The 57,671-nt window shown below is 60.2% G+C and carries 51 protein-coding genes and 1 other RNA gene (1 of these 52 running past the window's edge); 13 read left to right on the top strand and 39 right to left on the bottom strand.

Translation table 11 applies throughout. The features are described 5' to 3' along the window. From pstB to HF027_RS04415, 5 genes are all read right to left on the bottom strand, one after another. Positions 1-254, bottom strand: the 5' portion of a protein-coding gene (gene pstB, locus HF027_RS04435; RefSeq protein WP_425338665.1) for a phosphate ABC transporter ATP-binding protein PstB. Its footprint begins 583 nt before the window's first position; 254 of the gene's 837 nt are visible here — the first part of the coding sequence; the start codon lies at positions 252-254; its stop codon lies beyond the left edge, outside the window. 37 nt (positions 255-291) lie between these two features. Then, entirely contained in the window at positions 292-1,458 is a 1,167-nt protein-coding gene (pstA, locus tag HF027_RS04430; RefSeq protein WP_168013290.1) for a phosphate ABC transporter permease PstA, read from the bottom strand. Between the two features lie 21 nt (positions 1,459-1,479). Next, positions 1,480-2,736, bottom strand: a complete 1,257-nt coding sequence (gene pstC / locus HF027_RS04425; protein ID WP_168013288.1) for a phosphate ABC transporter permease subunit PstC — start codon at positions 2,734-2,736, stop codon at positions 1,480-1,482. Positions 2,737-2,841: 105 nt separating this feature from the next. Further along, a complete protein-coding gene (locus tag HF027_RS04420) occupies positions 2,842-3,855 on the bottom strand; it encodes a PstS family phosphate ABC transporter substrate-binding protein (protein ID WP_168013286.1) in 1,014 nt (337 codons plus the stop codon). Positions 3,856-4,078: 223 nt separating this feature from the next. Next, positions 4,079-5,263: a Bcr/CflA family multidrug efflux MFS transporter gene (locus HF027_RS04415; protein WP_168013284.1), complete on the bottom strand. Its 1,185-nt coding sequence runs from the start codon at positions 5,261-5,263 to the stop codon at positions 4,079-4,081. 230 nt (positions 5,264-5,493) lie between these two features. Here HF027_RS04415 and tal point away from each other — a divergent pair, with 230 nt between their 5' ends. After that, on the top strand, positions 5,494-6,429 hold the full coding sequence (gene tal, locus HF027_RS04410; RefSeq protein ID WP_168013282.1) for a transaldolase: 936 nt from the start codon (positions 5,494-5,496) through the stop codon (positions 6,427-6,429). A gap of 252 nt (positions 6,430-6,681) precedes the next feature. Here tal and HF027_RS04405 read toward each other — a convergent pair whose 3' ends face one another. The 9 genes from HF027_RS04405 to HF027_RS04365 all read right to left on the bottom strand — a co-directional run bounded on the left by HF027_RS04405 (position 6,682) and on the right by HF027_RS04365 (position 19,639). Further along, positions 6,682-7,188 (bottom strand): STAS domain-containing protein, encoded by a 507-nt coding sequence (locus tag HF027_RS04405; RefSeq protein WP_168013280.1) that lies wholly within the window; start codon positions 7,186-7,188, stop codon positions 6,682-6,684. Continuing rightward, positions 7,175-8,371: a PP2C family protein-serine/threonine phosphatase gene (locus HF027_RS04400; RefSeq protein WP_168013278.1), complete on the bottom strand. Its 1,197-nt coding sequence runs from the start codon at positions 8,369-8,371 to the stop codon at positions 7,175-7,177. The genes HF027_RS04405 and HF027_RS04400 overlap by 14 nt, the downstream gene beginning before the upstream one ends. Positions 8,372-8,457: 86 nt before the next feature. Then, complete coding sequence (locus HF027_RS04395; RefSeq protein ID WP_245184507.1) at positions 8,458-9,246, bottom strand: MlaA family lipoprotein; 789 nt, start codon at positions 9,244-9,246, stop codon at positions 8,458-8,460. A gap of 88 nt (positions 9,247-9,334) precedes the next feature. Further along, positions 9,335-10,456, bottom strand: coding sequence for a beta-ketoacyl-ACP synthase III (locus HF027_RS04390; RefSeq protein ID WP_168013274.1), 1,122 nt, complete (start codon positions 10,454-10,456; stop codon positions 9,335-9,337). Next, positions 10,453-14,472, bottom strand: coding sequence for an ATP-dependent RNA helicase HrpA (hrpA, locus tag HF027_RS04385; RefSeq protein WP_168013272.1), 4,020 nt, complete (start codon positions 14,470-14,472; stop codon positions 10,453-10,455). The genes HF027_RS04390 and hrpA overlap by 4 nt, the downstream gene beginning before the upstream one ends. A 129-nt stretch (positions 14,473-14,601) precedes the next feature. Next, the gene (locus tag HF027_RS04380) at positions 14,602-16,263 is read right to left on the bottom strand and encodes an AMP-binding protein (protein ID WP_168013271.1); all 1,662 of its coding nucleotides are present in this window, start codon (positions 16,261-16,263) and stop codon (positions 14,602-14,604) included. Between the two features lie 285 nt (positions 16,264-16,548). Next, entirely contained in the window at positions 16,549-17,352 is an 804-nt protein-coding gene (locus tag HF027_RS04375) for a class II glutamine amidotransferase (protein WP_168013270.1), read from the bottom strand. Continuing rightward, positions 17,345-19,207, bottom strand: a complete 1,863-nt coding sequence (locus HF027_RS04370; RefSeq protein WP_168013269.1) for a VWA domain-containing protein — start codon at positions 19,205-19,207, stop codon at positions 17,345-17,347. Before HF027_RS04370 ends, HF027_RS04375 begins: the two co-directional genes overlap by 8 nt. A gap of 12 nt (positions 19,208-19,219) precedes the next feature. Then, positions 19,220-19,639 carry a hypothetical protein gene (locus HF027_RS04365; protein ID WP_168013533.1) on the bottom strand — a complete coding sequence of 140 codons (420 nt, stop codon included), beginning with the start codon at positions 19,637-19,639 and terminating at the stop codon, positions 19,220-19,222. Between the two features lie 72 nt (positions 19,640-19,711). Between HF027_RS04365 and HF027_RS04360 the strand changes: the two genes are divergently transcribed. Further along, positions 19,712-21,757 (top strand): S9 family peptidase, encoded by a 2,046-nt coding sequence (locus HF027_RS04360; protein ID WP_168013268.1) that lies wholly within the window; start codon positions 19,712-19,714, stop codon positions 21,755-21,757. Between the two features lie 99 nt (positions 21,758-21,856). Here the strand turns inward: HF027_RS04360 and HF027_RS15475 are convergent, their stop codons facing one another. The 9 genes from HF027_RS15475 to ffs form a co-directional block, all read right to left on the bottom strand. Further along, complete coding sequence (locus tag HF027_RS15475) at positions 21,857-22,489, bottom strand: hypothetical protein (protein WP_209316396.1); 633 nt, start codon at positions 22,487-22,489, stop codon at positions 21,857-21,859. Continuing rightward, complete coding sequence (locus HF027_RS04350; RefSeq protein ID WP_168013267.1) at positions 22,470-22,766, bottom strand: hypothetical protein; 297 nt, start codon at positions 22,764-22,766, stop codon at positions 22,470-22,472. Before HF027_RS04350 ends, HF027_RS15475 begins: the two co-directional genes overlap by 20 nt. A 39-nt stretch (positions 22,767-22,805) precedes the next feature. Next, positions 22,806-23,255, bottom strand: a complete 450-nt coding sequence (locus HF027_RS04345) for a YcgN family cysteine cluster protein (protein ID WP_136253795.1) — start codon at positions 23,253-23,255, stop codon at positions 22,806-22,808. Positions 23,256-23,306: 51 nt separating this feature from the next. Beyond that, a complete protein-coding gene (locus HF027_RS04340; protein ID WP_168013266.1) occupies positions 23,307-23,612 on the bottom strand; it encodes a YcgL domain-containing protein in 306 nt (101 codons plus the stop codon). After that, complete coding sequence (gene rnd / locus HF027_RS04335) at positions 23,612-24,754, bottom strand: ribonuclease D (protein ID WP_168013265.1); 1,143 nt, start codon at positions 24,752-24,754, stop codon at positions 23,612-23,614. The genes HF027_RS04340 and rnd overlap by 1 nt, the downstream gene beginning before the upstream one ends. 31 nt (positions 24,755-24,785) lie before the next feature. Next, positions 24,786-25,391, bottom strand: a complete 606-nt coding sequence (gene recR / locus HF027_RS04330; RefSeq protein WP_136253798.1) for a recombination mediator RecR — start codon at positions 25,389-25,391, stop codon at positions 24,786-24,788. Then, positions 25,391-25,717, bottom strand: a complete 327-nt coding sequence (locus tag HF027_RS04325; protein WP_136253799.1) for a YbaB/EbfC family nucleoid-associated protein — start codon at positions 25,715-25,717, stop codon at positions 25,391-25,393. Before HF027_RS04325 ends, recR begins: the two co-directional genes overlap by 1 nt. Before the next feature lie 44 nt (positions 25,718-25,761). Beyond that, positions 25,762-27,939 (bottom strand): DNA polymerase III subunit gamma/tau, encoded by a 2,178-nt coding sequence (dnaX, locus tag HF027_RS04320; protein WP_168013264.1) that lies wholly within the window; start codon positions 27,937-27,939, stop codon positions 25,762-25,764. A 169-nt stretch (positions 27,940-28,108) separates the two neighbouring features. Further along, an RNA gene (gene ffs / locus HF027_RS04315) (signal recognition particle sRNA small type) lies at positions 28,109-28,205 on the bottom strand. A 227-nt stretch (positions 28,206-28,432) separates the two neighbouring features. On the opposite strand from ffs, the gene HF027_RS04310 reads away from it, so the two are divergent. The 3 genes from HF027_RS04310 (at position 28,433) to HF027_RS04300 (ending at position 32,654) form a co-directional block, all read left to right on the top strand. Next, positions 28,433-29,656, top strand: a complete 1,224-nt coding sequence (locus tag HF027_RS04310) for an ATP-grasp domain-containing protein (protein ID WP_168013263.1) — start codon at positions 28,433-28,435, stop codon at positions 29,654-29,656. Positions 29,657-29,701: 45 nt separating this feature from the next. Then, the gene (locus HF027_RS04305) at positions 29,702-31,753 is read left to right on the top strand and encodes a hypothetical protein (RefSeq protein ID WP_245184505.1); all 2,052 of its coding nucleotides are present in this window, start codon (positions 29,702-29,704) and stop codon (positions 31,751-31,753) included. 136 nt (positions 31,754-31,889) lie between these two features. Then, the gene (locus HF027_RS04300) at positions 31,890-32,654 is read left to right on the top strand and encodes a TlyA family RNA methyltransferase (RefSeq protein ID WP_168013262.1); all 765 of its coding nucleotides are present in this window, start codon (positions 31,890-31,892) and stop codon (positions 32,652-32,654) included. 62 nt (positions 32,655-32,716) lie between these two features. Here HF027_RS04300 and mscK read toward each other — a convergent pair whose 3' ends face one another. Beyond that, complete coding sequence (mscK, locus tag HF027_RS04295; protein ID WP_245184502.1) at positions 32,717-36,028, bottom strand: mechanosensitive channel MscK; 3,312 nt, start codon at positions 36,026-36,028, stop codon at positions 32,717-32,719. A 331-nt stretch (positions 36,029-36,359) separates the two neighbouring features. Between mscK and HF027_RS04290 the strand changes: the two genes are divergently transcribed. The 4 genes from HF027_RS04290 (at position 36,360) to HF027_RS04275 (ending at position 38,449) form a co-directional block, all read left to right on the top strand. Next, a complete protein-coding gene (locus HF027_RS04290; RefSeq protein ID WP_168013256.1) occupies positions 36,360-37,319 on the top strand; it encodes a phospholipase A in 960 nt (319 codons plus the stop codon). Between the two features lie 89 nt (positions 37,320-37,408). Further along, a complete protein-coding gene (locus HF027_RS04285; protein ID WP_168013254.1) occupies positions 37,409-37,741 on the top strand; it encodes an ElaB/YgaM/YqjD family protein in 333 nt (110 codons plus the stop codon). Beyond that, on the top strand, positions 37,741-38,151 hold the full coding sequence (locus HF027_RS04280) for a phage holin family protein (protein WP_168013252.1): 411 nt from the start codon (positions 37,741-37,743) through the stop codon (positions 38,149-38,151). The genes HF027_RS04285 and HF027_RS04280 overlap by 1 nt, the downstream gene beginning before the upstream one ends. Continuing rightward, positions 38,132-38,449: a YqjK family protein gene (locus tag HF027_RS04275; protein WP_168013250.1), complete on the top strand. Its 318-nt coding sequence runs from the start codon at positions 38,132-38,134 to the stop codon at positions 38,447-38,449. Before HF027_RS04280 ends, HF027_RS04275 begins: the two co-directional genes overlap by 20 nt. Before the next feature lie 113 nt (positions 38,450-38,562). Here HF027_RS04275 and HF027_RS04270 read toward each other — a convergent pair whose 3' ends face one another. After that, positions 38,563-39,483, bottom strand: a complete 921-nt coding sequence (locus HF027_RS04270; RefSeq protein ID WP_168013248.1) for a CHAD domain-containing protein — start codon at positions 39,481-39,483, stop codon at positions 38,563-38,565. Positions 39,484-39,847: 364 nt separating this feature from the next. Between HF027_RS04270 and HF027_RS04265 the strand changes: the two genes are divergently transcribed. Beyond that, a complete protein-coding gene (locus HF027_RS04265; protein ID WP_168013246.1) occupies positions 39,848-40,195 on the top strand; it encodes a transposase in 348 nt (115 codons plus the stop codon). 273 nt (positions 40,196-40,468) lie between these two features. Beyond that, positions 40,469-41,776: an ATP-grasp domain-containing protein gene (locus HF027_RS04260; protein ID WP_168013244.1), complete on the top strand. Its 1,308-nt coding sequence runs from the start codon at positions 40,469-40,471 to the stop codon at positions 41,774-41,776. A gap of 245 nt (positions 41,777-42,021) precedes the next feature. On the opposite strand, the gene HF027_RS04255 is transcribed toward HF027_RS04260, so the two are convergent. Then, positions 42,022-43,203 (bottom strand): BaiN/RdsA family NAD(P)/FAD-dependent oxidoreductase, encoded by a 1,182-nt coding sequence (locus HF027_RS04255; RefSeq protein WP_168013242.1) that lies wholly within the window; start codon positions 43,201-43,203, stop codon positions 42,022-42,024. Between the two features lie 394 nt (positions 43,204-43,597). On the opposite strand from HF027_RS04255, the gene HF027_RS04250 reads away from it, so the two are divergent. After that, positions 43,598-44,479 carry a helix-turn-helix transcriptional regulator gene (locus tag HF027_RS04250; RefSeq protein WP_168013240.1) on the top strand — a complete coding sequence of 294 codons (882 nt, stop codon included), beginning with the start codon at positions 43,598-43,600 and terminating at the stop codon, positions 44,477-44,479. A gap of 204 nt (positions 44,480-44,683) precedes the next feature. On the opposite strand, the gene HF027_RS04245 is transcribed toward HF027_RS04250, so the two are convergent. The 13 genes from HF027_RS04245 to HF027_RS04185 form a co-directional block, all read right to left on the bottom strand. Further along, positions 44,684-45,949, bottom strand: coding sequence for a TadG family pilus assembly protein (locus HF027_RS04245; RefSeq protein ID WP_168013238.1), 1,266 nt, complete (start codon positions 45,947-45,949; stop codon positions 44,684-44,686). Positions 45,950-45,951: 2 nt separating this feature from the next. Beyond that, entirely contained in the window at positions 45,952-46,416 is a 465-nt protein-coding gene (locus HF027_RS04240; RefSeq protein WP_168013236.1) for a TadE/TadG family type IV pilus assembly protein, read from the bottom strand. A gap of 28 nt (positions 46,417-46,444) precedes the next feature. Continuing rightward, complete coding sequence (locus HF027_RS04235; protein ID WP_245184500.1) at positions 46,445-47,389, bottom strand: tetratricopeptide repeat protein; 945 nt, start codon at positions 47,387-47,389, stop codon at positions 46,445-46,447. Between the two features lie 42 nt (positions 47,390-47,431). After that, a complete protein-coding gene (locus tag HF027_RS04230; RefSeq protein WP_168013234.1) occupies positions 47,432-48,448 on the bottom strand; it encodes a type II secretion system F family protein in 1,017 nt (338 codons plus the stop codon). 10 nt (positions 48,449-48,458) lie between these two features. Continuing rightward, positions 48,459-49,439 carry a type II secretion system F family protein gene (locus tag HF027_RS04225; protein ID WP_168013232.1) on the bottom strand — a complete coding sequence of 327 codons (981 nt, stop codon included), beginning with the start codon at positions 49,437-49,439 and terminating at the stop codon, positions 48,459-48,461. Then, complete coding sequence (locus HF027_RS04220; RefSeq protein ID WP_168013230.1) at positions 49,430-50,809, bottom strand: TadA family conjugal transfer-associated ATPase; 1,380 nt, start codon at positions 50,807-50,809, stop codon at positions 49,430-49,432. Before HF027_RS04220 ends, HF027_RS04225 begins: the two co-directional genes overlap by 10 nt. A gap of 90 nt (positions 50,810-50,899) precedes the next feature. After that, positions 50,900-52,087, bottom strand: coding sequence for a CpaE/TadZ family protein (locus tag HF027_RS04215; protein ID WP_168013228.1), 1,188 nt, complete (start codon positions 52,085-52,087; stop codon positions 50,900-50,902). Between the two features lie 69 nt (positions 52,088-52,156). Then, a complete protein-coding gene (locus HF027_RS04210; RefSeq protein WP_168013226.1) occupies positions 52,157-52,423 on the bottom strand; it encodes a hypothetical protein in 267 nt (88 codons plus the stop codon). A gap of 22 nt (positions 52,424-52,445) precedes the next feature. After that, positions 52,446-54,017 (bottom strand): type II and III secretion system protein family protein, encoded by a 1,572-nt coding sequence (locus tag HF027_RS04205; RefSeq protein ID WP_245184498.1) that lies wholly within the window; start codon positions 54,015-54,017, stop codon positions 52,446-52,448. 53 nt (positions 54,018-54,070) lie between these two features. Continuing rightward, entirely contained in the window at positions 54,071-54,871 is an 801-nt protein-coding gene (gene cpaB, locus HF027_RS04200; RefSeq protein ID WP_168013224.1) for a Flp pilus assembly protein CpaB, read from the bottom strand. After that, positions 54,868-56,250 carry a P-loop NTPase family protein gene (locus HF027_RS04195; protein WP_168013222.1) on the bottom strand — a complete coding sequence of 461 codons (1,383 nt, stop codon included), beginning with the start codon at positions 56,248-56,250 and terminating at the stop codon, positions 54,868-54,870. Before HF027_RS04195 ends, cpaB begins: the two co-directional genes overlap by 4 nt. 56 nt (positions 56,251-56,306) lie before the next feature. After that, on the bottom strand, positions 56,307-56,849 hold the full coding sequence (locus HF027_RS04190) for an A24 family peptidase (RefSeq protein WP_168013221.1): 543 nt from the start codon (positions 56,847-56,849) through the stop codon (positions 56,307-56,309). A 74-nt stretch (positions 56,850-56,923) separates the two neighbouring features. Further along, positions 56,924-57,106: a Flp family type IVb pilin gene (locus tag HF027_RS04185; RefSeq protein ID WP_168013219.1), complete on the bottom strand. Its 183-nt coding sequence runs from the start codon at positions 57,104-57,106 to the stop codon at positions 56,924-56,926. A 325-nt stretch (positions 57,107-57,431) separates the two neighbouring features. Here HF027_RS04185 and HF027_RS04180 point away from each other — a divergent pair. After that, on the top strand, positions 57,432-57,671 hold a 240-nt coding region (locus HF027_RS04180), incomplete at its 3' end, for a transposase (RefSeq protein WP_168013217.1).

Raw genomic sequence — 57,671 nt, 5'->3', positions numbered from 1 at the left:
CTCGGGATCAGATCATTCATGCGGTTGAGGCAGCGCAGGAAGGTCGATTTACCACAGCCCGAGGGGCCGATCAGCGCAGTGATATCCTTCTGGAAGACATCGATATTGATGTTCTTCAGCGCCTGCGTCTCGCCATACCACAGGTTGAGATCGCGCACGCGAATGCTCAGCTCATGGTTGGCCTGTTCATTGCGGGTGACTGGCTGCCCGGTTTCGTGACCTGACATGGTGACTCCACGGTCGGCAACTTTCATATCCATAGTGACGTATCCTGTTGCAAGTGCCGGTCGGTTACCAGCGACGTTCGAATTTCTTGCGCAACACCACGGCCGTTGCGTTGAGGGTAATCAAGATGGTCAACAACACCAGGATGCCGCCGGCGGTCTTCTCGGTGAAGGCGCGATCCGGCTCGCCGGCCCAGGTAAAGATCTGAGCGGGCAGCACCGTGGCGGCCTCGGTGATGGTCGCCGAGACATCCGGGATGAAGGCCACCATGCCGACGATGATCAGCGGCGCGGTCTCGCCCATGGCCTGCGCCAGACCGATGATCGAGCCGGTCATGATGCCCGGCATGCTGACCGGCAGCACATGGTCACGCACCACCTGCCAGCGCGAGCAGCCCACACCGAAGGCGGCATGACGGATATCTTCCGGCACGCTGCGCAGCGCCGTGCGGGTGGAGATGATGATCACCGGCAGCGTCATCAGCGCCAGAGTCAGGCCACCCACCAGCGGCGAGGAGCGTGGCACGCCGAAGAAGTTGATGAAGATCGCAAGACCCAGCAGACCGAACAGAATCGAGGGGATCGCCGCCAGGTTGTTGATATTGATCTCGATGATCTGAGTGAAGCGGTTGTCGGGGGCGAACTCCTCGAGATACACCGCCGTCATCACCCCGATCGGGAAAGCCACCACCAGGGTCACCAGGAGTGTCATCACCGTGCCCATGGCGGCCGAGGCGATACCGGCGAGTTCGGGCATCTTCGAATCGCCACGGCTGAAGAAGGTGGTATTGAACTTGAGCTCGGCGCGCCCATTGGCGGCGAGCTCATCGACCACCGCCTGCTCGCTGGCGCTCAGGTTGTTGTGATGCCCCTTGAGGTACTGGTCGACCTGGCCATCTGCCAGCACCCACTCCATGCGGGTAGTGCCCAGCAAGTCGGCGTTGTCTTCCATGCGCCCGGGAATCAGGCGCAGATAGCCGCGGCTGACCAGTGGGCGCACCTCTTCCTCGACCGCCGCCAGGGGAATCTCCTGGGCCATCTCGTTGTAGTCGACCTGCACCTGGATCTGTGCCTGCTGGAAGGCCGGCAGGCCCTTGATCAGCATGTCGGTGAAGAAGAACACCAGGAAAACCCCGGCAAGGCCCAGGGCCCCCATCGACATCCACTTCAGGCGAGCAGACTTGCGATGGCGGCGCTTGAGCTGGGCGCTGATCTCATCGAAGGATTGTCTCATTATCCGGTTAGCCTCAATCGATCACAGGTTGTTGGAGCGATACTTTTCGCGGAAGCGGCGGATCATGATCACCGAGACCATGTTCAACGCCAGCGTTACCACGAAAAGCACCAGACCCAGCGCGAAGGCCGACAGCGTCTCGGCGCTGGCGAACTCCTGGTCACCGGTCAACGCCGCCACGATGCGCACGGTCACCGTGGTCATGTCCTCCAGCGGGTTGGCGGTCAGGTTGGGCCGCATGCCGGCGGCCATGACCACGATCATGGTCTCGCCCAGCGCCCGCGACATGGCCAGCAGCGAGGCGGAGATAATCCCCGGCAGAGCCGCGGGCACGACCACATCCTTGATGGTTTCGGCGCGGGTCATGCCAAGCGCCAGCGAGCCCTGGCGCATGCTGTCCGGTACCGCATTGATGACGTCATCGGAAAGCGAAGAGATGAACGGGATGATCATGATGCCCATCACGATGCCGGGGGCCAGGGCGTTGTTGAAGGAGGCCTCCAGACCGAACGCACCGGCGACATCGACGATGATCGGCGCCACGGTGATGGCGGCGAAGAAGCCATAGACGACCGTGGGGATGCCCGCCAGAACCTCGAGTACCGGCTTGGCGATGGTACGCACCCGAGCGGGAGCGAACTCGGACATGTAGATCGCCGACATCAGGCCCACCGGAATGGCCACCAGCATGGCCACCAGGGTGATCATGAAGGTACCCGCGAACAGCGGTACAGAACCGAATTCGGCAGCCGTGGCGCCTTCCTCGGCGCGGCCGGCAGCGGCCAGGAAGCTGGCGCCGGGATTCCAGGTGGTTCCGGTAATGAAGTCCCAGAAGCCTTCCATCTGGAAGAAACGCAGCGCCTCGGTGATGATAGAGAACAGGATACCGAACGTCGTGAAGATCGAGATCATCGCCGCGCCGGCCAGGATCCAGCGGATGGTCTTTTCAATGGCCTTGCGCGCATGGAAATCGGGACGTACCTGCATCATGGCGACCATCATGCCGGCGGCGGCCACGACCAGGCTGCCGGCCAACAGATAGAGGGTGGGGATCTCGGCCCCCATCAGCAGCAGGGCGAAGGAACCGATGGCGCCAACGGCCACGGCAGGCCCGGCCGTGGCCAGTGCAGCAAACCAGGCGTACTGGTCGGGCTGTGCATACATGGCGGTGCCGGCGGCACGTACCTTGGCCGCCTTGGCACGGCCCATGAAGAAGGCTATCAGCCCCAGCACCAGCAAGGCGCCACTGAATAGCAGGATCAATTGGTTGGTCTGCATGGGAAGCTCTCAGTCAACGGGGCCCGGCAGCATCGACTTGCCGGAACGTAAGTCGGCCGGCAGCGCCAAGCTGCCGGCCAATTCAAGCATCAAGTACGTCTTCAATCACTTGAGATCAGACAGTTCCAGTGTCTCGTGGTTGGCCACGTCCTCGCGGGCGTCGGCGCGCATGTCCTTCGGCGCCGGGATCAAGCCCATCCCCTTGAGATAGCCGATATCACCGATCATCTTCTCGCTCATGAACAGGTTGGCATACTCATACATGGCCGGAACCTCATCGGCATGCTGATTCTTCACATAGAAGAACATGGAACGCGACACCGGGTACTCGCCACTGCCGATGGCATCGGGGGTCGGCTCGACGCCGTCGATGCTGGAGCCCATCAGGGTGTCGGCATTCTCTTCCAGGAAGGAGTAGCCGAAGATGCCAAACGCATCGGTATTCTCGGACAGGCGCTGAACGATCAGATTGTCGTTCTCGCCGGCATCGATGAAGGCGCCGTCGGTGCGGATATCGGTGTAGCCTTCACCACCATAGGCTTCCATGTCCTCGGAGGCGGCTTCCATCACCAGCTCTTCAAAGGCATCACGGGTGCCGGAGGTAGTGGGCGGACCGTAGACGGCGATCTCGCGATCCGGCAGCGAGGAGTCAATCTCGCTCCACTGGGTGTAGGGGTTGTCGACCAGCTCGCCATCGACCGGCACCTGGGCGGCCAAGGCCATGAAGAGCTGTTCGCGGGTCACATCCATTTCGTCATTCTTGCTGGACTGAGCAAAGGCGATACCGTCATAGCCGATAAAAGCCTCGGTGATGTCGGTGACGCCATTCTCGACGCAGCGCTCGAACTCGGAAGGCTTCATGCGGCGCGACGCGTTGGTGATGTCCGGCGTTCCCTCACCGAGGCCGTTGCAGAACAGGCGTGCGCCGCCGCCGGAACCGGTGGACTCGATGACTGGCGTCGGAAAGTCGGTGGTAGCACCGAATTCTTCAGCCACGTAACTGGAAAACGGGTACACGGTGCTGGAGCCGACGATGCGAACTTGATCACGGGCCTGGGCGGCGGTAGCGAAGCCCATGACGGCGGCGGCAATAGCGGTAGTCTTGAGGATGCGGTTCATGCAGGTAACTCCTGTCGATGAGGGTATTCAACCTTCGCGAGACACAAGATGACGCAACAAGATGACAGCTTCGTGACAAGTGACACATCCACCGACACGCTAGACCAGCCCACCCTCTAACGCCAGGCTGCATAGCAACAAGGCGCCCGTTTCCGAGCGCCTTGGCGGTATAGCCGCGACATGTCATGCAGCGGGACAATCTCTCTTTCCAGTATGCGCGTGGTCAGGTACGGGCATGTCGCCCCACCAGCACCCTCACGCCAATGTTCCCGATGATGGCAACGCCAAGCATGGTCAGCACCATCGGCCAGGGATTCTCGACCTCGAAGGCACCGACCAGCACGCCGGCCAAAGCGCCGCAGGAAAACTGGATGCTGCCCATCAGCGCCGTGGCGGTCGCACTCATGTGGCTGAACGTCTCCAGCAACGAGCTCATCGCGTTGGGGGTTATCAGGCCAATCTGGCCCATGAACAGCATGATCAGCGGCACCACCGTGTAGAGAGAGTCCTTACCCATCGCCACCAACAGCACCAGGCTGATGGCCGACAGCAGTTGCATGCCGAGCCCCAGACGCAGGTTCTGTTGAGGAGAGCGATGTCGCAGGAGGCGAATGTTGAGCCGGTTCGACGATGCCATCACCACCACATTGGCGCCGAACACCACCGGGTACATCGCAGGCGTAAGGCCGTAGTAATCCATATACAGGAAGGGTGAGGCAGTGATGAAGGCGAACATGCCGGCGAAGGACATCGCCACCGCACAGATATAGCCCATCGCCTCGCGCTGGCGGAAGACGCTTGCATAGTTACCCAGTACCTGACGGAAGGACGCCGTTGGCTGATCGGGCGAACGCGTCTCGGGCAAGCGAGTGCCCAGCAGCCAGGCGAGGAAGCCGGCATAGGTTGCAAGGAACACGAATATCAGCCACCAATCGGCCAGGTACAAAAGGCCACTACCTACCGCCGGGGCGACCAATGGTGCCAGCATCATGATCATGGCCATGGTCGACATCACCTTGGCGGCCTCCCGGCCGCTGAAGCAATCGCGCACGATGGCCGCCGAGTTGACCACGCAGGCCCCCCCGCCCAGCGCCTGGACGAAGCGAAAGGCCCATAGCGTTTCCAGTGAACTCACCTGGGTGATGGCAAGGCTCGCCAGGCAGAACACCAAGAGCCCTGTCAGCAGGACCGGCTTGCGACCCACGCGATCGGACAACGGACCACCGGTCAGCTGGCCGATCGCGAAGCCGAACAGAAAGACGCTGATCGACAGTTCGGTGTGATGAATACTGGCGCCCACGGCCTCGGCCAATGCCGGCATCGCCGGCAGGTAGGCATCGATGGCGAAAGGTGCCAGGGCCGTGTTGGCCGCCACCAATAGGGCCACTCTTCGAGTACTCAGTGACAAAAGGATGCTCCTGAAAGAAACGGGTGAAAAAGTAGCCGGCTAATGATAACCCATTTACCTTCTGACTGCCGCCCTTCTCCGCCGTTGCCTCGGCAAAGCGCCGCTATGTGGCAGTACTGCCCGCGCCGGGCCCCTGGCGATGACAGCTGCCAGGAACCAAGCACGTATACCCAGCGCGACGCGGCCTTGCTACAGTGAGGATCTGACTCACTCGATCATTCAGGATGACCATGACACAGGACAAGCTGACACAGCTGAAAGCTATGACCACGGTGGTCGCCGATACCGGTGACCTGGACGCCATCAAGCGTTTCCAACCCACCGATGCCACCACTAACCCCTCGCTGATCCTGCAGGCGGCACAACAGGAAGGCCGCCGCGCCCGGATGGCTGAGCTGGCCCGCCAGAGCACCGACATCGACGATGCGCTGGATGCGGTGGCGGTCGAGGTCGGCAGCGAGATCAGTGCGCTGGTTCCGGGCTATGTGTCCACCGAAGTCAGTGCACGGCTGTCTTTCGACACCGACGCCACCCTGGCCCGCGCCCATTCGCTGATCGAGCGCTACGAGCGGCGGGGTGTCGGCCGCGAGCGTATTCTGATCAAGGTCGCCTCAACCTGGGAAGGCATTCGCGCCGCCAAGCAACTCGAGCGCGAAGGCATTCGCACCAACCTGACGCTGCTTTTCAACTTTGCCCAGGCTCAGGCCTGTGCCGACGCTGGCGTGACGCTGGTCTCGCCCTTCGTGGGCCGCATCCTCGACTGGCACAAGGCCCGCGACCCCGAAGCAGACTTCGCAGGCGCCAACGATCCCGGTGTCCGTTCAGTGCGCGCGATATACGAGCACTACAAGGGACACGGCTACAAGACAGTGGTCATGGGGGCGAGCTTCCGCAATACCGGCGAGATCGAGGCGCTGTCGGGCTGTGATCGCCTGACCATTTCCCCGAAGCTGCTTGGCGAGCTTGCGGAAGACAACGCAGAGTTACCGCGGGCCCTGAGGCCGCAGGACGCTGAAAGCTCCATGCCCGAGCCGCTGGACGAAGGCGAATTCCGCTGGGCGATGAACGAAGATGCCATGGCCACCGAGAAGCTTGCCGAAGGTATTCGCAAGTTCATGGACGATCAGCGCAAGCTGGAAGCCCTGCTGGGCGAACTGCGCAAGTAAGCCCGGATAGCGCACGGGCAGTCGGTTGGGGACCATTCGCGCGACCAAGCGCCTTGGCAACAGGTCGCAAAGAAAAGAACCACCACGAAAAGAGGGCCGGTCGATATCGACCGGCCCTCTTCGTTTATACGTGATTCACGTGATTATTCACCGTCACGATGCATGACATGAAAGCGAATCATCTAACGGGATAAGCACAAGCGTTGCGTGCCGCCAGACGCCAAGCTACTCGTGGACGCCGAACCAGGCCGCCTATTCGCTTGGCTGCCGGTATTGCTCCTCGAGCAGTTCCACCAGCGGCTGGAATTCTTCGCGATTATGCTCGCTCATGTGCATCAGGATGCGATGCGCTTCGAGAATGCGTTCCTGAAGCACCAGCTCGTCGGCGTTGACCAGCGGCAGGTCAGCGAGCTCGGCGGGCTCCCGGATGGGCGACTCGACCAGGGTGAAATAATCGCCGAAGCCCATCACATCGAGCATGCGCCTAACATCCGGGTTGTCGACGACGATGGTCGGCGGCTGCTCGAGCCGGTCACGCACGGCGAGCGCTACCTTGGCCAGGAAGCCCAGCGCCGTGGAGTCCACATTGGTGGCCTCGCGCAAATCGACCATGACGGTTTCCAGACCCGGCATCTCGGCCAGCCGCTGCGCCTGGGTATCCAGGGTGGCACTCAAGGTCAAGCGGACATCACCGGATAGCTTGAGTATAAAGACGCCGGAATCAATGGCCGCCTGCAATCGCCCTTCATTCTTCATCATTGTCAAAACCGCTCAAGGTCATGATCGTCAGATCGTCAGGCAGCTCCTCGTACTCCGGCGCTTGCCCACTGATAGTGCCCTCGTCGTCCACGGGCAGGCCATCAATGGCCAGGCTCTCCCGCAGTGCCGACAGGTCGTCGCTTTCAAGCACCAGTCGCTCGAGTTCCTTGAGCCGTCCTTCAAGCGTCCTGCCTGACAAATACTCCAGCACTCCATCTGAACATAACCATAGTCGGAAGTTTTGCGGCAACGCACAACTCAACTGAGGATATTCCACATTCGGGAAGAGGCCAACCGGCATGCCCTCACCCTCTAGTGGGGCGACGCCGCCCTCACTGACCAATAGCGGCATCGGCAGCTGCGCCCCCAGCGAATAGTGAAGTCGATGGGTCTTGTGGTCGATGACGCCCACAAACATGGCCATATGCTTTCCGATGCCTGTATCCAGCAGCTCGCGATTCAGATTCGCCAACCAGTCCGCGGCCAAACACTCGGGATGGGTACCATCCCACTCGCCCAGCCAACGGTTGCACAGGTACTTGAGCAATACGGTGACAAAGGCAGATGAAGCGCCGTGGCCGGAGACATCGGCAAAATAAAAGACGCTGAAACGCGCATCAAAGCGCTGGTAATCGAGAAAATCACCCGACAGATAGAGCGACGGCGCCAGCCAGTAATCGCACGTCACCCCATCGAGCACCAGCGGACGGGGCGGCAACAGCTTGCGCTGGATGTGACCGCCAGCCTGCTGATCGAGGCGCAGCATTGCCAGATGCGTCTCCAGGCTTTCGTTGAGCTCGGCGAGGCGATCACGGTCGCGCTGATGCTCCTGCGCCAGACGATGGTTCTCGACCACCTTGGCAATCATTCGTCGCAGAATGTCGCCATGCAGAAGCGGCTCGATAATGTAATCCACCACACCGGCATCAACCGCCTTGAGCAGATCGCTGTCCAGCCGGCTCTCGGTGACGACCAGCGTCGGCAATCGGGCGGTCAAGGAGGGCCAGTCGCGAGTCGGTACCGAACGCACATGGGCGACCACCAGGGCCGTATCCGCCGGCAACTCCTCGGCCCGCTCGGCCGCTATCACCGCAAAAGCGCCCTTTGCGACCACCTCGGCCAGATCGTCACGCGCCTTTCCAGGCAGGTCGAGCACACCGATCAGTATTCTTGGGCTGGCCATGCACTCCGTCCCCTCGTCCCTAGACAGATGACCGCGGGAGGGCGAACCCTCACGCGGATTCCTTTCAGGCCGCCATCCGGCGGTCGTTACGGCGTCGGAGCCGCCTCGCTGTCCTCACCGTCTGCCTCATCGGCATCCGGCTGTTCATCGAAGGCAAAATCACTATCGTCAAAGTCGAAATCATCGCTGGCAAACGGATCATCGCCCATATCGCCGTCGTTGACCTCGAAACGTCGCTGCTGCAGCCAGGCATCACGGATAAAGCTGTAGCGGTCACCCCGAATCAGGCGTTCCTGATCGAGCAAGGCGGCACGCTTGTCGACGATGCGCAGGAAGGTCAATCCATAGGCGACCTCGTCATCTTCGACGTAGGTCACCGGGTCGGTATACATGTCGACCGGGCGCCCAGCGGTATCACGCACCGTACTTGGGCCTAACAAGGGCAGCACCAGATAGGGCCCCTCGCCCACGCCCCATACGGCGAGTGTCTGGCCAAAGTCTTCCTCGCGCCCGGTGATACCCATATCGGTGGCGATATCCACCAACCCGGCAAGCCCCAGGGTCGAGTTGATCATGAAACGACCGGAAGCGATGCCTGCATTGCCCCATTTCCACTGCAGCACGCTGTTGAAGGCTGTGCCCACCTCACCGAGATTGGCGAAGAAATTGCCCACCCCCGTCTGTACCGGCGACGGTGTCACATAGTCATATCCCTGGGCGATCGGCTTAAGGGCATAGCGATCAAGAGTGTCGTTGAAGACGAAGACCTTACGGTTGAAGCCTTCCCAGGGATCATCCGGATTACTCTCGGCGGTCTGGGTACTGGCACAGCCAGCCATGCTCATCACTGCACCAAGCAGGATGGCCCTGGCCATTATCCCCCGAGCTGCACGGCCCTTCGGCCTACGCGCGTTATCTCTCATCGACGTTCCCTTGGCAGTCCTTGGCATCATCTTACGGTCGTCATACACGGCGCACCATAACGCAGCCGGCACTGTAGCCGGCCCCGAAGGAACACACCACCCCCAGCGCACCCGATGGCAAATCATCCCGGTGCAGATGGAAGGCGATAATAGAGCCCGCCGAGCTGGTGTTGGCATAGCGATCCAGAATGATCGGCGCCTGATCCTCGCGTGGCGCCTGGCCCAGCACCCGGCGCGCGATCAGATCGTTCATGTGCCGGTTGGCCTGGTGCAACCAGAGACGCGACACATCAGCGGGCGTTTGTCCCATGTCATCCAGATGGCCGCGTATGAGCGAGGCCACCAGTGGGCACACTTCCTTGAAAACGCGCCGCCCTTCCTGCACGAAGAGCTTGTCGAGCGCCTGGGGATCGGCGTCGGTGACGCGATTGAGGAAACCGGCGTTGTTGCGGATGGCATTGGAGAACTGCGTGACCAGACGCGTACCGAGGATCTCGAAGCGCTCCTCGGTACGCGCCACGGCATCGTCTTCGACGAGAAGCGCCGTGCAGGCATCGCCAAAGATGAAGTGACTGTCGCGATCGCGAAAGTTGAGATGCGCCGAGCAGATCTCGGGGCTGACCACCAGCACCCGCCTGGCGCTGCCGGCGAGGATCGCATTGCGGGCGGCATCGAGAGCGAAGGTCGCCGAACTGCAGGCCACATTCATGTCGTAGGCGTGCCCGCCGGCTCCCAGCGCCGCCTGAAGCTCCACCGCCACCGCGGGGTACGCCCGCTCCAGATTGGAGCAGGCGACGATCACCAGGTCGATCTCATCGGCCTGGACGCTCGCCGCATCCAGTGCCTGGCGAGCCGCGGCGAGGCCCATCTCTGCCTGAAGCGACAGCTCGTCATTTCCGCGCTGGGGCAGAGCCGGGCGCATGCGCTGCGGATCCAGAATCCCCTCGGCATCCAGCACGTAGCGACTCAAGATGCCCGAGGCCTTCTCGATGAACTCGCTGCTGGAGTACGCAAGGGCCTCGTGCTCACCGGCCGCGATGGCGTCGGCGTGCTGGGCATTGTCGGCATCCACCCAGGCATTGAAGGCCTCGACCAGGGCGGCATTATCGATGGCATGGGGCGGTGTGTAGAGCCCGCTGCCGGTGATCACTGCGGTGGTCATGAGGTTCTCCCTGTAATTTCTGCCCAGCGCTTCTCGAGGCGCTTGGTGGAAATCGGCACCAAGGTGCCCAGCTGTTGGGCAAATAGCGAAACGCGCAGTTCTTCTATCCACCAGCCAAACTCGGTCAGCTCCGGGTCTTCCGGTCCGTGACGCCGCCCCGCCTCACGACGCTTGGTAAGACGTGCCTCGAAGTCCTGAACTTCCTGCATCAGCATCTGATCACGGTTGCGTTCTCGCGGGGCCTTCTCGAGACGAATCTGTGCCGCTTCCATATAGCGTGGATACTGTTCAAGCCAGGCCCCGGCCTCGACCACGAACCCCGGGTGCACCAGCCGCTGCATCTGTGCCTTAAGGTCACTGTACACCAGTGCCAGGGCAAAGCTGAGATTGCCCTTCAACGCCTTGGTCACCGCCAGGTGGCCGTTCAAGGCGCGCTCCAGTACGTTAACCAGATGCTCACCATGAGGCAGCAGCTGTTCATGCGTCTCAGAAAGACGCGTCTCGAGTTCATCTCGCGAACGGGGCAGCGGATCAACCGCCACCACCTGCAGAAAGACCGCTTCGACCAGATCGTCGACGAGTTGGGCCTTGCTACCCACCTTGGTAAACAGGAGCGCACACTTGTCGAGTCCCTTGAGGCGCTTGAGCTCGCGCACCGCGTCGGGGGCTCGCTGCATCGCCAGGCGCTTGATGCCATGACGATGCGCTTCCCGCGCCTTGACGGGGTGTTCGAAGAGCTCGACGGCAAGCCCCTTTGAGGCCTCGACCAACGCCGGGAAGGCCTCGACGCGAATCCCCGCCTGGGTGGTCACCCGTGATTCAGGTAGCGCCGTTTCGGGCAGATCCTCAAGGGCCTGCTGCTGATCGGTGGCCTGCTCGGCAAGCGCACGAGCGCCCTCGCTTGCCGCCTTGGCGAAGCGCTGCTCAAGGTCTGCCGGATCGCGGCCCTCGCCCAGCACATTGCCCTGGTGATCCACCACGCTCAGGTTCATGCGCAGGTGCGGCTCCAGCTGATCGACCTGCCAATCATCGGGGTCGAGACGCAGGCCGGTCTTGACCCGCAGGAAGTCGCCAAGGGCGGCGGTCAACGAGATATCATCCGGTGTCAGGGTGGCAAGAGCCGCGTCCACCCAATCAGGAATGGGAACTACCTGCCGGCGCACTGACTTGGGCAGCGATTTCATCAACGCAATGCATTTCTCACGCAGAAGCCCCGGCACCAGCCATTCGAGCCGCTCGACGGGCAACTGGGAAAGCATCGCCGCCGGTACCGTCATGGTCACGCCATCGTCGCTAGCCCCCGGCTCGAAATGATAGTGAAGCGGGTAACGCACCCCGCCAAGCGTGAGCTCGTGAGGATACTGCTGCTCGGTGACATCCTCGGCCCCGCGGGCCATCAATGCCTCACGGTCGAACTTGAGGATGCCGGGATCCTCGGCTTCGGCCTTCTTGCGCCAGGCCTCGAAGCCCTTGCCATTGATGATATCGGCGGGCAGACGCTGGTCGTAGAAATCGAACAGCGTCTCCTCGTCGACCAGGATATCCCGCTTACGGGCACGGTCCTCGAGTTCCTCGACCTCTTCGATCATCGAGCGGTTATGCGCGAAGAAATCGGCCTTGGTCTGGTATTCGCCCTCGACCAGGGCGCGACGGATGAAAAGCTCTCTGGCTTCGGCCGGGGCGATGGGTCCGTAGTGAACCCGGCGACGGCTGACGATCGGCAGGCCAAACAGCGTCACCTGCTCGAAGGCCACCACCTGGGCACGTTTCATTTCCCAGTGAGGCTCGCTATAGGTGCGCTTGACCAGATGGCCCGCCAGTGGCTCGATCCACTGCGGCTCGATGCGCGCCACCTCACGGGCAAACAGCTTCGATGTCTCGACCAGCTCGCCGGCCATGACCCATTTGGGGCGCTTGCGGCCAAGCCCGGAGCTCGGGTGAATCTGGAACTTGCGATTGCGAGCACCCAGGTACTCGCGGGTCTCCAGAAGCTGGCCGATGTTCGATAGCAGCCCGGTCAAGAGTGCCTGGTGAAGCGTCGTGGCGTTTTCGCGGCGGCGCTTGGCTCGCGCCTCATCGTCCTCGGGCAATGGCTCGGGGGAAGGCACCTTGATATCCATGTCACCGAGCAGCTGACGCAGCTGGCGGAAGGTATCGTGCCACTCGCGAAGCCGCAGGTAACTCAGGTAATGCTCGCGACACCAGCGGCGCAGCTGGTTGCCGGAAAGCTCTTCCCGGGCGGCCTCGAAGCCATTCCACAGGTTCAGCCAGGCGACGAAGTCAGAATCCGGATCCTTCCAGCGCGCATGAGCCTGATCGGCGGCCTGGCGCTTGTCGGCCGGGCGGTCTCTGGGGTCCTGAATCGCCAACGCCGAGACCACGATCAAGGTCTCACGCAGACAGCCCGATTCGGCGCCGGTCAGCACCATGCGGGCAAGCCTTGGATCGATAGGCAAGCGCGCCAGGCGGCGCCCCATGTCACTCAGGCGGTTGTTCTCATCGACGGCGCCAAGCTCGAAGAGCAGCCGGAAACCGTCCTTGATGAAGCGTGAATCAGGAGCATCGACGAACGGAAAGGCTTCTATCTCGCCGAGTTTCAGCGACAGCATCGACAGGATCACCGACGCCAGGTTGGTGCGTTGGATCTCGGGTTCGGTGAAGGCGGGCCGCGAGAGGTAATCTTCCTCGTCGTAGAGGCGAATACATACGCCCTCGCTGATGCGTCCGCAGCGGCCCTTGCGCTGATCCGCACTGGCCTGACTGATCGGCTCGATGGGCAGCCGCTGCACCTTGGCGCGGTAGCTGTAACGGCTGATGCGTACAAGGCCTGGATCGATCACATAGCGGATGCCCGGCACGGTCAGCGAGGTCTCGGCGACGTTGGTCGAGAGCACGATGCGTCGTCCGGCATGCGACTGAAAGACCCGGTTCTGTTCGGCGTTGGAGAGCCGTGCGTAGAGTGGCAGCACCTCGGTGCCCTTCAGATCGGCCCGGCGCAGGGTATCGGCGGTCTCGCGGATCTCGCGTTCGCCCGGCAGGAAGATCAGCACATCACGCGGGCCATGCCACCAGCCCTTCTCGCGCTCGATAGCCTCGATCTCCTCGACGGCATGCAGGATGCCTTCCTGCAGCGTGCGATCCTCTTCGTCATCTTCCGAACGCAGCAGCGGCCGATAGCGCACTTCCACCGGGTAGGTGCGCCCGGAGACCTGCACCACCGGCGCCGGAGTGGCGCCGCCGTCTTCCTGAGGGCGGCGCTCGTCGGCAAAGTGCTCGGCGAAGCGCTCCACGTCGATGGTCGCCGAGGTAATGATGATCTTGAGATCCGGGCGCCGCGCGGTCAGGCGCTTGAGATAGCCCAGCAGGAAATCGATATTGAGGCTGCGCTCGTGGGCCTCGTCAATGATGATGGCATCGTAGCGAGAGAGGTCCGGGTCATGCTGCGTCTCGGCAAGCAGAATGCCGTCGGTCATCAGCTTGATCAGGGTGGCGTCGTTGGTCTGGTCGGTGAAACGCACCTGATAACCGACCTGCTCACCCAGATTGACCTCGAGCTCCTCGGCAAGCCGCGTGGCCACAGAACGTGCCGCCAGCCGCCGCGGCTGGGTGTGGCCGATCAGGCCACGGCGCCCAAGCCCCAACTCCAGGCACAGCTTGGGCAGCTGGGTGGTCTTGCCGGAACCGGTCTCGCCGGCCACCACCACCACCTGGTGGTCGCGAAGCGCCTCGAGGATGTCATCCCGGTGCTCGACCACCGGCAGCTCAGACGGATAATTGAGGCTGACTGCCTGGCCACGACGCTTGGCAAGACGTTGCTTGGATTTTGCCAGCTGCTGCTCGACCTCGGTGAGGCCGCGATCAATGGGCTGGCCTTGCCTGGCCCGGCGTTTGAGCCCGGCCAGGCGCTTGCCCAGGCGCTGGGCATCGCTCAGCAGGCAGTCATCAAGCTGCTGCTCCAAGGCGTTGAGGCGAGTCGTGTCGGCGGCAGTCGGGGAGCGGGACGTCGTGGTGCTCAAGGCAACCTCATTGGCTATAAGTCAGCGACCCGCGACGGCCATGCCGAGGCGGGTCCGTCATTGTACCGCCCGCCCGGCGATGGTGCCTACTCATGGCCGGGCCTTCGCCTCAACCACAGCCCCCGGCCATCACGAAGGGGTATCACGTAGCTCGCGGCGCAACACCTTGCCGACGTTGGTCTTTGGCAGCTCATCGCGGAACTCGACGAAACGCGGCACCTTGTAGGCGGAAAGCTGCTTGCGGCAATAGGCACGCACCGCATCGGCATCGAGATCCGGGTTGCGGCTGACCACGAACAGCTTGATGGCCTCACCGCTGTTGGCATCTTCGATGCCCACCGCCGCTGCCTCGATCACATCCTGATGACCGGTCACGATGTCCTCGATCTCGTTGGGGTACACATTGAACCCCGAGACGATGATCATGTCCTTCTTGCGATCGACGATGCGAATGTAGCCATCTTCCTGCAGTACGGCGATATCGCCGGTACGGATCCACCCTTCATCATCGAGCGTCTTGGCAGTTTCCTCCGGCAGGTTCCAGTAGCCCTTCATCACCTGCGGCCCCTTCACGCAGAGCTCACCGGGCTCGCCCAGGGCCAGGACCTCGCCCTCATCGTCGATGACCCGCACCTTAGTACCCGCCACCGGTTTGCCGATACTGCCGAGCTGAATGGCATCGACCGGATTGAAGGAGACGATCGGCGAGGTCTCGGTCATGCCGTAGCCCTCGGCGATGGCGCAGCCGGTCAGACTTTCCCAGCGCTCTGCCGCCGCGCGTGTCAGCGCCATCCCACCCGAGATGGTCAGCTTGAGCGGCGAGAAGTCGAGTGACTGGAAATCCTTGCGCTGACAGAGCGCATTGAACAGGGTGTTGAGACCAATGAAGCCGGTGAAGGGCGTCTTCTTGAGCAGCTTGACGAAATCGTCCAGATCCCGGGGATTGGTGATCAACACCGAATGATTGCCGGTCTCGACCATGAACAGGCAATTCACCGTGAAGGTGTAGATATGGTAGACCGGCAAGGGCGCAATGATGGTTTCAGCGCCGTCGTCCAACGCCGGCCCAATGGCCTCTCGCGCCTGGAGCATATTGGCGATCAGGTTGCGGTGGGTAAGCATTGTCCCTTTGGCGCGACCCGTGGTTCCTCCCGTGTACTGCAAGGCGGCCATATCTTCGGGGCCACGTGCCACCTCTTCGTGAATCAGCCTGCGCCCTTTGCTCAGTGCCGAGCGAAACCCTACCGCCGTCGGCAAGCTGTAATGCGGGACCAGCTTCTTCACGTACTTGACGACTGCATTGATTAACAATCGCTTGGGGAAGCGATGCAGGTCACCAAGCTCGGTTACCACCACGTGTTCGATATCCGTCTTGTCGAGCACGTTCTCGAGTTTATCGGCCATATTGGCCAGAATCAGGATCGCCTTGGCACCGGAGTCCTTGAACTGGTGGACCATCTCCCGCTCGGTATAGAGTGGATTGGTGTTCACTACCACCAGTCCGGCACGCAAGGCACCGAATACCGCTACCGGAAACTGCAACACATTGGGGAGCTGGATGGCGATGTGATCCCCGGGCTCCAGGCTCGTCTCGTGTTGGAGCCAGGCGGCGAAATCGCCCGACAAGCGGTCAAGGTCGGCATAGGTCAGAACCTGGCCCATGCAGCTGAAAGCCGGCTTATCGGCGAAGCGCTCGACCGAGCGGTGGAAGATATCCATGACCGACGTGTAATCGTCGAGCCCTTCGAGGACTGGACCTGTGAGGGTCGCTGCACTGACATGCTCACTCATGGGCGGATCTCCCCAAAAGCGCCGACACCGCCGGCGCACTGATCATTGTTGTTGAAAACTGACGGCTGGCAGCCGGGACACCCCATTCAAACACATGATTGAAACAAGCGTTAAACATCGATCAGAATTTGCCACTAATGGATCACTGACGCCATGGCACTTTGGTCATCAGGGCTAACGAAAAATCTACGTACCTAACACAAGTACCTAACATAAGGACTTAACAACAGGATAGCCGATGGAGACAGATGCTCCTCAAGGCTGTCTGCTTACCCAGGGTTGTGTCTATAACGCTTGAGCTTGAGTTGAATCTGGCAGAAAACGCGCCTGTATCTCTCCGTCATGCCATACCAGAAGCTCTCCAGGCGCCATCCGTACCCAGTTCTCGTTATCGGTCAGTGGCTCGGTCGCTATCACCGAGACCACATCATGCTCAGTGGTATGCTCGGCGAAATTCACGTTCAGTTCGGCATCCGACAGGTTGGCCTCACCAAAAGGCGCCCGGCGCGTGATATGGGCAAGCTTGGTGGAGCAGAAGCTGTAGAGGTAAATGCCGTCGGAGAGCAGCAGGTTGAAGACGCCCTTGCCGCGCAGCCGCTCACAGCAGCGATGAACCAACGCCCAAAGCGCCTGAGGGTCCTTGGGAGGGGTGGGGAAATGGTGGCGAAGCTCCCCCATCAGATAGCAGAAGGCGTGTTCACTGTCAGTGCCTCCTATCGGTCGCGAGACACCCAGTGGCAGATCCTGCCAGCCCTCGAGCTGACCGTTATGGGCATAGCACCAGGGCCGCCCCCACATCTCACGAGTGAATGGATGGGTATTGGCAAGGCTCACATGGCCGACATTGGCCTGGCGGATATGACTGATCACGATATGCGACTTGATCGGATAATCGCGAATCAGGCTGGCGATCGGCGAATCGACCGAGGGATGCGGGTCGCGAAACTCGCGGTATCCGCCCTCCTCGTAGAAGGCAATGCCCCAGCCATCACGGTGCGGCCCGGTGCCACCACCACGATGCAGAAATCCCGCGAAACTGAAGCAGATATCGGTGGGCACATTGGCGCTCATGCCGAGCAATTCACACATGAGGATCCTCTCTGCGCTGCTGCGTGTGGGGTTGAGACACGTTGCGCGCACGACGCCTACGCGCGAAAAGCGCCCAGAGTATTATCACCAGAACGACAGCGGCCAGCGCGGCCCAGACAAACCACGAGCGGGGCTGGTCGTTAAGGCGATGGACCAGACGCCCGGCCTTGGCGGGAAGCGCATTGATGGCGTTGACGATTCGATCAGCGGCCGACTCTTCACTTGAGGCCTCACCACTCGGCGAGTTCGAGGCATCCTCCGGTTGCCGATGCAGGTCACGACTGGTCATCTTGGCGCCGTCCAGGCGTGCCTGATCGACCAGGATGCGACCGTCAGCGTTGAGGAGCAAACGTGGCAGATTTAGCGCCCGCGACTCACCGCCCAGCTCGACATCGCCATCAATCTGCAATGGCAGTCCTATCTCGTCTGAAAGCTCGGGCAGCGTCACGCGCCAGCGACGCTCGTCGGTGGCCTCAATGGGGAGGGGCTCACCCTGAAGCGTCGCGCTGAGACGTGTGTTGGTGGTATCAAGCTCGGGGTGCTCGGCCTCAAGCCACACGTGACCGTCTTCTCGACGGGCACTGATAGCGGGTAACACATTGACCGCCTGGACCCGTTGGCGATGAATGTGCTCGCCTTGTGCATCAATGACCAGACGCGCGTTACCGGTCAGGGTCGGTGCGGGCAGCACGCCCCTGAAACGGGCATCGTCGGGTGCGACGCGCGTCAGCGAACGTCTGGCTGCCAATGCCCCATCGATCGTCTGGAGTTCAACCGTGACCCGCATGTCCTGTCGAACGTTCGCAGCAAGGGAGTCACCATCTGTCCTCTCGAACCAGACGTCCAGCGGCAGGTCAAATCCCTGGTAGAGCGTCGCAGGGAGTTCTGAGGTATTCATCGCAAGCGGCGATACCACGCTCACACGACTGTCTCGGTCGAGCGCTCCTTCGATCCGCCACTCGCCCTCCTCTGGCGAAGGAACCGTGATCAGATCAAAGCGCGGCTCACGCTGCCAGCTGGCCCCTGCCGGAAGATCCTTGGGTGAATAGCGACGACCATCGGGACCGACAAGTACCGGCGGCGCTGCGTCCGGCTCATGGAACAGCAGTGCAGAGAAGGACTCTACCTCCGGGTCGATAGGAAAGCGGTTATCGCTCAGTGGCACCTGGTCGGTGGGAAAAATGCGCTCGAAGATATCGAGGAAGCCGCGCAGCAGATCCTCAGGACTCTGAGCGAGCGCCGCCAGCCCCTGACTCGACTGAGCCAGGCTCTCGACCAAGGCAAGGTCAGCCTGTTGGGAAAAGGCAATGGCGTGAATCGTCACGCCCCGCTCAGCAAGCGAGGGGACGAGCTCCTCGAGCAGCACCCGGCGTGAGCGGGCATCTCTTGACGCCTTGTTGCCGCCACCCGGGGCCAGATCGATCACACCATCGGTGAGCAGCACCAGATGCCGTCCGTTACCCGGCGCCTCACTTGCCTGACGGATGGCCGCCTCGATATCCGTGTACTGCTGATAATCAACCAGCCGGGGGGCCAGTGAGCGGGCCTTCTCACGCCAGTCCTGATCCACTGAACTTACCGGTAGAGGATTGTCGACGCGCTCGCCGAAGGTCCAAAGACCACCGCGAGAACTCGAGGGAAGCAGTGCGGCCAGAAGCTCCAGTGCACTGGCACTCAAGCGTTCAGGGTCATTGTCTTGCATGCTGCCTGAAACATCGAAGATCACGCGCACGTCCGAGGCGAGCGCCGCCTCTGGTTTACCGTTCTGTGACTTGACGTCCTCTGTCGCCTGCTGGGCAAAAACGGCGGTCGACCACAGCAGGCAACCCAGCACGGCACCCAGGATGACGCGCATAGGCCCTTCCCCTTAACCGATCACCGGCTCCTGACGTTCATGGCTTGAAGCCTTCGGCTGCTTGACATCACTGGCCTTTGCCACCACCGGCCGGCGTCCGAGGGACCAGACACCAAACCCCAGCAAGGCGCCCAGCACCATCCCCACAACCAACAGCAGCGAGGCGCCAAGCATAGCGCCACCTTTGCCCTGAAGCATGGCCACCGCGGCCACCACGATAGCTGGCGCAATGCCTGAATGAGGCTCGGCTTGCTCCAGCGTCGGCAGCGCGTAGCTTGCGGGCATCCAGATGATGCCGGCCACTACCCCGGTGACGATCCAACGAGGCAACCGGGGGAGGAAGCGAATTCCCAGGTGGCCAGTCACCAGCACGACCAGCGACAATAGAGCATAGATCAGCCACAGTTGTGGCAGCGAATTGGACAACAGCATCATTTCTCTCCAAGCAAACGCCTTCTGGCGCGCGCATCCACTAGTAATTGCCCATATGGTACACCGCACCCAATGAAAGCACAGCCGTCTACCTCGCCCATCGCTCGCTTCCGCCGCCCGGACGACCCTGACTGGCACTGGCTGGAAAACCGCGATGATTCATCCGTTAGCGACTTCCTCGAGGCCACCAACGCCGAAAGCAGCGCCTGGTTTGCGCCACTAGAGCCCGTCGTCGAAGCGCTCTACCAGGGTCACCTGGCTCGCCGCGAACTGGCCGTGACCGGTCTGCCGGCGCCGCTGGATCACTTCACCTACTGGAGTGAGACCGCCGCCGACGCCGACTACCCGCGCTGGTGGCGCCATCCGCTAGATGCGCCATCCCAGCGCGAATGCTTTCTCGATCTTGAAGCGCGCGCCGCTTCGCTGGATTTCCTCGAGATCGGCGACATGGCGCTATCACCCAATGAAGCCTGGTTGGCCTGGACCGAAGATACCAATGGCGACGAGATGTTCGCGCTCTATCTCAAGTCATTGCCTGACGGGGTCCCCAAGCTCTTGCTGGAAGGCATCGGCCCGGAGCTTTGCTGGGCTGAAGATGATCGTACCCTGCTGTTCACCCGTTACGATGACATCCAGCGCCCGGAGAGTATCTGGAGGCTGGACACGGCGATGCCCGAGCAGGCAGCCGAGCTGATCCTGCGTGAGGACGACCCGGAGTTCTGGCTCGGCATCGGCAAGACCCGCTCACGGACGTGGCTGGTACTGGAAAGCGCTTCAAAGGACACCAGCGAATGCTACCTGGTGCCGGCTAACCTGCCGGCCACTGAGCCCCACTGCTTCCATCCTCGCGAAACCGGCGTCGAATATGCGATCGAGCACCGCCCCGGCCACTTTTACGTGCTCAATAATCGCGAGGCGCCGCACTTCCGCCTGGATATCTGCCCCGAAACCAGCCACAACGCCTGGCAACCTCTGATTGCGCATCGCGATGATCAAACCCTCGAGGGCGTTGACGCCTTCGATTGGGGACTTGTGATCACCGAACGCGACCATGACAAGGCTCAGGTCTATCTGCGGGTAGTGGAGCTTGACGCCCAGCACGGTATACAGCGTGATGAACGCCTGCCACTGCCCGAAGAACCCTGCAGCCTGGCGCTGGGTGATACCCCGCACTTTAACGAGCGTCGGCTGTTGCTGCGGGAAGAATCCTTCACGCTGCCGATTCGCTGGCTTGCCCACGACCTGGACACGGGTGAGCGCACCTTGCTGAAGGAGCAACCGGTACATGGCACCCTCAAGCCATCGCAGCTGACGTGCCAGCGGGTGTGGGCCGAGGCCCATGATGGCGATCGGGTGCCGGTGTCTATCGTTGGCCGTGCTGATTGTCTCGGCCAGGCACCCATGCCGACCCTGCTTTACGGCTACGGCGCCTACGGAGAAGTGCTCGACCCCTGGTTCTCGGTGGCAAGGCTCGAGCTTCTGGAACGAGGCGTCGCCTTTGCCGTGGCCCATGTGCGGGGTGGCGGTGATCGCGGCGAGCCCTGGTACCTGGCCGGCAAGCTCGAACACAAGGAAAACAGCTTCCGCGACTTTCTGGCGGCCCGTGACCGCCTGGTCGACATGGGGCTGAGTGATGAAGACCGGGTCGTGGCCTACGGCGCCAGTGCCGGTGGGCTGCTGGTGGGCGCTAGCCTGAACCTAGCGCCCGAGGCCTTCTGCGCCGCGGTGCTCGATGTTCCCTTCGTGGACGTGCTGCGCACCATGGAAAACCCTGACCTGCCGTTGACCATTGCCGAGTACACCGAATGGGGTAACCCTGGAGACCCCATCGTCCATCAGCGCATCAAGGACTATTCACCGCTGGACAACCTCCAGGCCCATCCCTACCCCAGCGTATTTCTGCAGGGCAGCTGGCACGATGCCCGGGTGCCTTACTGGGAGCCTGCCAAGCTCTATGCCCGCCTGCAGGAGCTGGGTAGCGCCCGTGGCCCCGTGATCCTGCGTACCGACATGGGAGCCGGTCACGGTGGCGCTTCTGGTCGCTTCAAGGCCTGGCGCGACAACGCGCGACAGGATGCCTACATCCTCTGGGCACTAGGGCTCATCAAGCACGACTGATTCCCTGCCCGCTTATGACAAGGCCTCGCCCGGTATTGACCGAGCGAGGCCTTTTTTCACTGACGCCCTGAGGCTGGTCGTCTAGTTAGCGTCAGCAACTTAGAGCGGAGAACCACCAGCTCCGGAGCCAGTGCCACCGGCACCGCCGCCGCTACCCCCGCTACCGCCATTGCCGCCGGCGCCGCTGCCACCCCCACCAGAACCACCGCTGCCGCCACCGGAGCCGCCAGAACCACCACCACCGGAGCCGCCAGAACCACCACCACCGGAACCGCCAGAACCACCACCACCGGAACCGCCAGAACCACCACCGCCAGAACCGCCAGAACCACCACCGCCAGAACCGCCAGAACCGCCACCGCCAGAACCACCACCACCGGAACCGCCGCCAGCACCACCACCGGCACCGCCGTTACCGCCACCGCCAGAACCACCACCACCGGAACCACCGTTGCCACCATTACCAGGATCGGTTGGATCGGTTGGATCGGTTGGATCGGTTGGATCGGTTGGATCGGTTGGATCAGTTGGATCAGTTGGATCGGTTACGGGTGGCTCAAGGCCGGGTGTTCCAGGCGGCGGATCCACTGCTGCCACTTCCAGGATGAAGCCGCTACAGCCTTCCTCAAAGCCACTGCCGCAGCCCCCGCCACCTGCCGCCGGCGCCTCGAAATCATCGATCAGGGCATCCAGCTCCCTCTCCGTCAGCGTGTCATTGCCGATCTCTGACATCGCATCCTCTGGCAACGGACGCGCGAAACTCTCTTCCGATGACGATTGCGCCAGGACACCTGACGATGACAAACAACCGATTGCCACCACCAAGGCCGTCAATTTGAACTTGTGCATTGCCTGCCCCCTTGCTGCTGTCGCTTGCCTGACGCATCGCCTCTCGGCCTGCGCAAAACATTTTGTTACACACCTGCATAGCATGGTTACCTGCCACTTCATTCACCATCGGAAAAGGGCATGGTTCTTCAGCAGCAAGATCAGCAATCAAAATGTTCAAGGATGCACTAGAGTCGTCATGCTTGGGGGGAGGAAACCATTAACCATCGATGGGCAGGATAGCGATGATATGGTCTTCAAGGGCCTCTTCAGGCACCTCTTTCTGGGACACGGCAAAGCTTGCCACACTGATGCCCTTGCGATGCACCCTGGCGGGGTCACCGGAAATCAGCGGATGCCAGCCGGCCAGCTTGCGACCTTCATGAAGGCGTCGGTAGGCACAGGAATGCGGCAGCCAGCGAAAGTCATCGACTCTTGCTACCGTCAGCTGGGTGCAGTCGGGCACGCGGGCAAAACGGTTCTCGTAATCGCTGCATCGACAGGACGAAATATCCAGCAGTTCGCAGGCCACATTGAGCACGGCCACATCACCACTGACCTCATCCTCGATCTTGAGCAGGCAACATTGACCGCAACCATCGCACAGCGCTTCCCACTCTGTGTCACTCAACTCTTCGAGGGGGTAGCGCTCCCAGAAACGCTCTCGCATAGAGACTCCTTGATGCGCAACGGGCGCAGATGACGAGGCGACGCCAAGGCGTCAGTAGCTTGGCCGAATCGGTGTATGATAGAGATCCAGCAGATAGGACTCTTTGGCAGGCGGCATCTGCAAGTAGAAGCCCTTTTCATCGATAGCGGCCATCACATCGCAGGCCTTGGCACGGGACAGGTTCTTGCCGGGCGTCAGGATCATGGTAAGCACGGGCTCAGGCTTGCCGAAATGCTCAAGCAATTCTTCGGGTACATCCTTCATTCCGTTACGTTTATCGACGTAGAGATACATCTCGTCCTGACGTGAACTCTTGAAGATTTCACAAAGTAACTTGCGAGCAGTTGCGTCACTCATTAAGTATTCACCTGATTGAGGGCAGCGGCCAAATCATCGGCCAGGCACTGACCACGCCAGCCATTTGGCAGGATCAAGGGGCGATGCAGCAGGCTTGCGGCCACCAGCGCCTCAATGTCGCGACGACGCATCAGCACCTCAGGAGCGATGCCCAGCGCTTCAGCCTGCGCCGTGATCACCTGTTTAAGCGCCTTGTAGCGTTTCTTGAAGGGGCCGGTAAGCGGAGACGGCAAGGCTTCAGCAAGCTCGGCCTCATCGCAATGGCGCGCCTCGCGCACCAGCGCCAGCAGAGTATCCCCTTCACGTTTGATCACGCCAGGTTTTAGCCCCTCGATCTGCGCCAGACCATGACGGTCCTTGGGCATGCGCTCTGCAATCGCATAAAGCAGCTTGTCGTTGACTAGCCAGCCCCGGGGCAGGTTGCGGGCACGCGCCTCGCCTTCTCGCCAGGTGGTCAAGCGGCGGTAAGCCTCGATCTGAGGGCGTTCGAGACGCCACAGCTGGCGATGCCGCAGGTACCACTGGCCATCGGCATCAATGCTGCGTCCCGCCTGACCAACGATCGCCGCACAGTCCGCTTCGAGCCAGTCGAGCCGTCCGTGCATTTCCAGTGCTGCCCGCTGAGCTTCCCAGACTTCCAGCAGATAAATCACGTCCAGAGCCGCATAGCGGCACTGGGACTCAGACAGCGGACGCTCAAGCCAATCGGAGCGGGTCTCGTCCTTGGGTAGAACATGGCCCGTCCAGTGTTCTACCAGCCGCTGATAGCCCATCGCCGGGTCTTCGCTGAGCAGCGCCTGAGCGACCTGCGTATCGACCAACGGCCATACGCTTACCCCTGCCCAGCTGGCCAGCACTTCGAGATCTTCACTGCTGGCATGCAGAAGCTTGAGCGGCCCCTCGGAAAGCAGGGTCTTTAAGGCGGGAGTCGCCTCAACCGCCTGAGGATCGACCAGATAGGCCGTCTCGCCGGCACAAAGCTGCACCAACGCCGGCACGGGATAGAATGTCGACTCGCGAAAGAACTCGGTATCCAGTGCCAGCGTATCGGCGCTTGAAAGCGCCTCGCAGGCCTCATCGAGCGCCTGCGGGGTATCGATCCAGCGAATATCGAGATCGAGATTTTCGGGTGCCAGGGACATAGTATTTCCAAGTAGTACGACAGGCGTCGACTCACTCTCCGGAAAAGGGCAAGCGACCATTGAAGGCGCGGCTCAAGGTGCCGCCGTCGACATATTCCAGCTCTCCGCCCATGGGAACGCCATAGGCAAGGCGCGACAGTCGAATCTCGCGACCGATGAGCTGGTTGGCAATGTAATGCGCCGTGGCTTCGCCTTCCACGGTGGGATTGGTGGCCAGAATCACCTCATCCACACCTTCTTCGGCGAGACGCGCGTCGAGTTGATCGAGGCCGATATCATCAGGGCCTATGCCATCGAGAGGGGATAGGTGGCCATGCAGGACAAAATACTGGCCGTGATAACCACCGGCCTCCTCGATCGCCAGCATGTCCGCGGGCGATTCCACCACACACAAGAGCCGCTCATCGCGACGCGTGCTGCTGCAGAGACCACACAGCTCTTCTTCGGTCAGGGTGCGGCAACGCCGACAATAGCCGACTTCCGCCAATGCCTGGGAGAGCACGGCAGCCAGACGCTCACCGCCCTGCCGTTCGCGCTCAAGCAGGTGCAAGGCCATGCGCTGTGCGGTCTTGGGCCCCACCCCCGGCAACACACGTAACGATTCCAGCAATCGGTCAACGAGGGGCGAGAAGCTCATCAGAACGGCATCTTGAAGCCGGGCGGCAGGTTCAAGCCAGCAGTCGCCTCTTCCATCTGCGCCTTGGAAGCCGCCTCGACCTTACGTACGGCATCGTTGACCGCAGCGGCCAGCAGGTCTTCGAGAAGCTCCTTGTCTTCTTCCATGATGCTCGGGTCGATATCGACATTGCTGACATCATGGCGGCCATTCATGGTGATCTTGATCATGCCAGCACCGGCTTCACCCTGGACTTCGGCCTTGGCGGCCTCTTCCTGAGCGTGCTGCATTTTTTCCTGCATTTCCTGAGCCTGCTTCATCAGGTTGTCCATGCCACCTTTCATCATGGTGAGATTCCTCTTGAGTCGTATTGGGTCGTGAACCAGAGACGTCAGGCCGAATCGGGATTCTGTCGGGGTTCGACGCTGGTTTCCACCAGCCGAGCCCCAAAGGTCGACTGGAGTTTCTGAATATGCGGGTCAGCCTTGAGCGCTTCAACCGCAACCGCATGACGTTCTGTAGCGATGCGCTCTGACTGGCCTCGGGGCGTTTCCACCGTTTCGGGAATCTCGCCGACCTCGATGCGCACCTTCCGATTGACGCCCGCATCAGCCAACGCCTGTTGGATGCGCTTGACGTGAACCTCGGCATTCATGGCCGACTGGGAAGGCGCCAGACGCAGATCCAGCTGATCGCCATCGTCCTGTTCGACAACGCAATGGGCCGCCAGGTTGCGCGTCAAGCCACCAAGCCCCAACTGCTCGAAAAGACCAAGCCAGGCCGCCTGGTTCAAGCGAGCATCGGCTTCGGTATGCGAAGGCGCCGGCACGCTCTCGGCAGCTCTCGAAGAGGCATCTGGCGGCTCAGGGGGCTGAGCCCCCTCATCCTCATCGGCTGCTGACGGGGAAGCCAACGACGCGGAGGCCGACGTGCCTGGCGCCACAGGTTCCGGGGTCGCGGGCGCCATTGAAGGCTCGTGCTCGGGCTCGGGAACATGAGGTGACGACGGACTACCTGCTTCCCTGGCGTCAGAAACCGCTGCCATGGCGTCTTCCTCGGCGTCCTCCCAGGTGGCCGCTTCAGCGCCTTGCTGGGAATCCGCCGGCTGAGCTGCCTGATCGCTTGCCATGTCGTCCGGCAAGGCTTCCCAGGGAGGCGGCAACTCGCTGGCTGACCGCGTATTTTCAGCCGCCGACGGGTCAGACGTATCGACTGACGTCGGTGTGCCTGGTCCCGCAGGGGCGGAGGACGACAGCGTGTCCTGAGACTCTTCCGTCCTGGCCTGCATGGGCGACGCATGAGGCAGCGCATCTGGCGCACCAGCAGCACCAGCGCCAGAAGCAGGTTCCTGGGAAGGTGGCGCGCTCTGGCTTGTCGCTGGCGTACTCTCGGCGGCTGGCTCAGGCGCCTTCTCCGGGACCGCGTCGCCGGTCATCGGCAAGGGCGTCTGGGCCGGCTTGGGAACGCCCTGGGGGCGGAAGGCCAGCATGCGCAGCAACGTCATCTCGAGCGCCGTGCGCGGCTCCGGCGCCTGGTCCATATCGCCACGGCCCTGCAAGCCAATCTGATAATAGAGCTGAACATCCTCAGCGGTGAAGCGCGATGCCAGCGTCAGCAAGACCTCGCGGTCACCGTGGCCGTTATCGAGGGCGCCGGGCACCATCTGGGCTACCGCCAAGCGGTGCAGGACACCAAGCAAATCATCGAGCACGCCGGCAAAATCCGGCCCCTGTTCGGCCAGCGACGCGACTTCGCTCAGCACACGAGCAGCATCGACTTCAGCCAATGCCTCAAGCAATGTCAGCACATGGCGTTGATCCAAGGTGCCTAGCATGGCGGCGACGTCGCCTTGGCGCACCTGGCCCTGGCCGAAGGCAATGGCCTGATCGGTCAGACTCATGGCATCGCGCATTGAGCCATCGGCTGCCTTGCCAAGCAGCCACAGGGCGCTTTCATCGAAAGGCACGCCTTCGACCTCAAGCACCTTGCTCAGATGCTCGACAATGCGCTCTGGCGGCATGTTCTTGAGCGTAAACTGCAGGCAGCGCGACAGCACCGTGACCGGGAGTTTCTGCGGGTCGGTCGTGGCAAGCAGGAATTTCACATGCGGCGGCGGCTCTTCGAGTGTCTTGAGCAGCGCGTTGAAACTGTGGGTCGAGAGCATGTGTACCTCGTCAATGAGGTACACCTTGTAACGTCCCTGGGTGGGCGCGTACTGCACATTGTCGAGCAGCTCGCGCGTATCTTCGACCTTGGTGCGAGAAGCAGCGTCGACCTCAAGCAGGTCGACGAATCGACCATCGTCGATGGATCGGCAGTTTTCACACTGACCACAGGGTGTCGATGTGACGCCGCTATCGTCATCGCCCTTGGCGGTGCAGTTCAGGCACTTGGCCAGGATGCGCGCCAGGGTCGTCTTGCCGACGCCACGGGTTCCGGTGAACAGATAGGCGTGGTGCAAGCGCCCCTGATCCAGAGCGTTGACCAGCGCACGCTGCACGTGCTCCTGCCCCACCAGCTCATGGAAGGTGTGGGGGCGCCATTTGCGGGCCAAGACCTGATAGCTCATGCAGCGCGGGATCCTTTCATCGAAAATAGACGACGCCGTTCAACGCACGACGCAAGGCCAGGCGCATTGCCTGAATCGGTCAGTATTCTAGCCGCTGGAGCTCACGGCCGAAAGACAAGGAGGGAGTGCATGCGAGGAGACAGGGATTTAGCCCCTGAAATGGAGGCGGCCCCGACAGCCACATCCCGGCACACGCATCCATCGCTACCGTTGCTCCCTTCCGGGCCTGGCGGGGTTCGCGATTTAACGTTGCGGGAGGACCGACGGGGCCACCATAACGACTCGAGCACTTACCACTGGATGCAAACATAACTTTTAAGCTTATACATGCACTGTTGTGTCGAGCGGGACGTACTGTAACAGTCGCTTAGCGTGTCCGCAAGGATGCAGGGGCTTCGCCACCGTGAAGTCAGACAACGCCTTTCTCGTCTAGGCTTAGAGGTGTAGCTTGGTGATAACCAACAAGATCACGTACCAATGGTAAGGGAGCGTTATGCAGAAGGATTCCAACAAGGGCTATATCGCACTGCTCGGCTGGAGCCTTAGCGCCATTGAGGCCGCCGAAAGCTTTGATCGCCGCTATGTGGTGGTCGCGCCGGACTGGGCTGAGGATTATTGCAAAAAGCACGATATCCCCTATGTTTCCTGGAACTTCGAGCGTCTGAATGATCGCTCCATGGAAATCGCCGAAACCCTGAGAGACATGGGCGTCGACGTTTCCATTCCGCTGTTCGAAGAGACCGTAGAGTGGGCGGGTGCGATCAACTCCGTACTGCTCGACAGCCCGCGTCTGTATGGCCAGTCACTGCTGCTGCGTGACAAGGCGCTGATGAAGCGCCGCGCTCAGCTGGGCGGCATCCGTGTGGGCATCTTCGAGGAAGCTCACGACAAGGAAGATGTGATTCGCTTCCTCAAGCGCGTCAACCAGACGCTGCTCAAACTCGACGGCGATCCCAACGACCCCATCCATCTCAAGGCCTTCGACAAGGCTGGTTGCCTGGGTCACCGCGTGATCCGTACCCCGGACGAGATTGATACGATTCCCGACGAAGAATTCCCGGTACTGATGGAATCACACCTGGATGGCTGGGAATTCGCGGTCGAAGCCTGGATTCACAAAGGCAAGATCGCCTTCCTCAACATTTCCGAGTATGTAACGCTTGGGTATTCGGTGTTCGTCCCGGCCTCTCCGGAACTCGAAAGATACCGTGAGCAGATCACGACGCAGATCGAGAAGCTGATCAAGGCCTTCGACATCGAGTTCGGCATCATCCATCCCGAGTACTTCGTGACCAACGATGGCGAGATGTACTTCGGCGAAGTCGCCTATCGTCCGCCGGGCTTCAAAGTCTTCGAACTGCTCGAACGCGTCTATGGGTTCAATGCCTACCAGGCCTCCATGCTGGTCTTCGACCCCAATACCACCGAAGAAGAGGTCAAGGCCTTCTTCCCGAAGGAAGTGGTCGATGCCGACGGCTTTGCCGGCTGCTTCGGTGTCTATCCGCGCCGCCGTGTGGTCAGCAAGCTGGAGATTCCCGAAGAGGTCGAGGATCACCCCTACTTCGAGTCTCACGAGCTGACCTCGCCCATGGAAGAGACAGTCACCAAGCGTACCGCCTTCGGCACGCACTGGGGCCTTGTTTACTTCAAGGGTGACGAGGCAGCACGCATGAAAGATCTGCTCAAACATATGGAAGATCTTGATTTCTATGTCTAACACCAAGGACATAGAAAGCATGCAAGTCTGATACAAGGAGTCTGCGTGACAACGCCACGTGACACGACAACTAGCAGTGATGCGTTGGAGGCCAGCGACAAGCTCGCTGGTCTTTTAAAGAATCTGGATGACGCCATCACACTGCTCAACAACGCACGCGACTTCGCCAAGCCGGGCAAACTCCCCAGAGTGCTTGATACTGCCCGGCGGGTGATGTTGCAGGAAGGCGGCTGTGCGGCCATCGAACAGCGCGGCCGTGCTCTCGAAGAGGCGGGCGTCTTTGTAGGGTCTGACTGGGAAACACCTCAGCACCTGGTCCCGTCACTCACAACCCATGCGCTAACGAGTCCCGATCCCAACATGGTGGTGATCGAATCGCTTAGCGAGCTTCGGCTGCTGGCCGTGGCCAAGGGTGATTACCTTCACCCACTGATTTCTCTGGAGCAGGCGCATCACTACCTGACCCAGACGATGGCACTGAATCTCAGGTTATTGTTTGGCGCCCCTACCGAAGCCGAGCGAGAAACGCAGGGCCGCTTGGCCGAGATTCCACGCCATCTGTTTCGGCATATGTCCGAGCGCATCGGCTACGAACACATTATCGATCATCTGATCGAGGAAATCTGGCGGATGCTGGAACAGCGTCCTATTCAGGTGGATTCCATCAAGCAGATGATCACGCAGATCGCCCTGTGCCAGGCCAACCCGGATATTGATCTGGGGGGCAGCGGCCAGGGGGCAGACCGCCTGGTCAGCTCGCTATTTGGCCCTACCCGAGCGTCTCGCGAAGACCCGGGGCTTGAGGTATACCGTGAGCGACTCAGCAGCATGGACAGCGCGGCCCTGCAGGGGGAAGCCACCGGCTTTGCGCGTGCCATGCACGATACGGGCCTGGTATCGGCCTATCACCCGGTGCTACTGCGCTATCTGCTTGAGCATAGCGACCACCTGCTGGCGGAAGCGCTGGGACTGTCGTCCACCGGCCGCGACTGCCTGCTGTGCTACCACGAACTCGTCCACGCGCTGATTCGTGGCGGCATCTATCCGGAAACCTCTCAAGCCGTCTACGGCCTGGCGCTAACGCTTGAGCGCGGTATTTTCTACCAACCCCCGGTAGCACCCGCCATGTGGCGCCAGCTGAGCCTGACGCTGTCCGACTGGTCTCAGGCCCGCCTGAACCTGGCCTTCGGGGAAGGTGTCTCGCCCAGAGCCCGGCTATTGGAAGGCGTCTTGTGCATGCTCGGCCTGCCGCTGGGTGTGGGACAGGGCAATAATCCGACCTGTCAGTCGGCGCGTGCGCTGTCGATGTGGGCCTACAACGACCCGGATTATCTGCTGCAAATGGTTGCCTGGGGCGCGCGTGATGACGACATCATCATGCACTTTGAAGGTATGCCTCTATCCTCCATGGCGAGCCTCTCCGGTGTGGCCCAGACATTGCCCACCGACCTCGACCCGGTGTCGTTGATCGTCGTGCCGCATCTGGACCGTATCTATGCGGAAATGGGCCGTCGCTGCATCGGCCGTGAGGGCGACCCGCACCGCTGGGTCAACCCGGAATTCCACGGCTGGTGGTCGGGCCGAGGCTTTCGCATCAACGTTGATGTGGCAACCGGGAAACTGCAGGATCTGGATGACTTTCTGCGCCACTTCTATGCCAGTTATCACCCGTTCTACAACGGCAATCAGCCACTGATTCATCCACAACCGGCCGGCATCGCCGTGACCGATACGTCGGCACGTTTCATTGGCTGGCATGCCATCACGATCCTGCGCGCCAATCTCGATCCCAACGATGAGATGCGGGTCTATTTCTTCAATCCCAATAACGACAGCGGTCAGGATTGGGGCGACGGCATCAAGGTGAGCACCTCGGATCATGGTGAGCGCTTCGGCGAGTCTTCACTGCCCTTCGAGCAGTTCGTGTCGCGCCTGTACATCTATCACTTTGATCCGCTGGAGCCAGGTGAGCTTGCCAAGATCACCCAGGAGGAACTCGACCGGGTGACAGGCTATATTCATCGAAGCTGGGGCAAGGATCGCATTCCCAATGCCGAGCTGCAGGCAAGCAGTGGTCAGGTGCCGCCAGAGATCTGATAGCTGGCACCAGCGACCTAACCAGCCTCACCATTATCCATCCACTTCAATAGTGCGGCCGCCGGGATTCTCTACCGGTGGCCGCCTTGCGTATAATCCTCTGCCTATACTTCCCTTCCTTTAGGCCAGAGGCCGCATGATTCGACTCGACCAACTGCTTGTCTCCCTGGGCCTGGTGCGCAGCCGCTCACGTGCCCAGCGCTTGATTCGCCATGGCCGGGTAAGCCTGGCCGGTCAACCACGACCTCTGACCAAGCCCTCTGAAAAGCTGCCGGAAGACAGCGCGTTGATCATCGACGAGGACCCGGAAGAACGCTATGCCTCGCGGGCCGGCCTCAAACTTGAGGCATTGCTTGAAGCGCGCGGCGTGTGCCTGGAGGGCCGTGTGGTACTCGATGTTGGTCAGTCAACCGGCGGGTTCACCGATTGCGCCCTGACCTTCGGCGCGGCGCATGTTATTGGCGTAGAGGTTGGCCACCACCAGCTCGACCCCACGCTTCGTGACGATCCTCGCGTCAGTTGCCTGGAAGGCCTCAATGCTAGGGCAATGGCGGCCTCTCCGGAGCTGCAAAAGGCCTTGGAGCAGCACGCGTCGGATGGTCTGTCCATCGCCGTGATGGATGTCTCCTTCATCTCGCAGACCTTGATCCTTCCGCAGCTTAGCCAGTTGCTGTCGCCGGGCGCGGAGTTGCTGTCACTGGTCAAGCCCCAATTCGAGGTCGGTCCCGGCAAGGTCAACGAGCGCGGTATCGTCACCGATGAGGGCCTGCTTGCCGATGTCGAGTCACGTATCCGCGCCTGTTGCACCGAACAGGGGTTCACGGTGCTTGGCTGGCAGGACAGCCCGATCCGCGGCGGCGACGGTAACCGTGAGTTTCTGCTCCATGCCCGTCGCGGCTAAAAGCCCCTGACGGAGCGCCATTATTCGTTGTTTTCGCCCTCCTCACCGCCTTCTCCCCCGCTTCACTGTGCGTCTCTGCCCTTTTCATCATCCCGCTTCGCGGATGGCGCCTCGCGGTGGCGTGTCGGGGCCACCCACTCGACGGGCCCACCCTTCTCATCGTGCAGATGCACATCGAGCTGATTGAAGGCGATTTCGACACCATGCTCCTCAAAACGCGAGGCAATCTCGACGTTGATTTCATCAGCTGCATGTAGCCGATCGAGCAGGGAGTTAACGAAAATTCGCAGTTCAAACTCCAGGCTACTGGCCGCGTATCGCAGGAAGAACACCTGTGGTTCCGGATCTTTCAGCACGCGCTCATTACGGGTTGCCGTCTCGTGCAACAAGCGATGCACCAGTGCCAGATCCGATCCATAGGCCACACCATAGGTAAGCACTACCCGTGTGATGCTATCGGACAACGACCAGTTGATCAGCTGATCGGTGACAAAGGTCTTGTTGGGAATGATGATCTCCTTGCGATCAAAATCCATGACCGTGGTAGCACGAATACGAATACGGCTAACGGTGCCATGCAGATTGCCAAGGGTAATGGTGTCACCGATGCGCACCGGCCGTTCGAAGAGAATGATCAAGCCCGAAATGAAGTTGGCAAATATTTCCTGCAACCCAAAGCCCAACCCCACGCCCAGCGCTGCTACCAGCCACTGCAACTTATCCCAGGTCACGCCGAGCGTCCCAAGCGCCATGACCAGGCCGCCCCCGGCGATCGCATAAGACAGCAATGAGGTAATGGCGTAAGCACTGCCCTGCTTTAGGGTCAGCTTCGATAACACCATCACCTCGAGCAGGCCCGGCAGGTTACGCGCCAGCATCATTGTCAAGACGACTATCAGCAAGGCGATAGCAATATCCATAACGCTCGCCCCGCTGGCGACACCGCCTTCTCCCGGTGCGCTGGCATCTGCGGCCCAGGGCGCAACCCTATCCAGGTAGCCGAGCACGGATAGCAGATCGGCCCACACCAGGTACAGCAACAGGCCAAGTCCCAGCACCAGAATGAGCTTGGACAGACGTAGCGACTGCTGATTGACCTGATTCATGTCCAGCGGTGGCTCCTCAACCACGTCCATGCCGTTCTCAAGCTCATCGCGCTTCAAGGCGTGGCGACGTGCTAACGCCCGCCGATAAGCCAGCCGCCTCGCGGCCACCGCCAATCCCCGGACCACGGAGGCCTCCACCACAATCCAGATGGCCAGCAGATAAAGCGTCATCACATAGCGTGATACCAGGCTCAAGGCCGTGTATTCATACCCCAGCACGATCAATCCGATCAGCAGCAATGGCACGGCGGCCAGCGTCAGGCCAATAAGCAGACGCAACAGCAAGATGCCAAAATGCGGCGTATGGGCAGTGATCAACTTGCTCTGAATCACGGCCATGCTGGCAAGGCCTGCCAGCATCAGCAGCAAGGCCAGCGGGTGCTCGGCCAGGGTGGTCTCGCTGCCGCGGGCCAGGCTGGTGATCAACAGCACCGGCACCAGTGACAGCCCGAGCCAGCGTAATAGCCTGGAGAGCCTCTGCGCGTAGGCAGGCGGCCAGAGAAAATGACGCACCGCTACTCCATCCCTTACGAGCAGTCGTCTCGCCCAAGCGATACTGGCCCAAGCCAGCGACAACTGCACCAGCGCCATTCCCAGGCGCGTCATCATACCTTCCGTCCCAACCACCAGGGCAAGGCCCAGCGATGCCATCAACAGCGGTCCAGGGCTTGCCAGGAGTGCATTGAGTGCAATCGCCAGCGGTGTCAGCGCCTGGGTATCATGCTTGAGGTGGCCAATCCTGTCGTTGAGCAGGACCAGGCGCATCTTGATGCGAGGACGCCACAGAAATAGCCCAATGGCCACCAGCATCGGTAACAGGCCCACCAGAGCGCCTGAATTCGGCCATTTCAATGGCAATAGCGAACGCCACGCGTCTTCCGTCCAGGTCTCGACCACCCGTTCCGGCACCTGACGCAGCCATCCCAGACCCAGATGGCGGCTGTTGGCGACCCAGAACAGCTGTTCATCGAGGGTCTCACGCAGTTGCTGGCTTAGGGTCATTAGCTGCTGCTGGTTGACCTGCAGATCAATGGCTGCGCTCAGTTGCTCGCCGTAGGCCTGCTCTAGCTGGTCGACCAGCTCGCGACGCGACGTAAAAAGATTCTCCAGGGCGGTAAGTAACGCCTCCGTTGGCTCGGCACCGGCCGTCTCCAGCCGCTCTCGGGCCAGAGCGGTGATATCCCGTAGCGAGTCGCGCTGACGACCCAGCTCGAACTGCTTGAGTCGCAGATCGGCGATATCGTCTTGAAGGTTGCGACGCTGCTCTACTTGCGGCAGCAAGCGCTTTTGTTCGCGCAGAATCCGCGACAACAACAGGCTGCCTCGAATGGCATCGATCTGCTCATTGAGGGTCTGCTGTAGCTGGCGAACCCGGTCGAGCCGACGACTGACGTCCAGTCCATCACGCGCCAAGGTATTGGCAAGCTCCGTGGCTTTCAAAAGCTCCAGGCTCAAGGTGTTATTGACCTCTCGCGCTTGGCGAACCACAGGGTGTTCGCTTTCCACTATCGAGGTGTCGGCCGATGCCGCCTTGATTGCCTGCTCAGACTGAGCACGTCGCTTCCGATCAAGCACTGCCTGCAACTTGGCGAGGCGGGCTTCCTGACGATCAATTTGCCGGTTGAGTTGCTCCTGTCGCAGCTGAGCGAGCTCCCGGAGCCTTGAGTTGGCACTCAAGGCGCGCTGTTGATAACGCACGGTCAGATCAGCCAGACGTGATTTTGCACGGCGCTCAAGCCGTGTGGGACCTTCGGGGAGTCCTTCCAGCGCCTGACGCCCCTTCTCAAGCGCCTGCATGGCCTCGGCAATACTCTGTTGGGCCCGCTCCGGTAGCGTCTGAGTATTGGTCAGTCGGGTATTAACCTCGCTCAGGCGATCCTGATACTCCTTCAGGGTCTCCATTGACGCCTTCAGACGAGCGTCCAGCTTATCCACGGACAGTCCCTCAAGCTCATCAAGGCTCAAATCAGGGGCAACGAACCCATCACCCTTGAGCTCTTGCTGAAGGTCTGCGATCTCCGCCGGCGCATCGGCAATACGCTGCTCAAGCGTCGCCATAGCAGCCTGCAGATCCTTAATTCTCTCGAGTAGCTGCAGGGTCGACTTGAGCGCCTCGAGATCACGCTTGGCGGCATCATCAAGCGTAGCCCCCTCTGCAGGCTCCAACGCCTGAATGCGCGTTTCCAGGGTATCGATATCCGGCAAGTCAGGGGGTTGCGTCTCCTGAGCCAGCGCATGCCCACTCACCATCAGCGTGACCAGCAGCATCCACCGCATTAGCCACCAACAGCTGGTGGCTACCCACCGTGGCTCATGGCACCGCAAAAAGCGCCCCTCATCTTTTTCCCACACCGCATGTCCTCCACGTTCCCCGCACACTATGCTGGGCTAGCGCGATAACAATCCGGGTACACAGCGCTCGACAGCCACCCTCTCATCGCTTTTTCCATCTAGCTGCTTCAGGTATCAGTTGCTAGGTGGCGCTGGAAAACGCGGCTCAATTGATCCATGAAATCCCCAGGTGTCATCGACAACGATTGACTTGGCCTGACGGCATGGTAGAAACAGGACTCGATAGACGACCGACAGGAATCAGCACATGGCCATGCCCAAGCCACTCACGGTCATCGTCCTGGCCGTGAGTATGACCTCAATGGCCAGCGGCGCCATCGCACACGATGTAGAGACCAACAAATCATCGGCCAACCAGCCGCTGACTCAGGAAAACATGACCGAGCAGTTGGCCGCTCAGCGTACCCTGGAAGAAGCCGAGCAGCGGCGTGAGCTAGAGAGTGAATCCGAGAACAATCCTTTCGCGATCACCACCTATCGCCGCAACTACCTGTTCCCCTGGAGCTACAACACCTCACCTAACCAGGAAGCCTTCCGTAGCGTCAGTGATGTGGCAGTAGGCAATGCCGAGGTCAAATTCCAGTTTAGTGTAAAGTTCAAGTTGGCCGATGATATCCTCGTCAATAATGGCGATTTTTACTTCGCTTATACTCAGCGAAACTGGTGGCAGGCCTATAACTCAGAAGCCTCCTCGCCTTTCCGGGAAACCAACTTCGAACCCGAACTTTTCTTGAGTTTCGACAATGACCTATCGTTGATGGGCTGGACCAATATCCAGAACCGGGTCGCCTTTAACCACCAGTCCAACGGTCGATCTGAGCCGCTTTCACGCAGCTGGAACCGGCTCTACCTGGATAGCGTCTTCCAGCGAGGTGACTGGGTCATCAATGTGTCACCTTACTGGCGGATTCCCGAATCCTCGGAGGACGACGATAACCCGGACATCGAGCGCTACATGGGCTATGGGGACATCACCGTGGCCCGACGTTTGAATAAGGACCATGAAGCCAGCCTGCTGGTTCGAGGCAACCCCAGTGCTGGCCATATGGGTTATCAGTTCGACTATTCGCTGCCACTCTCAGACAGCATGCGCTGGCACATCCAGTATTACTATGGCTATGGCGAGAGCCTGGTCGACTACAACCACAAAAACAATCGCCTTAGCATTGGCTTCAGCCTCAACTCCTTCTTCACCAACACTCGCTAGGCATCCGCCGACCAGCATGGCGGGGGATGCTTTCCGCACGCCTGTGCTGCTATGCTGGATATGTTCCAAAAAGTCCAAGGAGGATTTATATGGCTAACCGCACGCCCAATATCGATGCCAGCACCGACCAGCTCAAGAGCGACCTGAGTCACCTGAGCAACACGCTGGAAGAGCTGGTAAACGCTACTGCAGATGACTCCCGTAGCAATATCAAGGAAATGCGCGAGCGTGCCGAGAAGCGACTGAAGGACACTCGCTCCCACCTCGAGGCACGAGGCGAAAGCATCTATAGCGATACCCGGGAAAATGTTCGTGAACAGGCCGATGCCTGCAACAAGTATGTGAACGACAATCCCTGGACGAGCGTCGGCATCGGTGCCGCCGTCGGCGTCGTGGTCGGCCTGTTGATCGGACGGCGCTAATGGCAGCTGATAGCCAAGGACCGGCAGAACGCGTGTTCGAGGCTACCCGGCGACTGATCGGCAGCCTGGTCGCCACCGGCGAGACGCGCTTGCGTCTCGCTGTCGTAGAGCTCGAAGAGGAAAAGGCACGCTTGGTCACGTTGCTGCTGCTGGCAGGCGTTAGCTTTTTGCTGCTGCTGCTGGGGCTTGCCGTGCTCACGCTGTTGGTCGTTGTGGTATTCTGGGATACCCATCGCCTGGAAGCTATCGCCGCCTGCGCAATTGCCTTGTTGGGCAGTGGGTTTGGCATGGCGCTATGGGTGCGTCGTCTTGCCAAACGGCCGACGCTTCTCAAGAGTACGCTCAAACACCTCGCCACTGACCGCGAACTCATGAACGCGGAGCGACAGCATGCCCAAACCGACCACTGATATCGCTGTTCGCCAAGATACCGACATGGCAAGCATTGCTGCCCGTAAGGCTCTTCTCGAAGCCCGTATCGAGCAGCAGCGTATCGATGTGTTGGTGGATGCCGAGCGCTGGCGTCATGCTACCCAGAAAATCGATGCGTTCTACCATGCGGCGAAGCGCTGGAAAGCGCCACTCTATGGCATTGCCGGGGTGCTCGCCTGGCAAAGCCTGCGTCGGCCGAAAGGGTTCCGTCGACTCGCCGGGCGTGCTTTCGGCCTCGCCATGACGGCAAGACGCCTGCGCCGCCTGATCAAGTAGGCATCGCTACCTACAGGGCCTTGCCGTCAGGACACTCTCTGATCGCCGCCATTGTCTGCGTATGGTCTCTGCCTCTCTCTACCAGTGCCTCAACAGGCGCTGAATCCCCGTATTCATGATCTAGCCACTTTCCAGAAGCGCCGATAGCGACGGCAGAAGGCCTTGGGCGATTCTGCATAAAGAAGCCCCCCGAGTTGACGGGCCTCGCCGCGCAGGGTGGCTTGGCGCCGGGACGCCCGCCACTCAAGCTCCGCAACGACACCTTCCTCGACACCGTCAAGCTTTCGCAAGGCGGCGCCTAGCATCGTCAGATCGTGATCGTCGCCCAGCCGTTCCGCCAGAGCCTTGAGACTCCTGGCCCGGGCACGCATGGCCTCCGGCCATAGGGCTCTCAGCAGACGCACGTGATACCAGTGGTATTTGACCTGCTTTCGCCATTCATGGAAATCCCCGTCATCACCACTGGCATAGGCCTTGGCATAGGCGCTACGTCCCTTGCCATAGACGTGCTTAAGCCCCCCGGCGATGGACTTGAAGCCCTTGGCCGTGAGACGCCAGCTCGGCAGTCGCTCACGCATCGATTCAAGTGTTGCATGCGCCAACGCCAGTTGCTGGGCGGTGTTGTCCGCACCCGCTTCGGGACCGGTTTCGGCGAGTCCTTGGTCCCGCGCAGCGACCAGCGCTTCGCGAACGGGGGTGAGTTGCTTGGCCGACTCGGCCAGCGTTTCCGGAGGGACCAGCACATCGAAGGTATCAATGCATACCTGAGCATCGCGAGCCCCCGCCAGCGCCCGCGCTGTATCACGCAAGGCGACATTTTCCCGATGATAGAGATCGCGAGGCATGGCGTCGCGCATCAGGCGCAGCAAGCCACGCAACATCTTCATCCGTTTGCGGACCTGATGAACATGACCGGCAAGCCGCGGATCACTTGGCTCAATGGCAAGCTCGACAAGGGCATTACCCAGCTGGCGATCGACGAGGCGTGTCAGGTTGGCCTGCATGGCCTTGTCCAGTCGAAGTGCAAACGCCATGACAGTCTCCCCTTTGGTCCTAGTAAAGGCAGTAGCGAATCGGAAAGGCACCCCGTCTCTTGCAAGAACGGTCTATTGCGAAAGCTGCCTAGTGCACGAACTTGTGATTCGAGAAAAAAGTTTGAGCAATAAAAAATATAGCTGGTTTGAGAAATAAAATAGTGAATTGCTCCCTGTGTTCGGCTCCACGATACGGGCAGCGACAGAGCTGCTCGGTTTGTCACGTTGCTTCTGATTGTAGGTCTGATTGTCAGCCCTCGCGCTCTTCTTCACTTGGGCGCTGAACCGATTAAAGATTGAAGTGGTTCCCCGAAATTCGGACCAGGCGCTAGGCTCTGATCAGACCGATCAGGAGAGCCTGATCATGAGCAAAAAACGTCGGCAGTACACCAGTGAGTTCAAGGCCAAGGTGGCGCTCGCTGCGCTGAAGGGCGACGAGACCACCTCGGCATTGGCGGCTCGCTTCGAGATCCATCCGTCCATGGTGAGCCAGTGGCAGCGTGAGCTACTCGATAACGCTGCCGGCCTCTTCGAGGGCAGCAGCGGCAAGCCAGCGCAGAAGAGCCAGGAGGAGGTCGATACCGTCTACCGCGAGACCGGAAAGCTGACGGTGAGGAGCTGGACCGCTACTTCACCTGGTACAACCAGGGTCGGCCCCACCAGAGGCTGGACGAAGCGACACCCGATGAGCTGTACTTCCCTCAACCACTGAACAAGGCGGCCTGACGCTGATAATGGCCCGATCCGAGCTTTGATGACCTGTCGGGTAGTCTGAACAATGGGGTCCACGTCTGATGGTGGAACTGCCACGATCGGTGGTCCACTTCGCGCGTTGTAAGTTTGTCACCAGGCCGGTTGTACCTTATGTTGGAGATTGGGCTGCCCCGCTGAATCCGCCCGATGAGACCTGCCTTGGCTAACGGCTCCGCTCACTTGGTGCACTCCATTGGTGCAGTTCTGAATCAACCAGCAAGGAGAAGCTCAAATGCCGACAACGTCAGAAACTGAATTAGCTCCAGAAGTAGCAGCCTGGCTCGATCCGACCATGGACTCGGTTCGTGGGACAGAAACGCCCAAGGATCCGAACAAAGGCTACATCGCCCTGCTTGGCTGGAGCGTCAATGCTATCAAGGCCGCGCAGAAGTTTGACCGCCGCTATATAGTGGTTGCTCCAGATTGGGCCGCGGATTTCTGCACGGCAAACAAGATACCTTTCATCCCTTGGGATTTTATCCGTCTCAATGATCGCTCCATGGAGATTGCCGAAAGGCTGAAGGCGGAAGGTGTCGATGTGGCCGTACCGTTGTTCGAGGAAACCGTTGAATGGTCCGGTGCCATCAACTCTGTCCTACTCGACAGCCCTCGCATGTACGGCCAGTCTATTCTGTTTCGTGACAAGGCTCTGATGAAGCGCCGTGCACAGCTTGGCGGTATCCGCGTCGGAATTTTCGAAGAGGCGCACGAGAAGGATGACATCGTCCGCTTCATGAAGCGCGTCAACCAGACACTTCTTAAACTTGATGGTGACCCGGACGACCCGATTCACGTCAAGGCATTCGACAAAGCTGGTTGCCTCGGCCACCGAATGATTCGTACGCTAGAAGAAATCGACAATATTCCGGATGACGAATATCCCCTGCTAATGGAAAGTCATCTGAGTGGCTGGGAATTTGCTGTCGAGGCCTGGATCCACGATGGGAAAATCAAGTTCCTTAATATTTCCGAATACGTAACGCTGGGCTACTCGGTATTCGTACCGGCTACCGAGCAACTCGAGAGTTGGCGCAACGCGATAACCAAGCAGATCGAGCTGCTGATCAAAACCTTCGACATCAAATTCGGCTTGATTCATCCCGAGTACTTCGTCACTGCTGACGGCGAAATGTACTTTGGGGAGGTTGCATATCGTCCGCCCGGATTCAAGGCGTTCGAGCTGATTGAGCGAGCCTATGGATTTAGCGCGTACCAGGCCTCAATGTTGGTGTTCGACCCCAAGAGTACCAAAGAGGAAGTCGATAACTTCTTCCCGAAGGAAGTAGTCGATGCGAAGGGCTACGCTGGTTGCTTCGGTGTGTATCCGCGGCGTCGTGTGATCAGCAAACTGGAAATGCCCAAAGAAACGATTGAGCATCCCTACTTCGAGTCTCACGAATTGGTCGCGCCGACAGAAGAGACGGTTCCTGACCGGTCAGCCTTCGGAACTCATTGGGGCCTGATCTTCTTCTTTGGTGACGACCCCATCAAGATGCGGGACCTGCTGAAATCCCAGGAAGATTTGGACTTCTATGTCTAGAGGTCAAGCGTAGGGTCCCCGATGATCAATTGAGCCATAGGAGTGATCCCTTGCTAGCAGCAAGGGAGCTTCTACAGCAATGCCTTCGGGAACAAATTCAAGGGCCCCAAACTGCACTAGCGTGAGGCCGGCTGAAGTGGTCCCCCAAAATTCGGACCAGGCGCTAAACTCTGATCAGACCATACCAATTTTTATTGATACAAACATTCTTGCAACGCTACAAGCTTTTTTCTAGCGGCACAGAACTAGAGCGACTGCCCGCAGGCAACGCCCGACGCCCATGCCCACTGAAAATTATAGCCACCCAGTTCTCCGGTCACATCCAGCACTTCGCCGATGAAGCGCAACTGGGGTAGCCCATTGACTGCAAACGTCTTCGACGACACCTCATGGGTGTCAACGCCGCCCATGGTGACCTCAGCGGTGCGCCAGCCTTCGGTGCCCGCGGGTTTAATGCGCCAGTGGTTGAGGCGTCCCTGCCACGCCTCGAGGCGTGCATTGGAAAGCTCCGCCAGAGGAGCATCCTCTGCGTACCACTCATTCAGTGCCTGGGCAAAACGCTTGGGAAAACGCTCACCCAGCCAGGTCGACACACGTCGCTTAGGCGTTTTCCGGCGGGCCTGGGCCATCGCCTCGAAGGCGCTTTCCCCCGCTAGCAGGTCTATCTCGAGCTCATCTCCCGCTTGCCAGTAGCTCGATATCTGCAGCATGGCCGGGCCGGAGAGTCCGCGGTGGGTAAACAGCATCGGTTCACGGTAGCTGCCATCTCGACACGTCACCGCCACATCGCAGCTGACCCCGGAAAGATCCGCCACGCGCTCCTTCCATTGCGATGTCAGGGTGAAGGGCACCAGTGCTGCCCGGGTGTCGGTGACCGCGAGACCGAACTGGCGGGCGATGTCATAGCCAAAACCACTGGCCCCCATGCTGGGAATCGACAGGCCACCAGTAGCGATTACTACGGCGCCCGTGTCGATGCGCCCGCGAGAGGTCTCTAACCGCATACCCTCGCCCTGACGCTCAATGGAATCGATGCGCGTCTTCAGCCCGACCTCCACGCCAGCCCACTCGCACTCGGTAAGCAGCAGGCGAACGATGTCCTTGGCGGAATCCGCACAGAACAGCTGTCCAGGCGCCTTTTCAACGTAATCCACGCCATGGCGCTCGACGAGTTCGACAAAGTGCTCCGGCCGGTAACGCTTGAGTGCCGAGATGCAGAAATGCGGGTTGGCAGAAAAGAAGTTGCCGGGACTCGTCGCCGTATTGGTGAAGTTGCAGCGCCCGCCCCCCGACATCAGGATCTTCTTGCCGGCCTTGTTGGCATGATCGAGCAGCAGCACGCGCCGGCCAGCGTAGCCAGCGGTCAGAGCGCACATCAGCCCGGCCGCACCGGCACCGATCACGACGACATCGGGTTGAGAACTCATCGGGATCACCGTACAGGGAGGGGATGGGTAGCATCGAAAAGTGCGAGACATTCTACCAGAGAAGGGGCTAGCCACCATGCGGCCTTGCGATACGAAGGTAGCATTTCTTTCATACCTGAGGCTTAGAAGCTGATTGGCAAAACCTCAGGTCGCGTCTATTCTTTTGATCCTGAATGTGGTTTTTTTTATCACGCCGACAGGAAGCCTTGCTGTTTTATTATCAACTGAAAAACAAAACTCATTAGCAACACAACAAAATAAAAATTTAAAAAAACCAACAACTTACAGAATATCCGAGCGATGATGCTCAAGAAACATTACATGATGAAACACTCATAATATAAATAAAAAAATAACCAATAGCATTTAACGCAGACCGCAGGGGTTCTTACGCATGGATACTCATGACTATGTACTTGTGGTGGAAAGGAACCTACAGAAAGCATCGGAGGGGGACTATCTGGATGCGTTGCGGAATGCCGGTTATCGCCTGGAGTCAGTGTCGGCGGGCAAGGATCCTGTGCCTGTGATGAAGGCTCGCCCTCCCATAGTCGCCATCTTCCAGTATGATTTCCCCGACCAGCAGGGACTTGCAGATCTTCGTCAGGCCAAGCAGGAGGTGTCCTCGATCCCGCTGTTGATGATCACGCAGGCCCATTCGGAGCACCTCGCGGTCTGGGCCTTCCGCTCGCGGGTATGGGACTACTTTGTCCATCCTGTCGACCTGACACGCTTGCTGGAGGTCATGACAACCCTGCGTCGCGTGCGCCTTCCGGCTCGCGCCGGCAATGAATCTCGCCAGACGCTGGATATTCGCAACACCATCCCGCCGGAGGCGCGACTACGATTCTCGAATCAGGGAAGCGATCAGTCGCAGCTCGAACGAGCCATCTCCTTCGTCGACCAGAACCTACACCGAAAGATTGCCCAGGCAGAGGTTGCCAGCCTCTGCGGCTTGAGCACCTTTCAGTTCAGCCGCCTGTTCAAGCGCCTGACCGGAGATACCTTTCAGGAATACTTGCTGCATCGACGCATCGCCGAAGCCATGCGGTTGCTCGCCAACCCCAAGGTCTCGATTACCGATGTCTGTTTCACCGTCGGCTTCCGTGACCTTTCCTATTTCACCCGTACTTTCCAGCGCTATGTGGGCAAGACCCCATCCCGTTATCGACTGGGCATCGTACCCACGGTATCGGCGCCAATGACCAACCATCGTGACAATATCAACAAGACTAATCCTGACCTGACCGACGCGACCTTCTCCCCCCGTCTTTGAGTCGCTGAGCACCGACAGCGCCTACCACCCTCCCCGGCCGAGACTTTCCACTGGCCGGTCGCTCAAGCAACAGGGATGGGAATACACCTGTTCAAACGGCGCCGGTCCTCTTTCACGCCCCCTCTTATGGCCACCCTTACAAGTGGCGGCCGTGCAATACATGATGCTTTACGCTTATTTCCAGGCAGAGACCCTACAAGCAACTTAATCCACCAGCACGGGAATCTGCGCCAGGATGCCGTAGTTTTCGCCGCCCGTTCCTCCGGTCGGCTCCTGGTAGGAACAGGAGGGCAGGAAATAAATACTCTTCTGCCGCCAGCCATCATTGGCATAGGTGGCGAGTGCATCGTTTTCCCCGCGCAGATTCATGGCACCGACAAAGTCATCCCAACGCGTCACACCACTGGGATCGGCATTCGACCATGTGCCCGGAGAGACACCATCGCTGTCGTCGGGCGGCAGAGCCATCTGAGTCGGTGCGTCATCGTCAATCTTGTTCGACTGATTGACGACCCAGATCACATCCAGGTTGACCGCGCCCACCAGGGGATTGCCGGGCGCAATACCATCGCTGCAATCAACTACCGGCAGGCTCATGTTCCAGGGCTTCGTCTTAGTGTCAGACTCCACCACCCACTTGTCATAGAAGGCCTGGAAGGCCGCCTGTACCTGACCATTGTTGGTCGATATATCCTCGCCGAACTCCAGCTCCTCCGGATTGCCGGTGCCGTTCTCCACCAAATCCCGAAGATCATTAGCATTACTGGCCCCATCATCGCCCTGTTCCAGGTCGGTCCACCCTCCCGTCTGATCGCCCTCGGGGATGAAACGCCCCACATCACAGGAGTATTCACCGGTCGGCGTGGTGATGGCTTCCTGGCACATGGCGATCGGCTGGTCGACATCGCCTGGCCTGAGAGTACCGGCAAAGCCTATATAGGCTACTGCACGAGCCGACACCTCATAGCCTGTGAAACCAAATATGCCCCCAAAGAAGGCAGCCACTGGCGTCGCGCTCCGCTCGGTCACCACCTCGACGGCATTGATGAAGTTGGGGTCGAGATCCAGATCCATGGTGCTCTTGCCGAACAGATCCACCGCCTCGAGTGATGGGTTTGCAGTGAAGGTGCCATTGGTAAAGCTCCAGTGTCCGCGCTGGATACTCACGATCTCGACACTGTTGCCCTGGCTTTCATTGGCGGTCGTCACCTCTGTTGCGGCCTGATTGGCATTCGGATTGACCGCACTGCCATCCGCCAGGTAAAGCATGCGGGCTCCCGCCAAGGCACCGGCATCCGCGGCGTTCTGCAATTCATTGCGTGCCACGTAGAGATTGCTGCCATCTACCGCCAGTGCCGTGAAGGCCAACAACATGAACAGCGACACCGCCATCAACACCACCGAGGCACCGCGCTGGCGGACCGGTGATGCCACTTTTCCTCTAAGTTGCCACCCCTGTCGAGTCTTCATGATCATTCCGCCCGCATTACAGTAGTGGAAGAAAGGGTCAGCACATCCCCCAGACCCACCATGAATCCCGGCAGCACAAGAAATTGATAGGGGTAGTCGACACTGACCGTCAGGTCGTCTCCTGCATCAAAATTGCCATTGCCATTGCGATCATTGCGCTGGATATCGACGGCCAGTTCGGCGGGACCTCCCAGGGAAATCAGGTAGGAATCTGCATAACCCTCGATGGCCTGAGTGATGAGCACATCTTCAGTGGTCGGCATGTCAGCAAGCGCACGGTCCCCGGTGCGAAACAGAATCCCCTCACGTGCCCCTTCGCGGGTGGCATTGGTGAGCGTCGCCTTGTCGAACAACGCTACGCTGAATTCAATGATCCCAAATAGCAGCAGGAACAAGAGGGTCGCCGAGATAGCGAACTCGACCAGTTCGGAGCCTTTTTGCCGGTGAAGCGATCGTCCAGGTTTCATGTCAATGTCTCCCTACTCACCATCAGGATCACTCAGCTGAAAATCCATTTTCCCGACGCACCATCAGGTCGAGCTGTCGGGCATTCTCACTGGCGGTGACGTAATAGGCCGGTGACTGTCGCATGGCCTCCTGGAAGAAATTCATCGCCTCGGCATAGCGGCCATCCACCATGGCGATATAGCCGATATCATTGAGTGCCTCGGCATGCTCACCGTTACGCGCCACGGCTTCGATGGCAAAATCGTAGTCGCCATCGCGGGCGTGAACGAGGCCGAGGTTGCGCCAGGCGAGCTCATAGCCAGGATCGAGGGCCAGTGCCTGACGCAACGCCTGACGGGCGGCGGGCCAGTCACCTTCGAGATAGTGCGAGTAGCCGAGGTTGTTCAGCATTCTCGGTACCCTGGGATTATCGGCCAGGCCCTGCTCGTAAAAGCCCTGCGCCTTGGCATACTCCCCTTGAATATCGGCGATCACCCCAAGCGCGTTGAAAGCCTGCCAGGGGGCCCCGCCCCTATCCACCACCGGCTGAAGCTGCTGCTCGGCCTGGTCGTACTGACGCTGCTGAAGATAGATGATGCCGAGTCCGGTCCTGGCCCCGATATGGGTCGCATCGACCTCCAGCGCCCATTGGTAGGCAAGCATCGCCAGGCGATGGTTATCCCGGCGATGATGGATGGTTCCGATCCTGTAGAGCGGTTCGGCCTTGGGCGACCTTTCCATCTTAAGGCCACGCAGGTACTCGAACAGAGCACGATCCTGATCACCTGAATTCATGGCCGCATCACCATTGCGGTAGGCCTCTTGCGGACTCGCGACAGGAAAGGCCGTGCTATAAGCCGTGGTCGACTCCCCGTTATAGAGGGCGTCATAGGTATCGTCTGCACCGTTGCGCTGGCTGCTGGCACAGCCAGCCATCAAACCAGTCACCAAAAGAGCGGCGGCAATGCGCGTCATGCGATGGATATTTTTCATGGGAACGTCCCCCGGTAGAAAATCAGTTGCATTACAGCCCGCTCAATGGCCAGAACGGGCCAGCGCTTCCATCGCTCCCAGCAGTGGAGGCCCGAGGGCCACCACGAAGAAACTGGGAAATACGCAGAAGATCAGCGGGAAAAGCATCTTGGTACTGACCTTGGCCGCCTTTTCTTCGGCCTCTTGGGTACGTTTCTCCCGTAATTCCGAGGCATAGATACGAAGCGTGCCGGCGATGCTGGTGCCGAAACGCATACTCTGCAAAAGCGTGGTAACCAGCCCCCGAATGTCCTCGACACCGGTACGCTCTTCCAGGTCCCGCAGAGCACTCCTGTGATCCATTCCGGCTCGCGTTTGTAGCCCGAAGAGGTTGAGTTCATCGGAAAGCTCCGGGTGACTCACGGCGAGTTCATGGGAAACCCGTTGGATGCCAGCCGCTAGCCCCAGCCCTGCTTCAGTGCAGACCACCAGCAGATCCAGGGCATCAGGAAGGCCGCGTCGCAAGAGGCGGGTCCGCTTGGTAAATTGTTTATCCAGCCAGAAGGACGGCAGCACATAACCGGCGATAGCCACCGACATCATGATCAACAGAGCGGTCGAGATCGGCAGTCGTGTCAGGGGCACTAGCACCGCCATCACCGCCAGGGCCGGCAGTACCGTGAGCGCCATCCGTGCCCCATAGAAGACGTTGAGTGCCCCCGGCGAACGCATGCCGGCGCGCCGCAGGCGCTGGGCAAGCTTGTGCTGTTTCTCTTCTTCGCTTGGAACAAGCTTTTCGCCCATGGGCCCCAGCCAGGTATCAAGGCCACCCCCAGAGGCGGCCGCAGTCTTGATGCCTGACGTTCCCGCACCATGACCGGCAGCGGCCACCTCTGCATGAGCCTCGAGGCCACGCAACCGACGCCGCAAGGGGTCCGAAAGGCCGATGATCAAAAGCACCAGCGCCACCAACAAGGCGAAGATGGCGAGCCCCATCAGCGTGGCAAAGCCAAGCTCGATCACGGCCGGGTTGGCGATCTGTTTATCGAACCAGGCCATCAGTTGATTGACATGTTCCATGACCACCTCCTCAAACGTCGATGCGTACGACTCTGCGCATCCACAAAATCCCGATCACGATCAGCACGAAGGCCACCAGTACCAGCTGACGCCCGGTGGGGTTCTCGGTCAGCATCGGGATGAAATCCGGACTGGTGATCGACAACACGCCGGCCAACCCGAAAGGCAGCAGCGATAGAATCCAGGCGGCCATACGCCCCTGGGCGGAAAGCGTGCGCACATTACGATGGAAGCGGAAACGATCGCGAATGACCTTGGCCAGGCCATCGAGCAGTTCGGCAAGGTTGCCGCCGGTTTCCTTCTGAATCAGCACCGAGGTCACGAATACCATGACGGTGACACTCTCGACCCGCTCCAGAAGCCCCCGCATGGCGGTGCGCACCTCACCGCCGTAATTGATCTCCATGAAGGTGATGCGAAACTCACCGGCCAGGGGCTCCGACATTTCATCGGCAACCAGGTGCATGGCATCGCTGAAGGGGTGACCAGCCCTCAGGGCACGCGCCATGATCACCAGCGCATCCGGCAACTGCTCCTCGAACTTGATCAGACGCCGGTTACGTGCGATCCGCAGTTGCATGAAAGGGATGCTGGCCACCAGCAGCCCGACCAGTACGCCCATCGCCGGCAGTGGCAGCAGGTAGGCCCCCACCACCCCGACCATGCCGCCCAGGCACACCGACAGCAGCACGATGCGATAGGCCGGGGTTTCCTTGCCGGCCTGTTCCACCAGGCGCTCGATGTGCGCCATGCCCGGCAGGGCCTCCAGCGCCCGCTCAAGCGGAGACAGCTCGCGAAGATACTTGCGCCGCACCAGGGATACCTGATCAGAACGCTCACCGCCCTTCATGGAGCGCAGGCGCTTCTTGAGGCGCTTGCGGGTCTTGCGGTTCTCGCCAAAGGCCGGCACCAGGAAGCTCTGCATCAGCAGGAAAGCGGCAATGGCGACCATTCCAATGACGATGACTTCATCGGAGAGGGTTACATCCATGAGCGCTGCCCTCCCTGTACCTGGAACACCTTTAGATCAGGCGCCAGGCCGCGCCGCTTGAGGTAGTCGTAGAAGCCCGGCACCACGCCGGTAGCCTGGTAGGAGCCCATGACGTTACCCTGCTCGTCGAGGCCATCACGCTGGAAGCGGAAGATCTCCGACATGGTGATGATGTCGCCCTCCTGGCCGTTGACTTCTTGCACACTCACCACACGCCGCTTGCCATCCTCCATGCGCTCGACCTGTACCACCACGTCGATGGCCGAGGCGATCTGGGCGCGCAGTGCCGCTGCCGGCAACTGGAAGCCACACATCGCCACCATGCTCTCGATACGGCTCAACGCATCGCGGGGTGTATTGGCGTGGATGGTAGTCAAGGAGCCGTCATGGCCGGTGTTCATGGCCTGCAACATATCGAAGGCCTCGCCACCGCGCACCTCACCGAGAATGATGCGGTCCGGGCGCATACGCAGGCTGTTCTTGACCAGATCGCGCTGGGCAACTTCGCCACGCCCCTCGATGTTCGGCGGACGGGTCTCGAGCCGGACCACATGAGGCTGCTGAAGCTGTAGCTCCGCCGAGTCCTCGATGGTGACGATACGCTCGCGATGGGGAATGAAGCCCGAGAGAATGTTGAGCAAGGTGGTCTTGCCCGCCCCGGTGCCGCCCGAGACCAGCACATTGAGGCGGGCCTGGACGATGCAATCGAGAAGCTCGGCCATGACCGGCGTCAGGGTACCGATCTCCACCAGGTTCTCGGCGTTCAGACGCTCCACGGCGAAGCGGCGGATCGACAGCATCGGTCCATCGATGGCCAGCGGCGGAATCACCGCGTTAACCCGGGAGCCATCCTTGAGACGCGCATCCACCATCGGCGATGACTCATCGATTCGCCGTCCAACGCTTGAAACAATGCGATCGATGATCGTCATCAGGTGGCGATCGCTGTCGAAGCGCAGCTGGGTCTGCTCGAGCTTGCCATTGCGCTCGACGAAGATCGGCGCGGTACCGTTGACCAGGATGTCCGAGACACTCTTGTCGGCAAGCAAGGCTTCCAGCGGCCCCAGACCCAACACCTCATCCTGTAGCTCAGTGACAATGCGCTGGCGCACCGTGGCGTTGAAGGGCAATGCCTGCTCGCTCATCAAGGCTTCACAGACCTGCTGAATCTGGCTACGGGCTTCCTTTTCGTCGAGGCTACCCAGCAACGACAGGTCGAGTACCTTGACCAGCTTCCTGAATATCTGCTGCTTGCATTCAAGCTCGGCCCCGGATAGCCCCTGGGTCGCATTGCGAGATGCCTTCAGGCCCCACTGGTTGCGAGGAGCATCCTGAACACCATCATTGGCCACACGTTCACGAAAATTCATGTGCATTGCTCTCCATAAGGGACGCCATAAGGGTCGCCATCAGGGACGATTCCCCAAGGCCCGGGCGACGACCGGCCAGCGAGTGACCACTCAATTGCGCAGGGCCCAGCCCAGAAAGGACATCTTGCTTTGACGCGGAGCCGTCTCCGGCTCCTTGTTATCCAGTGCCTCTGCCAGCGACTTGAGCGCCTTGGTCACTGGCGCCTTGGGCGCCATCTCGAGCAAGGGGCTGCCCACATTGATGCTCTGGCTGACGCGCCGGAAATCATTGGGCAGGGTGATAATCGCAGTGCCCGGCAGGGCATCCCGAATCGCCGACAGGCCCACGTCGTTATGCTTGTCATAGCGGTTGACCACCAGCAGCATGCGGGTCTGGGTCAGGTTGAGTTCGTGGCGCAGGATATCGCGCAGCCGTTGGGCGTCACGCAGGTGTGCCACGCTCTGCTCAAGTACCACCAGGATTCGGTCGGCCCGCTCCAGCACTGCTGCGGTGGGTCCCCCCACCCAGCGGGGCAGGTCGATGACTACCTCGTCATAAGCCTGACTGAGCACCTCGAGTAACAACTCGACCCGGGATTCCGGTACTTCGGCGACAGTCACCATGTCGTCTGGTGAAGAGGCCAGAAGATCGACACCGCTGTCATGGGTCTGCACATAACCTTCCAGGGCCATGGCATCCAGGCTGTCGGCTTCCTCGAGCGCCCGTACCAGCCCGTTTTGGGGTGACATGTTGAAGTACAAAGGCAGGGACCCGAACTGCACGTCCAGATCCAGCAACAGGCCGCGCCGTTCCTGGCTGACGAGAATATGGGCCAGGTTGGCAGCCACCATGCTGGCACCAGACCCACCCTTGGCGTTGATGACCGCCGTCATGCAGGCACGCGGCTGCTGAGGATCGACCACCTTGTCCCGCGCCAGCTGACGAATGAACTGGGTGATCTCCCCGTCATCGATCGGCGGCGAGAAAAAGTCCCGCGCCCCGGCCCTCATAGCCAGCCGAATCAGGTCGACATTGCCCTTGGGACCGACCACCAGCAGCGGCGGGCGCTCGACCACGGGACGCTCCCAAAGGGCGGTGAGCTCGGCTTCCCAGCGCTCGCTTGCCAACAGGATCAGTGCATCCGGGAGCGGCGAAACGCCATATAGCGGGTCGGCATGACCGTTGACGATCACCTTGGTGGTGACCTTGATGTCGCCCTGGCTGCGCAGCAGCGTCTCCAGGCACTCGAGCTCGTCCCGGGCGCGTCCCGCCAGCAAAATCTCCAGTCGATACCGCATGTTTATCCCCTTCTGATATGACGCTTCCTGCAACGAATCCTGAGCCCGCCTTGCCTGTCGCGATGCCCCTCAGGGCATCGACACAGTCGACGGCGGATACGGGGCAGCCGGCTGACGGTAGCTCTCCAAGGCACCCGCCACCTTGTCACCCTGGGTCGGCGACACGGGGTCGCCTGGTTGATAGGTCTGGGTATCGATCATGTGGCGCACGGTATCGCCAAAGGGCGGTAAATCTGCACCCGGCTGCGCCGCACAAGCCGAGAGCATTCCGACGAGCGCCAGGGGCATGAAAGCAGCCAAGGCGACGCGGGGCAGAACAGCGAATAAATGTGACATGGTGGATTCTCCCAGGCGCGAATCAGAGGTCATGGCCAAACTGGCCTTCGGTACCGCCTTCTTGACGGCTGGACATCAGCTGAAGGTCCATGCCTGAGCGATTCGCACGCCGTGGGGTCGGCTGATCGGCCTCATCGCGGCCATGAAAGCGCCCCATGAGATAGAACTCGACATCGCTTGGTGGCACGAAGGAGCCGGTGGGCAGCCGCGCCAGTTCCGGCTCATAGGCACGCGCCAGACGCGGAGTGACAAAGATCACAAGCTCGGTCTGCTCCTTGACGAATTCCTGACTGCGGAACAGCGCACCGATGATCGGTACATCGCCGAGCCCCGGAAATTTCGAGATATTTTCCTGCAGGCTCTCGTTGAGCATCCCGGCGATGGCGATGGTCTGGCCGGTGGCGAGCTCCACCGTGGAACTCGCACTACGCTTGGTCAGCGCTGGCACGAAGAACTGCGACGAGGACTGCTCGCCCACGCCGACCACCAGGCTGTTGCTTGCCGTCAGTTCGGAGACCGAGACATCCACCTTCAGGTTGATGGTGCCGGAATTAAGCACCACCGGCAGGAAGCGCAGACCGACACCGAACTCCTTGTTCTCTATGGTGATCTGGCCATCGCCCTGGGGCACGGGAATCGGGAATTCCCCGCCAGCGAGGAACTGTGCCGGCTGACCGGTCAGCGTCGTGAGATTGGGCTCGGCGAGGATCTTAGCGACCCCCTCGCGGTTGGCGGCATCCAGCACCAGGTTCAGCAGGTAGTCGTCACGCAGGTAGCTGGCGAAGATACCGGCGTCTTCGATGCTGGCGGTCGCTGGTGCAAACTCACTCACAGCAGGCCCGACGATCGAGCCGCCGCCCAGAACAGGAGCACGACCTGTCACGGCACCACTCTCGAAGATGGCATCCGGGAAACTCGCACCGCCCTTGACGGCTCCCACCTGCAAGGCCGAAGAACCGACATTGAAGACGTTGAAGTCGGTTTCCAGGCGCTTGACCAGCGAGCGCGATACCTCGGCCACCTTGACCTCAAGCATCACCTGCTGGGCCCCGCCGACCTGCATCAGGTTGATGACCTGGGCACCGCCCTCTTCTCCAGCCGAGAAGTGTTGAGCAAGACGCATGGCCGTTTCCATGCGCTCGGCACTGGATACCTGGCCACTCAGCACGATGCTGCTCTGTGCCGAGCGGACCTGGATATTCTCCTGCGGCATCATGTCGTGAAGGTGCAGCTTGAGGCTGTCCAGATCATGGGTCACGGTGACGTTCAACATGCCCTGAACCCGCTCGTTCTGGTCCCACAGCACCACATTGGTGGTGCCAAGCTTCTTGCCCAGTACATAGACCTGGCGCGAGCGCACCACCACGATGTCGGCGATGTCGGGGTTGCCGATCGACAGGATTTTCACCGGTCGCGGAAACTCCAGCACCTGCGACTTGTTGACCGACACCGCCACCTCCGCCGAGCGCCCCTGATAGGGCGTGGCGATACTGCGCTCCAATGCCTGGGCAGCCGCTATTTCCGTCCAGACGCTGGCCAGCAGGATCATCACTGCCAGGGCCACCCACTTCCCGATTACCCGTTGCCTATCCATTGCACTCTCCCACTGACTCGAAAGGGGCCTGCCGAGGGGCTTGATCATGGCGTTCAGTTCCTGACGGTGACCGAGCTCATCTCGGTGCCGCGGATCACGTTGACGCGGCGATTGACGGCCCGCACGGTTGCACGGGGAGCGGCAACGGCGACGGGCTCTGGGTCCGCCAGCTGGGCGGTCGTGAAGGACTCCTCTTCGTTATCCATGGGATTGCGCAACGTAAGCTGCACCTTGCCTTCCTGGGTAGCCTCGACCAGCTTCTCGGCCTGGCGCGGATCGACCTCCAGGGTCACCGCCCGCACGATCACCGGGCCGTCACGTTCCTGTGACGCGATCTGGTCGACGGCCAGCACCTTGATATCGCGCAGAATGGTTTCGGACTTGACGCTGCGGTTGCTGCCGCCATCGCGCTTGGCGGAGACGATATCCACGCGGTTGCCCGGCAGCAGGAAGCCCGCCACGCCGACCACATCATCCACTCGCACGCTCATGGCGCGTTTGCCATGCTCGAGCACGGCCGCCAGGGCACTGCCCCCCATATGTTCGGCCACTCGCCCTTCCAGCACGATCTCGCCGGGATAGATGACCTGGTTGCTGACTCGCCCCACCACGCTCTCGATGCTGTTGAAGCTACCCGCGGGAATCGCATTCGGGGGTAACTCCAGCATCTTCAAATCGGAGGCCTGCACCGTCGAGCCGAAGGGAATCTGCAAGGTCGTTACCACCACCTGCGCCATCTCGCTCCCCCCTTCATCCCCCGACTGGGTCTTCATCCAGTTCTTCGCCACCATGGCGGCCCCGAAGGCCATCACCAGTGACACGCCCAACATCAACACCACACCCTGCTTTTTCATGACGCCTCCCTCCCGGGATCACCCAGTTCCACGAAGTAGTTCTGCCAGGCCCAGAAGAGAGCCGTCTTTGAGAGCCTCTCCTGGCCCTGATAGCGCAGATAGTCCACCGCCAGTCCGACCAGATCACGGGGATGGCAAGGCAACAGCGCCACCTCGCGGCGATGGTGTAGCTCCTCGATCACGAAGGTGGCCAGCCGCTCGTCGAAATCGACCCCGTTGGCCAGGCACTCCTGCTGCCAAAGCGTCAGGTAGTCATCACGACCCAAAGCAGAAAAGCGAATCTTGTAGCCGATACGACGCAGAAAGGCGGGGTCGGCAAGGCTCAATGGATCCAGGTTCGAGGAGAACACCAGGGCCACATCGAAAGGGATACGGAAATGCTGGCCGTTGCTCAGCGCCAGATAATCGATGCGCTCTTCCATCGGCACGATCCAGCGATTGAAGAGCTCCATGGGCGCCATACGCTGGCGGCCCAGGTCATCGATCACCAGCATGCCGTTGTTGGCCTTGAGCTGAATCGGCGCATGGTGAATGCGGGTGGCCGGGTCGTACTGGACCTCCAGCATGTCAAGCGTCAGCTCGCCACCGGTTACCACACAGGGCCGATGACAGCAGACATAGCGAGGGTCGTGCCCGCGCTCGAGATAAAGGCTCGCCAGCGGTGATGGCTCTTCACTGACCACGGGCTCATGCATGCCGCCATCGAAGCAACGCAACGCCTTACCCGCCACCAGGATGGCGTGAGGGATGAGTACCTGGCCCGGCAACAACCGCGACAAACGGCGAGCGATATAGCTCTTGCCGGTACCAGCATCGCCATACAGGAACATGGCCCGTCCGGAGACCAGCGCCGGGCCGAGCTGATCGAGCAACGAAGGAGAAATCACCATGTCGGCGAAGGCCTCGAAGACACTTTCCCGATCGATGCCCACCGTCTTCATGGTCTGGTGGGCCACCCGACGGGTGTAGTCTTCCAGAGTGACCGGCGCCGGGCCGCTGTAGCCGTCCCGCGCCAGGGCCTCCAGCGCCGCCGCTCGGCCAAGATCGGTCAGGCCATAACGCAAACTTCCCCCGCCGCCCGCGCCTCTCAGCTCGATACGCCGCTCGTCGCGCAGGAAGTGACAGACCTCTTCGACCACCGCGCCGGAAAGCGCACTGCGCTGGCTTAGCTCCCGCATATCGAGCACGCCGGTTTCATAGAGCTGCTTGGATAGAAGGTCGGCGATATAGAGAAGATCCAGGCCCGTTTCGGCGACCGACGAAGGGCGCATGGCATTCGCATTCCCCGACGGCCCCGCCATCACTTCATGACCAGCGTCCTGACCCGCTTTTAGATCAGCTTCCTGATCATTTCCGTGATTAATTGGCACAAGACTCATCGGGGTTTCTCCTTAAAGATAGATCCCTATTGCGCTGGATATCAGTGCATTAGCTATCAATGCATATAACCCCAGATAAGATACCCACAGGTACCCAGCGCGATAGAGACGGCGAAGGGAAATTTCTTGCCCATCACTTCGCCCTCTGCAGGGGTGATATAGATCGGATTACCGGTCGTTATTAGAGTACGAAACATCAAGGAGTAACGGCCCCAAGGTCCTGCCGATGTGCCCGCTATCAAACTACTGGCGGCAAATCCCAGTGCGATGACACCACCCACACCAATACTGAAGATCGCTGCCATTAAGACACCCTTCACACCAAGGAAGGTGCCCACGGCAGCCATCAACTTGACATCACCGGCGCCGGTAAAGCCCAGCAGGTAGCCTGGTAATAGGACGGCCACCCCCACACTCAGGCCGAAAAGGGCGGCCAGGAAACCGCTCGGGCCTGCCAGCACTCCCTGCAGCAGAATACCCGTCGCGGCCCCGGCCATAATAAGAAAATTGGGTATGTGCCGAGTACGCAGATCCCAAGCTGCTGCGATCCAAACAAATAACAGGACCAAGCCCAGTATCAGAACGTGTTCATGGCGCATAATAGCCACCTTCTGTGCTTATTTTTAATTGTGGAAAAAGCGCCGACATACCTATCGGCGCTTTTTTATTTTTTTTATTGAATACCGCTTAATTTTGTGTTGATAAGCCCCATGATTCTTGAAACGTTATCCCCCACATTAGTGAAGATGGTGGCAGCAACCGCCACGATAAGTCCCGCTACCAGCGCCCATTCCACGACCTCGGTGCCTTCTTCTTCCTGCCAGAAACGCTTCACACCCATCATCAGCTTGTTCATGAGTTGAACTCCCTTGCGTCTTCACGTGAGATGCCCGATGAGCCGGGCCAGCCTTGCCGATGGCGTTGTGCTACCGGCTTACGTGAACAAGCATCGCCGTTACCGTTCAGTTACGCTGTAACTATCTTGCAGAAGACTAGGATTATCTTGCAGCTCATACGGGAGGCGGGCTTTGTGGTCTGCCAAGCTACTGAAATAGGATGAAAATTCCGCGCAAGCATCAGGAAGGAAAAACAAAAAAATTACCTGATTACTCATGTTGATCAGCCACAATCCCGCCAGCCTCTCCTATACTGATGTTATGTCCAGTAAAGGAGGTGGCGTCATGGCACGCAATCCTATCCAGTTTCAGCCCGGCCTGTCGTTGCCGGCATTTCTCGCGCAGTACGGCACGGAAGCGCAGTGCCAGGCGGTCCTTTTTCAGCATCGCTGGCCCAGGGGGTTCGTGTGCCCCGACTGTGGCAACACCACTGGCTGTCGATTGTCGCGGGGGCACTACCAGTGCCATCGCTGTCACCACCAGACCTCACTCATCGCCGGTACCATCTTTCATGCCACGCACCTT

Source organism: Halomonas salinarum (assembly GCF_012062845.1).
In the GTDB taxonomy this organism is placed as follows: domain Bacteria; phylum Pseudomonadota; class Gammaproteobacteria; order Pseudomonadales; family Halomonadaceae; genus Onishia; species Onishia salinarum.
The sequence above is the reverse complement of the archived record's forward strand: the minus strand, read 5'-3'. Positions and strand labels throughout refer to the sequence as shown.

Bases quoted from the DNA above. Each gene is read 5' to 3' on its own strand.
- HF027_RS04400 (WP_168013278.1), bottom strand. From the start codon at position 8,371: ATGGCCAGCCCAAGAATACTGATCGGTGTGCTCGACCTGCCTGGAAAG.
- HF027_RS04240 (WP_168013236.1), bottom strand. From the start codon at position 46,416: ATGAAACCTGGACGATCGCTTCACCGGCAAAAAGGCTCCGAACTGGTC.
- HF027_RS04245 (WP_168013238.1), bottom strand. From the start codon at position 45,949: ATGAAGACTCGACAGGGGTGGCAACTTAGAGGAAAAGTGGCATCACCG.
- HF027_RS04360 (WP_168013268.1), top strand. From the start codon at position 19,712: ATGAAAGCACAGCCGTCTACCTCGCCCATCGCTCGCTTCCGCCGCCCG.
- recR (WP_136253798.1), bottom strand. From the start codon at position 25,391: ATGAGCTTCTCGCCCCTCGTTGACCGATTGCTGGAATCGTTACGTGTG.
- HF027_RS04265 (WP_168013246.1), top strand. From the start codon at position 39,848: ATGAGCAAAAAACGTCGGCAGTACACCAGTGAGTTCAAGGCCAAGGTG.
- HF027_RS04185 (WP_168013219.1), bottom strand. From the start codon at position 57,106: ATGAACAAGCTGATGATGGGTGTGAAGCGTTTCTGGCAGGAAGAAGAA.
- rnd (WP_168013265.1), bottom strand. From the start codon at position 24,754: ATGTCCCTGGCACCCGAAAATCTCGATCTCGATATTCGCTGGATCGAT.
- HF027_RS04345 (WP_136253795.1), bottom strand. From the start codon at position 23,255: ATGCGAGAGCGTTTCTGGGAGCGCTACCCCCTCGAAGAGTTGAGTGAC.
- HF027_RS04195 (WP_168013222.1), bottom strand. From the start codon at position 56,250: ATGAGTCTTGTGCCAATTAATCACGGAAATGATCAGGAAGCTGATCTA.
- HF027_RS04205 (WP_245184498.1), bottom strand. From the start codon at position 54,017: ATGGATAGGCAACGGGTAATCGGGAAGTGGGTGGCCCTGGCAGTGATG.
- HF027_RS04280 (WP_168013252.1), top strand. From the start codon at position 37,741: ATGGCAGCTGATAGCCAAGGACCGGCAGAACGCGTGTTCGAGGCTACC.
- HF027_RS04290 (WP_168013256.1), top strand. From the start codon at position 36,360: ATGGCCATGCCCAAGCCACTCACGGTCATCGTCCTGGCCGTGAGTATG.
- HF027_RS04365 (WP_168013533.1), bottom strand. From the start codon at position 19,639: ATGCTGTTGTCCAATTCGCTGCCACAACTGTGGCTGATCTATGCTCTA.
- tal (WP_168013282.1), top strand. From the start codon at position 5,494: ATGACACAGGACAAGCTGACACAGCTGAAAGCTATGACCACGGTGGTC.
- cpaB (WP_168013224.1), bottom strand. From the start codon at position 54,871: ATGAAAAAGCAGGGTGTGGTGTTGATGTTGGGCGTGTCACTGGTGATG.
- HF027_RS04325 (WP_136253799.1), bottom strand. From the start codon at position 25,717: ATGATGAAAGGTGGCATGGACAACCTGATGAAGCAGGCTCAGGAAATG.
- HF027_RS04255 (WP_168013242.1), bottom strand. From the start codon at position 43,203: ATGAGTTCTCAACCCGATGTCGTCGTGATCGGTGCCGGTGCGGCCGGG.
- HF027_RS04275 (WP_168013250.1), top strand. From the start codon at position 38,132: ATGCCCAAACCGACCACTGATATCGCTGTTCGCCAAGATACCGACATG.
- HF027_RS04225 (WP_168013232.1), bottom strand. From the start codon at position 49,439: ATGGATGTAACCCTCTCCGATGAAGTCATCGTCATTGGAATGGTCGCC.
- HF027_RS04270 (WP_168013248.1), bottom strand. From the start codon at position 39,483: ATGGCGTTTGCACTTCGACTGGACAAGGCCATGCAGGCCAACCTGACA.
- HF027_RS15475 (WP_209316396.1), bottom strand. From the start codon at position 22,489: ATGTCAGAGATCGGCAATGACACGCTGACGGAGAGGGAGCTGGATGCC.
- pstA (WP_168013290.1), bottom strand. From the start codon at position 1,458: ATGAGACAATCCTTCGATGAGATCAGCGCCCAGCTCAAGCGCCGCCAT.
- HF027_RS04250 (WP_168013240.1), top strand. From the start codon at position 43,598: ATGGATACTCATGACTATGTACTTGTGGTGGAAAGGAACCTACAGAAA.
- HF027_RS04340 (WP_168013266.1), bottom strand. From the start codon at position 23,612: ATGAGTGACGCAACTGCTCGCAAGTTACTTTGTGAAATCTTCAAGAGT.
- HF027_RS04380 (WP_168013271.1), bottom strand. From the start codon at position 16,263: ATGAGTGAGCATGTCAGTGCAGCGACCCTCACAGGTCCAGTCCTCGAA.
- HF027_RS04220 (WP_168013230.1), bottom strand. From the start codon at position 50,809: ATGAATTTTCGTGAACGTGTGGCCAATGATGGTGTTCAGGATGCTCCT.
- HF027_RS04260 (WP_168013244.1), top strand. From the start codon at position 40,469: ATGCCGACAACGTCAGAAACTGAATTAGCTCCAGAAGTAGCAGCCTGG.
- HF027_RS04375 (WP_168013270.1), bottom strand. From the start codon at position 17,352: ATGTGTGAATTGCTCGGCATGAGCGCCAATGTGCCCACCGATATCTGC.
- HF027_RS04190 (WP_168013221.1), bottom strand. From the start codon at position 56,849: ATGCGCCATGAACACGTTCTGATACTGGGCTTGGTCCTGTTATTTGTT.
- HF027_RS04310 (WP_168013263.1), top strand. From the start codon at position 28,433: ATGCAGAAGGATTCCAACAAGGGCTATATCGCACTGCTCGGCTGGAGC.
- HF027_RS04215 (WP_168013228.1), bottom strand. From the start codon at position 52,087: ATGCGGTATCGACTGGAGATTTTGCTGGCGGGACGCGCCCGGGACGAG.
- HF027_RS04285 (WP_168013254.1), top strand. From the start codon at position 37,409: ATGGCTAACCGCACGCCCAATATCGATGCCAGCACCGACCAGCTCAAG.
- pstC (WP_168013288.1), bottom strand. From the start codon at position 2,736: ATGCAGACCAACCAATTGATCCTGCTATTCAGTGGCGCCTTGCTGGTG.
- mscK (WP_245184502.1), bottom strand. From the start codon at position 36,028: ATGCTGCTGGTCACGCTGATGGTGAGTGGGCATGCGCTGGCTCAGGAG.
- HF027_RS04390 (WP_168013274.1), bottom strand. From the start codon at position 10,456: ATGACCACCGCAGTGATCACCGGCAGCGGGCTCTACACACCGCCCCAT.
- HF027_RS04395 (WP_245184507.1), bottom strand. From the start codon at position 9,246: ATGGCCAGGGCCATCCTGCTTGGTGCAGTGATGAGCATGGCTGGCTGT.
- HF027_RS04300 (WP_168013262.1), top strand. From the start codon at position 31,890: ATGATTCGACTCGACCAACTGCTTGTCTCCCTGGGCCTGGTGCGCAGC.
- dnaX (WP_168013264.1), bottom strand. From the start codon at position 27,939: ATGAGCTATCAGGTCTTGGCCCGCAAATGGCGCCCCCACACCTTCCAT.
- HF027_RS04235 (WP_245184500.1), bottom strand. From the start codon at position 47,389: ATGAAAAATATCCATCGCATGACGCGCATTGCCGCCGCTCTTTTGGTG.
- HF027_RS04210 (WP_168013226.1), bottom strand. From the start codon at position 52,423: ATGTCACATTTATTCGCTGTTCTGCCCCGCGTCGCCTTGGCTGCTTTC.
- HF027_RS04230 (WP_168013234.1), bottom strand. From the start codon at position 48,448: ATGGAACATGTCAATCAACTGATGGCCTGGTTCGATAAACAGATCGCC.
- HF027_RS04405 (WP_168013280.1), bottom strand. From the start codon at position 7,188: ATGATGAAGAATGAAGGGCGATTGCAGGCGGCCATTGATTCCGGCGTC.
- HF027_RS04420 (WP_168013286.1), bottom strand. From the start codon at position 3,855: ATGAACCGCATCCTCAAGACTACCGCTATTGCCGCCGCCGTCATGGGC.
- HF027_RS04370 (WP_168013269.1), bottom strand. From the start codon at position 19,207: ATGCGCGTCATCCTGGGTGCCGTGCTGGGTTGCCTGCTGTGGTCGACC.